Annotated in this window: 49 protein-coding genes, 1 tRNA gene and 1 rRNA gene (1 of these 51 cut by a window edge); 33 read left to right on the top strand and 18 right to left on the bottom strand. The window is 70.7% G+C overall.

Annotated elements, in window-relative coordinates:
• Both rrf and J3P44_RS09175 read left to right on the top strand, forming a co-directional pair.
• Positions 1–82, top strand: a 5S ribosomal RNA gene (gene rrf, locus J3P44_RS09180); the annotation flags it as partial.
• 212 nt (positions 83–294) lie between these two features.
• A complete protein-coding gene (locus tag J3P44_RS09175) occupies positions 295–666 on the top strand; it encodes a single-stranded DNA-binding protein (protein WP_255890030.1) in 372 nt (123 codons plus the stop codon).
• Here J3P44_RS09175 and J3P44_RS09170 read toward each other — a convergent pair.
• A complete protein-coding gene (locus tag J3P44_RS09170; RefSeq protein ID WP_255890002.1) occupies positions 641–1759 on the bottom strand; it encodes a DUF1015 family protein in 1119 nt (372 codons plus the stop codon). The two genes, J3P44_RS09175 and J3P44_RS09170, sit on opposite strands and share 26 nt — an antisense overlap.
• Positions 1760–1807: 48 nt before the next feature.
• Between J3P44_RS09170 and J3P44_RS09165 the strand changes: the two genes are divergently transcribed.
• The 9 genes from J3P44_RS09165 to J3P44_RS09125 are packed head-to-tail and all read left to right on the top strand — an operon-like array spanning position 1808 to position 11071.
• Complete coding sequence (locus J3P44_RS09165) at positions 1808–2827, top strand: HAD-IIA family hydrolase (RefSeq protein WP_255890001.1); 1020 nt, start codon at positions 1808–1810, stop codon at positions 2825–2827.
• A 10-nt stretch (positions 2828–2837) separates the two neighbouring features.
• Positions 2838–3104 (top strand): hypothetical protein, encoded by a 267-nt coding sequence (locus J3P44_RS09160; RefSeq protein WP_255890000.1) that lies wholly within the window; start codon positions 2838–2840, stop codon positions 3102–3104.
• 6 nt (positions 3105–3110) lie between these two features.
• On the top strand, positions 3111–3950 hold the full coding sequence (locus J3P44_RS09155) for a TlyA family RNA methyltransferase (protein ID WP_255889999.1): 840 nt from the start codon (positions 3111–3113) through the stop codon (positions 3948–3950).
• Positions 3947–4924, top strand: coding sequence for an NAD kinase (locus tag J3P44_RS09150; RefSeq protein ID WP_255889998.1), 978 nt, complete (start codon positions 3947–3949; stop codon positions 4922–4924). Before J3P44_RS09155 ends, J3P44_RS09150 begins: the two co-directional genes overlap by 4 nt.
• A complete protein-coding gene (gene recN, locus J3P44_RS09145; RefSeq protein ID WP_255889997.1) occupies positions 4917–6689 on the top strand; it encodes a DNA repair protein RecN in 1773 nt (590 codons plus the stop codon). The genes J3P44_RS09150 and recN overlap by 8 nt, the downstream gene beginning before the upstream one ends.
• A gap of 15 nt (positions 6690–6704) precedes the next feature.
• Entirely contained in the window at positions 6705–7904 is a 1200-nt protein-coding gene (gene steA, locus J3P44_RS09140) for a putative cytokinetic ring protein SteA (RefSeq protein ID WP_255889996.1), read from the top strand.
• Positions 7901–8794: a copper transporter gene (locus J3P44_RS09135; RefSeq protein ID WP_255889995.1), complete on the top strand. Its 894-nt coding sequence runs from the start codon at positions 7901–7903 to the stop codon at positions 8792–8794. The genes steA and J3P44_RS09135 overlap by 4 nt, the downstream gene beginning before the upstream one ends.
• 11 nt (positions 8795–8805) lie before the next feature.
• Positions 8806–10500, top strand: a complete 1695-nt coding sequence (gene pyrG / locus J3P44_RS09130; RefSeq protein WP_255889994.1) for a CTP synthase — start codon at positions 8806–8808, stop codon at positions 10498–10500.
• Positions 10501–10540: 40 nt separating this feature from the next.
• Positions 10541–11071, top strand: a complete 531-nt coding sequence (locus J3P44_RS09125) for a nucleoside kinase (protein ID WP_255889993.1) — start codon at positions 10541–10543, stop codon at positions 11069–11071.
• Between the two features lie 18 nt (positions 11072–11089).
• On the opposite strand, the gene pepN is transcribed toward J3P44_RS09125, so the two are convergent.
• Positions 11090–13537, bottom strand: a complete 2448-nt coding sequence (gene pepN / locus J3P44_RS09120) for an aminopeptidase N (protein ID WP_255889992.1) — start codon at positions 13535–13537, stop codon at positions 11090–11092.
• Positions 13538–13583: 46 nt separating this feature from the next.
• On the opposite strand from pepN, the gene J3P44_RS09115 reads away from it, so the two are divergent.
• The 4 genes from J3P44_RS09115 (at position 13584) to J3P44_RS09100 (ending at position 19530) form a co-directional block, all read left to right on the top strand.
• Positions 13584–14216: an NUDIX domain-containing protein gene (locus tag J3P44_RS09115; RefSeq protein ID WP_255889991.1), complete on the top strand. Its 633-nt coding sequence runs from the start codon at positions 13584–13586 to the stop codon at positions 14214–14216.
• Between the two features lie 80 nt (positions 14217–14296).
• Complete coding sequence (gene ald / locus J3P44_RS09110; protein ID WP_255889990.1) at positions 14297–15412, top strand: alanine dehydrogenase; 1116 nt, start codon at positions 14297–14299, stop codon at positions 15410–15412.
• Positions 15413–15431: 19 nt separating this feature from the next.
• Positions 15432–16352: a site-specific tyrosine recombinase XerD gene (gene xerD, locus J3P44_RS09105; RefSeq protein WP_255889989.1), complete on the top strand. Its 921-nt coding sequence runs from the start codon at positions 15432–15434 to the stop codon at positions 16350–16352.
• Between the two features lie 49 nt (positions 16353–16401).
• Entirely contained in the window at positions 16402–19530 is a 3129-nt protein-coding gene (locus J3P44_RS09100) for an ATP-binding protein (protein WP_255889988.1), read from the top strand.
• Here J3P44_RS09100 and J3P44_RS09095 read toward each other — a convergent pair.
• Both J3P44_RS09095 and J3P44_RS09090 read right to left on the bottom strand, forming a co-directional pair.
• The gene (locus J3P44_RS09095; protein ID WP_255889987.1) at positions 19517–20335 is read right to left on the bottom strand and encodes an ABC transporter permease; all 819 of its coding nucleotides are present in this window, start codon (positions 20333–20335) and stop codon (positions 19517–19519) included. The genes J3P44_RS09100 and J3P44_RS09095 overlap by 14 nt on opposite strands.
• Complete coding sequence (locus tag J3P44_RS09090; RefSeq protein WP_255889986.1) at positions 20332–21366, bottom strand: ATP-binding cassette domain-containing protein; 1035 nt, start codon at positions 21364–21366, stop codon at positions 20332–20334. Before J3P44_RS09090 ends, J3P44_RS09095 begins: the two co-directional genes overlap by 4 nt.
• 105 nt (positions 21367–21471) lie before the next feature.
• On the opposite strand from J3P44_RS09090, the gene J3P44_RS09085 reads away from it, so the two are divergent.
• The 12 genes from J3P44_RS09085 to der all read left to right on the top strand — a co-directional run bounded on the left by J3P44_RS09085 (position 21472) and on the right by der (position 33677).
• Positions 21472–24075 carry a DEAD/DEAH box helicase gene (locus J3P44_RS09085; RefSeq protein ID WP_255889985.1) on the top strand — a complete coding sequence of 868 codons (2604 nt, stop codon included), beginning with the start codon at positions 21472–21474 and terminating at the stop codon, positions 24073–24075.
• Between the two features lie 136 nt (positions 24076–24211).
• Entirely contained in the window at positions 24212–25129 is a 918-nt protein-coding gene (locus J3P44_RS09080; protein ID WP_255889984.1) for a hypothetical protein, read from the top strand.
• 423 nt (positions 25130–25552) lie between these two features.
• Positions 25553–26470 carry a ParA family protein gene (locus tag J3P44_RS09075; RefSeq protein WP_308212243.1) on the top strand — a complete coding sequence of 306 codons (918 nt, stop codon included), beginning with the start codon at positions 25553–25555 and terminating at the stop codon, positions 26468–26470.
• Complete coding sequence (locus J3P44_RS09070; protein ID WP_255889983.1) at positions 26455–26823, top strand: hypothetical protein; 369 nt, start codon at positions 26455–26457, stop codon at positions 26821–26823. The genes J3P44_RS09075 and J3P44_RS09070 overlap by 16 nt, the downstream gene beginning before the upstream one ends.
• Positions 26820–27722, top strand: coding sequence for a segregation and condensation protein A (locus J3P44_RS09065; protein ID WP_372496513.1), 903 nt, complete (start codon positions 26820–26822; stop codon positions 27720–27722). The genes J3P44_RS09070 and J3P44_RS09065 overlap by 4 nt, the downstream gene beginning before the upstream one ends.
• A 10-nt stretch (positions 27723–27732) precedes the next feature.
• Positions 27733–28569 (top strand): SMC-Scp complex subunit ScpB, encoded by an 837-nt coding sequence (gene scpB, locus J3P44_RS09060; protein ID WP_255889982.1) that lies wholly within the window; start codon positions 27733–27735, stop codon positions 28567–28569.
• Positions 28570–28571: 2 nt separating this feature from the next.
• Positions 28572–29372 carry a pseudouridine synthase gene (locus tag J3P44_RS09055; RefSeq protein WP_255889981.1) on the top strand — a complete coding sequence of 267 codons (801 nt, stop codon included), beginning with the start codon at positions 28572–28574 and terminating at the stop codon, positions 29370–29372.
• A 25-nt stretch (positions 29373–29397) separates the two neighbouring features.
• A complete protein-coding gene (gene aroH / locus J3P44_RS09050; protein ID WP_255889980.1) occupies positions 29398–29775 on the top strand; it encodes a chorismate mutase in 378 nt (125 codons plus the stop codon).
• Positions 29768–30853: a prephenate dehydrogenase gene (locus J3P44_RS09045; RefSeq protein WP_255889979.1), complete on the top strand. Its 1086-nt coding sequence runs from the start codon at positions 29768–29770 to the stop codon at positions 30851–30853. The genes aroH and J3P44_RS09045 overlap by 8 nt, the downstream gene beginning before the upstream one ends.
• A gap of 11 nt (positions 30854–30864) precedes the next feature.
• Positions 30865–31569 (top strand): (d)CMP kinase, encoded by a 705-nt coding sequence (gene cmk / locus J3P44_RS09040; RefSeq protein WP_255889978.1) that lies wholly within the window; start codon positions 30865–30867, stop codon positions 31567–31569.
• The gene (locus J3P44_RS09035; RefSeq protein WP_255889977.1) at positions 31566–32303 is read left to right on the top strand and encodes a lysophospholipid acyltransferase family protein; all 738 of its coding nucleotides are present in this window, start codon (positions 31566–31568) and stop codon (positions 32301–32303) included. The genes cmk and J3P44_RS09035 overlap by 4 nt, the downstream gene beginning before the upstream one ends.
• An 18-nt stretch (positions 32304–32321) precedes the next feature.
• Complete coding sequence (gene der / locus J3P44_RS09030) at positions 32322–33677, top strand: ribosome biogenesis GTPase Der (protein WP_255889976.1); 1356 nt, start codon at positions 32322–32324, stop codon at positions 33675–33677.
• A gap of 17 nt (positions 33678–33694) precedes the next feature.
• Here the strand turns inward: der and J3P44_RS09025 are convergent, their stop codons facing one another.
• Positions 33695–34396 (bottom strand): M23 family metallopeptidase, encoded by a 702-nt coding sequence (locus tag J3P44_RS09025; RefSeq protein ID WP_255889975.1) that lies wholly within the window; start codon positions 34394–34396, stop codon positions 33695–33697.
• Between the two features lie 212 nt (positions 34397–34608).
• On the opposite strand from J3P44_RS09025, the gene J3P44_RS09020 reads away from it, so the two are divergent.
• Positions 34609–34682, top strand: a tRNA-Pro gene (locus J3P44_RS09020).
• A gap of 118 nt (positions 34683–34800) precedes the next feature.
• Here J3P44_RS09020 and J3P44_RS09015 read toward each other — a convergent pair.
• The 11 genes from J3P44_RS09015 to J3P44_RS08965 form a co-directional block, all read right to left on the bottom strand.
• Positions 34801–37134: a glycoside hydrolase family 65 protein gene (locus J3P44_RS09015; RefSeq protein WP_255889974.1), complete on the bottom strand. Its 2334-nt coding sequence runs from the start codon at positions 37132–37134 to the stop codon at positions 34801–34803.
• Positions 37135–37184: 50 nt separating this feature from the next.
• Complete coding sequence (locus tag J3P44_RS09010) at positions 37185–37973, bottom strand: HAD family hydrolase (RefSeq protein WP_255889973.1); 789 nt, start codon at positions 37971–37973, stop codon at positions 37185–37187.
• Between the two features lie 18 nt (positions 37974–37991).
• On the bottom strand, positions 37992–38177 hold the full coding sequence (locus tag J3P44_RS09005) for a hypothetical protein (RefSeq protein ID WP_255889972.1): 186 nt from the start codon (positions 38175–38177) through the stop codon (positions 37992–37994).
• A gap of 131 nt (positions 38178–38308) precedes the next feature.
• A complete protein-coding gene (locus J3P44_RS09000) occupies positions 38309–39211 on the bottom strand; it encodes a universal stress protein (RefSeq protein ID WP_255889971.1) in 903 nt (300 codons plus the stop codon).
• Positions 39212–39275: 64 nt separating this feature from the next.
• Positions 39276–39644: a monovalent cation/H(+) antiporter subunit G gene (gene mnhG, locus J3P44_RS08995; protein ID WP_255889970.1), complete on the bottom strand. Its 369-nt coding sequence runs from the start codon at positions 39642–39644 to the stop codon at positions 39276–39278.
• Positions 39641–39919, bottom strand: a complete 279-nt coding sequence (locus J3P44_RS08990; RefSeq protein WP_255889969.1) for an MrpF/PhaF family protein — start codon at positions 39917–39919, stop codon at positions 39641–39643. The genes mnhG and J3P44_RS08990 overlap by 4 nt, the downstream gene beginning before the upstream one ends.
• Positions 39916–40506 carry a Na+/H+ antiporter subunit E gene (locus J3P44_RS08985; RefSeq protein WP_255889968.1) on the bottom strand — a complete coding sequence of 197 codons (591 nt, stop codon included), beginning with the start codon at positions 40504–40506 and terminating at the stop codon, positions 39916–39918. Before J3P44_RS08985 ends, J3P44_RS08990 begins: the two co-directional genes overlap by 4 nt.
• Positions 40503–42209 carry a Na+/H+ antiporter subunit D gene (locus J3P44_RS08980; protein WP_255889967.1) on the bottom strand — a complete coding sequence of 569 codons (1707 nt, stop codon included), beginning with the start codon at positions 42207–42209 and terminating at the stop codon, positions 40503–40505. The genes J3P44_RS08985 and J3P44_RS08980 overlap by 4 nt, the downstream gene beginning before the upstream one ends.
• Positions 42206–42640 carry a Na(+)/H(+) antiporter subunit C gene (locus J3P44_RS08975; RefSeq protein ID WP_255889966.1) on the bottom strand — a complete coding sequence of 145 codons (435 nt, stop codon included), beginning with the start codon at positions 42638–42640 and terminating at the stop codon, positions 42206–42208. Before J3P44_RS08975 ends, J3P44_RS08980 begins: the two co-directional genes overlap by 4 nt.
• Positions 42637–45519: a Na+/H+ antiporter subunit A gene (locus J3P44_RS08970; protein WP_255889965.1), complete on the bottom strand. Its 2883-nt coding sequence runs from the start codon at positions 45517–45519 to the stop codon at positions 42637–42639. Before J3P44_RS08970 ends, J3P44_RS08975 begins: the two co-directional genes overlap by 4 nt.
• A gap of 96 nt (positions 45520–45615) precedes the next feature.
• The gene (locus tag J3P44_RS08965; protein ID WP_255889964.1) at positions 45616–46221 is read right to left on the bottom strand and encodes a TetR/AcrR family transcriptional regulator; all 606 of its coding nucleotides are present in this window, start codon (positions 46219–46221) and stop codon (positions 45616–45618) included.
• 61 nt (positions 46222–46282) lie between these two features.
• Here J3P44_RS08965 and J3P44_RS25460 point away from each other — a divergent pair, with 61 nt between their 5' ends.
• From J3P44_RS25460 to J3P44_RS08940, 5 genes are all read left to right on the top strand, one after another.
• Complete coding sequence (locus J3P44_RS25460; RefSeq protein WP_255889963.1) at positions 46283–46438, top strand: hypothetical protein; 156 nt, start codon at positions 46283–46285, stop codon at positions 46436–46438.
• Entirely contained in the window at positions 46435–47124 is a 690-nt protein-coding gene (locus tag J3P44_RS08955) for a DUF981 family protein (RefSeq protein WP_255889962.1), read from the top strand. The genes J3P44_RS25460 and J3P44_RS08955 overlap by 4 nt, the downstream gene beginning before the upstream one ends.
• Before the next feature lie 174 nt (positions 47125–47298).
• A complete protein-coding gene (locus J3P44_RS08950) occupies positions 47299–47913 on the top strand; it encodes an NADPH-dependent FMN reductase (protein ID WP_255889961.1) in 615 nt (204 codons plus the stop codon).
• A gap of 258 nt (positions 47914–48171) precedes the next feature.
• The gene (locus J3P44_RS08945) at positions 48172–50313 is read left to right on the top strand and encodes a carbon starvation CstA family protein (RefSeq protein ID WP_255889960.1); all 2142 of its coding nucleotides are present in this window, start codon (positions 48172–48174) and stop codon (positions 50311–50313) included.
• On the top strand, positions 50313–50498 hold the full coding sequence (locus J3P44_RS08940) for a YbdD/YjiX family protein (protein ID WP_255889959.1): 186 nt from the start codon (positions 50313–50315) through the stop codon (positions 50496–50498). Before J3P44_RS08945 ends, J3P44_RS08940 begins: the two co-directional genes overlap by 1 nt.
• 23 nt (positions 50499–50521) lie before the next feature.
• Here the strand turns inward: J3P44_RS08940 and J3P44_RS08935 are convergent, their stop codons facing one another.
• Positions 50522–51688: a luciferase domain-containing protein gene (locus J3P44_RS08935; protein ID WP_255889958.1), complete on the bottom strand. Its 1167-nt coding sequence runs from the start codon at positions 51686–51688 to the stop codon at positions 50522–50524.
• On the bottom strand, positions 51685–52088 hold the 3' portion of the coding sequence (locus tag J3P44_RS08930) for a VOC family protein (protein WP_255889957.1). It continues 115 nt past the right edge of the window; 404 of the gene's 519 nt are visible here — the last part of the coding sequence; the start codon falls outside the window, past its right edge — the gene reads right to left on this strand; the stop codon is at positions 51685–51687. The genes J3P44_RS08935 and J3P44_RS08930 overlap by 4 nt, the downstream gene beginning before the upstream one ends.

Here is a 52088-nt window from a genome sequence, read left to right as displayed (position 1 = left end):
CATACCGAACCCGGAAGTTAAGCCTTTCAGCGCCGATGGTACTGCAACCGAGAGGTTGTGGGAGAGTAGGACGCCGCCGGACATACATTGTGGAAGTGGGGTCACCTTCGGGTGGCCCCACTTTTGCGTTCCCGGGACCCGTCGTCCGCCGCGGGCATCACTCTTGGTGTCCGCGAACTGTCCACAGCGGACGCCTCGGACGGCTTGTCCACGGCCCGTCCGGCAGCCACCTCGAACTGTCGGTGCTCACCATGAAGGTGGGTTCGCAGGAGGTGGACTGTGACCAAGACACAGATGAATGATCAGGCCGACGCCGAGAGCGTAGCCAACGAGGTACGACTGGTGGGCCGGCTGACCGGTGAGCCCGCCATGGTCGAGCTGCCGAGCGGGGACGTGTTGGTGACGTTCCGGATCTCGGTGCCGCGCAGTGTCCGACCTGGGAGCGCGAAACCGGGGAAGGGAACGAGTCAGGGCGTGGACTCCGTGCCGTGCACGGCATGGAGCCCGCGGCTGCGACGCAGCATCCTCACCTGGCGTGCCGGCGACCTGGTGGAGCTCACAGGCGCGGTGAGGTGCCGCTTCTTCCAAGCGGGTGGGGCGACCCGTTCCCGGGTGGAGGTGGAGGCATCGGCCGCCAGGATCATGCGTCGGTCATCGGCCGCATGAGCACGCCGAGGCTGGGCTTCGGCTGGAACGACGTGGCCTTCTCAGGCAGCAGCCCACCCGACTCGACCAGGGCACGCACCTGCTCGAAGTCAGGACTCGGCAACAGCACCGCGGGTGACGTCGGGCTCGAGGCCGTGAGGGCCTCCTCGACGTTGTGGTGGTGCTCGATGCGGTCCACGGGTCGAGGCAGCCGGGGGAGGACGTGATCGTGCAACCACGAGACAGCTGCCTCCCGGTCCAGCCGACCCGGGCTCACGGTGTGCCATTCGGCCCCGTCGGTCAGCACGAGGTGCGTGCTGTCCAGGGCGCTGAGCGCTCGCTGCCGAGGATGCACCGTGACGTCGGCCCCGGCCGCACGCGCTGCCTCCGCCAAGTCGTGGAGCGTCGTCCCCGGAAGAGTCCGGTGGATGGCCCCGAGGAACAGCGGAGTGTCGTCCTGGTCGACGAGCATCGCCAGGCCGGCGTCCCAGGGAGTGCCGGAGTGCTCCTCCTGGAGCCGGAGATAGGCCGCGTAGCGGTGATGGCCGTCGGCCAGCAGCAAGCGGGCGTCGGCGAGCAGCCCGCCGATCCTGGCGAGCACGTCCTCGTCCCGGATCGCCCAGATGCGCTGGCGCTGCCCGGTGCGGTCGAGGTAGCGCCAGTCCGGCTCCGTGCGGCTCACGTCGGAGATCAGCGCGCGCAGCTCGGGGTCGCCGTGGTGGACGAGGAGGATCGGCGCGGGGTTGAGGTCCATCTGGAACATCCGGTCCGCAAGCTCTCCGGCCCGTTCGACGTGGATGGCCTCATGGGGCCACACCGCTCGGTCGGCCATGGTCTCGGCCCGCTGCGACATTTCCAGCGCGCCCACCAGTCCGCGGACCGTCAACCCGCCCGCCGTGTACTCGTGCAGGTAGACCGCCGGCGCTGTGTCCGCGGTGGCTCGCCCTTGGGCGATCCACTGCCTCAGCCGTGCCGCGACGTCGCGGTAGGGTCGCGCCAGGGCTCGCGCGGACGCAGGATCCCCCACACGCCCGGGAGCCAGCATCACGGCCCGGAACGGGCGGAGCTCGAGGGGCTTCGCGACGTACGGCGGCACGACGTCGGCGAGGTCCATCGGAGCATCGTAGGGGGACGAGAGTCCGGATCCGGAAAGGGGTGGAGCATGCTCGAGGAGTCGACGACTCCGATCGTGGAGGCGCACGACCTGGTCATGTTCGACCTGGACGGCGTGGTCTATGTCGGCGGCGACGTCATCGAGGGAGTGGCAGCGCGCATCGAGCGGATCCGGGGGACGGGCAGGCACGTCGCCTTCGTCACCAACAACGCGTCGCGCACACCGGACCAGGTGGCCGAGAAGCTCGTCGGGGTCGGCGTGGCCGCAGCCGGGACTGACGTGGTCACCTCGGCGCAGGCGGCCGCACGCGTGCTGGCCGAACGGCACGGGCAGGGGGCGAGGATCCTGCTGCTCGGCGGTGAGGGTCTGCGGGTGGCGCTGCTCGAGGCGGGCCTCGAGCCGGTCGACGACCCGGACGGCGCTGTCGCCGTGGTGAGCGGCTACGGCCCCGACGTCCGCTGGCGCGAGATCATGCGCGTCTCGACCCTCGTGCGCGACGGTCTCCCCTACGTCGCCAGCAACGCCGACATGACGATCCCGACGGCCTACGGCCTCGCACCCGGGCACGGTGTGCTGGTGCAGACCATCGCCGGCTTCGCCGGGGTGAGGCCCACCGTGGCGGGGAAGCCGGAGAGGCCGCTGATGGAGGAGACCGTGCGGCGAGTGGGCGGGGACCGACCGATCATGGTCGGCGACCGGCTCGACACCGACATCGAGGGGGCGCACGCCATCGACGTACCGTCGCTGCTGGTCCTGACAGGCGTGACCTGGCTGGCCGAGCTCGCTGCGGCCACCCCGGTGCTGCGCCCGACCTACATCTCGCCGACGCTGGCGGGGCTGTTCGAGCCCCATCCCGTCCCCACCGTGACCGCGGATGGTGTCGAGCTGGGTGGCTGGAGTGCAGTGGTCGAAGAGGGACGACTGGCGGTCACGGGACAGGGCAGCGACGCCGACTGGTGGCGGGTGGCCGTGACGGTGTGCTGGCGGCACCTCGACCACGCCGGGAGCGCGCTGGACGTCTCCGACACGACCCCGCCCGGACCGGTCCGGCCGCTCGGTGCCGAGTAGGCTCGCCGCCATGGACCAGGTTAACGACCGCACGGCGCCCGCTGCTGGAGAGCAGGTCGACGAGCAGGCCCACGAGCCCGTCCCCACCTCGCTCTCCGCCCCGGAGATCGAGTCCACCGGGGACGACGCGGTGGACCGGGTCATGGCCGACGTGGCCGCCGTCGCGAACGCCCCGGTGGCCGACCACGTCCAGGTCTTCGAGCGTGCCCACGAACAGCTGCGCCGTGCGCTCGACGCCCAGCCCGAGCCAGCGACCGACGGCGAGCAGGGCGCCTGACCAACCGTGCCCCCACGACGGCTTCGACTCGACCAGGAACTCGTCCGGCGCGGCCTGGCGCGCTCGCGCGAGCACGCCAGTGAGCTCGTCGCCGCGGGGCGGGTCACGGTGTCCGGTGCTCCGGCCACGAAGCCGGCGACGGGCGTGACGACCGACGCGGCGATCGTCGTACGCGACGACCCCGAGTCGGTGGACTACGTGTCGCGTGGCGGGCACAAGCTCGCGGGGGCGCTCGAGGCGTTCGCAGCCCACGGTCTCACCGTCGAGGGCAGACGGTGCCTCGACGCGGGTGCCTCCACCGGGGGATTCACCGACGTGCTGCTGCGCGCAGGCGCCCGTGAGGTGGTCGCGGTGGATGTCGGGTACGGCCAGCTGGCCTGGTCGCTGCAGAGCGACGACCGCGTGCAGGTCCACGACCGCACCAACATCCGCGACCTGACCCTCGATCTCGTCGGGGAGCCGGTGGACCTGGTGGTGGGTGACCTCTCCTTCATCTCCCTGGCGCTCGTGCTCGACCCGCTCCTGTCCGTGACCCGTGACGACGGCGAGCTGGCGCTGATGGTCAAGCCGCAGTTCGAGGTCGGCAAGGACCGGGTCGGCAAGGGAGGCGTGGTGCGTGACCTCGGGCTGCGCGCAGAAGCGGTCACCGCGATCGCCGACCTGGCGGCGGAGCGCGGATGGGGTGCCGTGGCGGTCACGGTGAGCCCGCTGCCCGGGCCGTCGGGCAACGTGGAGTTCTTCCTGCTGCTGCGCCGTGGTCCGGCGGCGATCAGCGCGGACGACATCCGCGACGAGGTGGAGAGGGCGGCCCCATTGGGGGTGGCGGGTGAGAGGGTGGACCCGTGACCGACCAGAGCCCCGTACGCCGCGTGCTGGTGCTGGCGCACACCGGCAGGGTCATGGTGCGCGAGGTGGCACGTGCGTGCGTCCAGTCGCTCCTCGAGCGCGGCATCGTCGTACGCCTGCTGGCGGACGAGGCCGCCGACCTCGGCCTCGACCCGAGCGCGGCCACCGAGGGAATGGTCGAGACGACCAAGCCCGACGACCTGCCCGGCGAGGGTTGTGAGCTGGTGCTGGTCATCGGCGGCGACGGGTCGATCCTCCGCGCGGCGGAGCTGACCCGGGAGACGAGCACCCCGTTGCTGGGCGTCAACCTCGGGCACGTCGGCTTCCTGGCCGAGGCCGAGCAGGAGGACGTCGAGTCCACCATCGCGGCCATCGTCGACCGCGCCTACACAGCCGAGGACCGACTCACGCTCGACGTACGTGTCCTCCAGGGCAAGGAGGTCGTTGCCTCCACGTTCGCGCTCAACGAGGCCAGCGTGGAGAAGGCCTCACGTGAGCGGATGCTCGAGGTGGTCGTCGAGGTCGACGGGCGCCCGTTGTCGCGCTGGGGGTGCGACGGTGTCGTGTGTGCGACGCCCACCGGCTCCACGGCCTACAACTTCAGCGCCGGTGGTCCTGTCGTGTGGCCCGAGGTCGAGGCGCTCCTCATGGTGCCCATCAGCGCGCATGCGCTGTTCGCCCGCCCGATGGTGGTGGCGCCGACGTCGGTGCTGGCCGTCGAGGTGCTGGCCAACACGGAGGGCTCGGGGGTGTTGTGGTGCGACGGCCGCCGCACGGTCGACCTCGCGCCGGGAGCGCGCATCGAGGTACGCCGCGGTGCCCGCCCGGTCCGGCTGGTCCGGCTGCACCAGGCGCCGTTCACCGACCGCCTCGTCGCGAAGTTCGACCTGCCCGTCGAGGGCTGGCGCGGCGCCGCCGAGCGCCGGCGCCGGGACAACGGGGACAACGGGGACAACGGGGACGCCGATGCTTGAGGAGCTGCGGATCAGCTCGCTCGGCGTCATCGACTCCTCGACGCTCGAGCTCGGCCCCGGGCTGACGGTCATCACCGGCGAGACCGGCGCCGGCAAGACCATGGTCGTCACCGCCCTCGGCCTGCTGCTCGGTGGCAGGGCCGACTCGGGCGCCGTCCGCACGGGCGCCAAGCAGGCCCGCGTCGAGGGAGTGGTCTCGACCGGTTCGCTGGCGGACTTCCGCACTGCCGTCGAGCAGTCCGGGGGAGAGGTGGAGGACGACCTGGTCGTGCTGGCACGCAACGTGGCCGCCCAGGGCCGCTCCCGAGCCTGGGTCGGTGGCGCATCGGTTCCCGTGACCACCCTGGCCGAGATCGCCGAGCCGCTGGTGGCGGTGCACGGCCAGTCCGACCAGCATCGCCTGCTCCGGCCGGGGGAGCAGCGCTCGTCCCTCGACCGGTTCGGCGGTGCGGAGCTGGCCGCCACCGCGGAGGCGTACGCCGGCCTGTGGGCCGAGCTTGCCGCGACCGAGCGCACCCTGGCCGAGGTCCTCGGGTCGGCCCGCGAGCGGGCGCGGGAGGCCGACCTGCTGAGGTTCGGCCTCGGTGAGGTGGAGGCCGTGGACCCGAGACCGGGGGAGGACGCGGAGCTCGCGGCCGAGGAGTCACGGCTCGGGTTCGCCGACACCCTCCGCACCGCGGCCGAGCAGGCCCGCGAGGCGCTCTCCAGCGACGAGGGCGCCGCCGACGCGCTCAGCACGACGAGCGCGGCACGGCACGCCCTCGAGGGGGTGCGCGAGCACGACGCGACCGCAGGCGAGCTGGCCGACCGGATCGCCGAGCTCGGACACCTGCTGGTCGACGTAGCCGGCGACGTGGCCTCCTACGCCACGAGCCTGGAGACCGACCCCTCCCGCCTGGCAGCCGTCTCGGAGCGTCGCGCCGCGCTGACCGCGCTCACGCGCAAGTACGGCGAGACCATCGACGAGGTGCTGGCCTGGGCGGAGGACGGCGCCAAGCGGCTGCTCGACCTCGAGGACACCGACGGCCGGATCGCCGAGCTGCAGGCGCGTCGCGACCGGATCCGAGGCGAGCTCGGCAACCTCGCGTCCACGCTCAGCGCCCAACGCGAGGAGGCGGCGACTCGCCTCGGCGCGGCCGTCAGCGAGGAGCTGACGTCACTCGCGATGCCGCACGCCACGGTGACCATCGCGGTCACCCAGCACGAGGCGCCGGCCCCCGAGACCCCGGCCGGGCCGATCCTGCACGTCGGCGGACGCTGGCTACGCGCGGGCTCGCACGGGGTCGACGACGTCGAGTTCCTGCTCGCCGCCAACACCGGGGCCGAGGCCCGGCCGCTGCACAAGGGCGCCTCCGGTGGCGAGCTGTCCCGCGTGATGCTGGCGCTCGAGGTGTCGCTGGCCGAGACCGGCTCGGTGCCGACCTTCGTCTTCGACGAGGTCGACGCAGGCGTCGGCGGCAAGGCGGCCATCGAGGTCGGCCGCCGGCTCGCCGCGCTGGCCAGGACCTCCCAGGTGCTGGTGGTCACACACCTGCCGCAGGTGGCGGCCTACGCCGACCGCCACGTGGTGGTGCACAAGTCGAGCGACGGCTCGGTCACCACCGCCGGCCTGGTCACCCTCGACGAGGCCAGTCGCGAGCAGGAGCTGTCCCGGATGCTGGCCGGCGTCGAGGACTCCGACAGCGCCCGCGCCCACGCACGCGAGCTGCTCGACGCCGCCGCGCCCGAGCGGGCGTGCCTCCCCGAAGGGTCGGGTCGCGGCTGAGACCATGGCGCGGTCATGAAGTTCGCAGTCCGCTCCCGCCCAGCCCCCAGCCTGCCCGGTGTGCACGGCCCCGCCCGGATCCACCGGCGTACGGCCAGCGTGCTCGGACGCCTGCGCGTCGGTGACATCGCGGTCCTCGACCACGTCGACATGGACCGCGACACCGCCCAGGCCTTGATCGACGCCGGCGTCGTCGCGGTCGTCAACGCCAGCCCCCTGATCTCCGGCCGCTACCCCAACCTGGGGCCGGAACGGTTGGTGGACGCGGGCGTCCTGGTCGTCGACAACGCCGGTGCCGCGGTCTTCGAGCGGCTCAAGGACGGCACGGACATCCGCATCGACGGGGGAGCGATCCACGCCGGGGAGACCCTGGTGGCGACGGCTCGCGAGCTCACTCCCGACGTCGTACGCACCGAGATGGACGAGGCCCGCAGCGGCCTGGCCGCCCAGCTCGAGAGCTTCACCCACAACAGCACCGAGTTCCTGCGCCGCGAGCAGGACCTGCTCCTGCACGGCCACGGCGTGCCGAGGACGTCCACCGAGATCGCCGGGCGTCCGGTCGTCGTCGCGGTCCGTTCGCATGGCTGGGAGGACGAGCTGCGCGGGATCAAGCCGTTCCTGCGTGAGCAGCGCCCGGTCCTGATCGGCGTCGATCGCGGGGCCGACGCGCTCGCCAGCGCGGGGCACCGACCTGACGTCGTCGTCGTGACCGGCGGGAGTGACGACCTCCCCAGCGCCGCAGTCCTGCGCAAGGCCCGCGACGTGGTCGTGCTGGTCGAGCGCGGGGCACCGCGCAGCGCCACCGAGCACTTCGAGCGACTGGGCATCCGACCCCTCCGGTTCGAGACCACCGCCACGACCGAGGACGCCGCCCTCTTGCTGGCCTCGGCGCGCCAGGCCGCCCTGATCGTCGGTGTCGGCATGCACGCGACGCTCGACGAGTTCCTGGACCGGCGCCGGGCGGGGCTCGCCAGCACCTTCCTGACCCGGCTCAAGCTCGGCCCCGACCTCGTCGACGCGGCGGCCCTGCCGCGGCTGTACGACGGCGCCGTGCGCCCGCGCCACCTCCTGGGCGCCCTGGTCGCGGGCGTCCTGGCCGTCGCCGCGGCCGTCAGCGTCACCCCGGTCGGCCAGCAGTGGGTCGACGACGTCGCGCCCTCCGTCTCCAGCACCACGTCCGACCTGTTCGACAACGTCCGAGGAATCCTCCCGTGATCACCCTGCGTCACCACGTCCTGACCATCGTCGCCGTGTTCCTGGGCCTGGCGGCGGGCATCGTCCTGGGCGGTGGTCCGCTGTCGGACGTCGGTCCCACGGTCACGACCGCGTCCCAGGACGAGGACGGCGCGCCCGCCGAGGGGCAGGGGCAGGCCGACTACAGCGAGGCGTTCGTCTCCACGCTCGGCCCGCAGCTGGTCTCCGGTCGACTGGCCGAACGCTCCGTCGCGCTGGTGACGGTCCCAGGAGCCGACGAGCAGGTGGTCACCGCCCTGGGGGAGCAGGTCGCCGCGGCCGGAGGGAGCATCAGCGCCCGCTACGACCTGAGCGAGGACCTTGTCGACCCCGGCCAGAAGTCCCTCGTCGACACGCTCGGCAGCCAGCTTCTGACGCAGCAGGCGGGGGACGACGTCGCCCCGGACGCGTCGACGTACGTCCGGATCGGTCAGCTGATCGGGCTCGCGGTCGCCAGCAAGGCGGCCGAGGGCGAGGACGTCACGGGCAAGTCCCGAGCGATCGTCGACGCGGTGCGCGGCGCGGGCCTGATGGAGGGTCCCGACAAGGTCGACCGGCGCGCGCCGCTGGTGCTGCTGGTGATGGGCACGGACGCCGAGGACGAGGGTGCGGACGCCGTCCTGGCCGGGCTCGTCGAGGGGCTGGCCGCCCAGGCCACCGGAGTCGTCGTGGCCGGCACCCTGCACGACGGCGCGACCGGGCAGCTCCAGCGGCTGCGGGCCGACCCGGCGGCGGCCGCAGTGGCCAGCGTCGACGGAATCGACACCGCGGCCGGTCGCGTGGCCACGATCATCACCCTGCAGCGCTCCCTGACCACGCCGGGCGGGTCGTTCGGTGCGTCGGGTGCCGACGGCGCCGTACCTCTCGGGTAGGATAAAAGCCCGTGAAGAGCCGCACGCCGACCAAGCACGTTTTCGTCACTGGAGGCGTCGCCTCCTCCCTCGGCAAGGGGCTCACCGCCTCCAGCCTGGGCCAGCTGCTGAAGTCGCGCGGCCTCCGCGTGACGATGCAGAAGCTGGACCCCTATCTCAACGTGGATCCGGGCACGATGAACCCGTTCCAGCACGGCGAGGTCTTCGTGACCAACGACGGCGCGGAGACCGATCTCGACATCGGCCACTACGAGCGGTTCCTCGACACGGACCTCAACCAGATCGCCAACGTGACGACCGGCCAGGTCTACTCCACGGTCATCGCCAAGGAGCGCCGCGGCGACTACCTCGGCGACACCGTCCAGGTGATCCCGCACATCACCAACGAGATCAAGGACCGCATCCTCGCGATGGGCGGCCCCGAGATCGACGTGGTCATCACCGAGATCGGCGGCACGGTCGGCGACATCGAGTCCTTGCCGTTCCTCGAGGCCGCCCGGCAGACGCGGCACGAGATCGGTCGCGACAACTGCTTCTTCATCCACGTCTCCCTGGTGCCCTACATCGGCCCGTCGGGCGAGCTCAAGACCAAGCCCACCCAGCACTCGGTGGCGGCCCTGCGCTCGATCGGCATCCAGCCGGACGCGATCGTGTGCCGCGCCGACCGGGAGCTCCCCGACAGCATCAAGCGCAAGATCGCGCTCATGTGCGACGTGGACGACGAGGCCGTCGTGACCGCAGCTGACGCCCCGTCGATCTACGACATCCCGAAGGTGCTGCACCGCGAGGGCCTCGACGCCTATGTCGTACGCCGCCTGGACCTGCCGTTCCGTGACGTGGACTGGACGGCGTGGGACGACCTGCTCCGGCGCGTGCACCATCCGGACGAGGAGGTCACCATCGCCCTCGTCGGCAAGTACGTCGACCTGCCCGACGCCTACCTCTCGCCCGCCGAGGCGCTGCGCGCCGGTGGCTTCGCCCACTCCGCGAAGGTCAACATCCGCTGGGTGGCCTCCGACCTGTGCGAGACCGAGGCCGGGGCGGCCAAGCAGCTCTCCGACGTCGACGCCGTCCTGGTCCCCGGCGGCTTCGGCGTCCGTGGCATCGAGGGCAAGCTCGGCGCGCTGACCTACACCCGCACCCACGGCATCCCGACCCTCGGCCTGTGCCTGGGCCTGCAGTGCATGGTGATCGAGTACGCCCGCAACGTCGCCGGCCTCGGCAAGGCCGGCTCGACGGAGTTCGACCCCGACACGGTCGAGCCGGTGATCTCGACCATCGAGGAGCAGAAGAAGTTCGTCGACGGGGCCGGTGACCTCGGTGGCACGATGCGCCTCGGGCTGCAGCAGGCCGAGCTCATGGAGGGCAGCGTGGTGCGCGCGGCGTACGGCTCCGGAATCGTGGAGGAGCGCCACCGCCACCGCTACGAGTTCAACGACGCCTACCGCGACACCCTCGCCAAGGCCGGCCTGGTGTTCTCCGGCATCAACCCCGAGCTGGGCCTGGTCGAGTTCGTCGAGCTGCCCGCTGACGTGCACCCCTACTACGTCTCCACGCAGGCGCACCCCGAGCTGCGCTCGAGGCCGACACGGCCACACCCGCTCTTCGCGGGCCTCGTGGGCGCCGCGATCGAGCGCCAGCGCTCCGAGCGGTTCCCGATCGACGAGTCGGGCCTGCGCCGCAAGGACGAGGACGACGAGGCCTGAGGGGCGCCCAGCTCGTCGGGCGCGCCGATAGCCTCCGGCCATGGGTGTGTGGAACTTCCTGGTCGAGGGGGTCTCGAGCACCGGCAAGACGTCGGTGTGCGCCGAGCTGCGCCTGCGCGGTCACCACGCCGTCAACGGGGACACCGACCTCGCCTTCCAGGGCCATCCGGGCACGGGAGAGCCGACGTCGGGGGAGCGGTCGCACTGGCACCATCTCTGGCGCGTCGACGACGTGAGGGTCCTCGCCGCTGACCGGAGCCACCGCTTCACCTTCTTCTGTGGCGGCTCGCGGAACGTCCACCAGTTCCTCGACGTGTTCGACGGCGTCTTCGTGCTCACGATCGACGCCGACACTCTCGCCGAACGACTCGACGGACGTTCGGGGGACGAGTTCGGCGCGCTGCCCGAGGAGCGAGAGCTCGTCCTGCGGCTGCACCTGACCGGGGAGGACACCCCCGCGGGCGGCATCCCCGTCGACGCCACCGCATCGCTGGAGCACGTCGTGGACGAGATCCTCGAACGGGCCAGGGCGATCGCTGACCGCGAGGAAGCGCCCGGTCGGGACGACTGAGCGCGAGGAAGCGCCCGGTCAGAGCTGGCGGGCCTGCAGGATCCGGCGCAGCACGAACGAGTTCGACCGGAGCTGGTTGCGGGCGTACGCCATCAGGCTGGAGTCCTCCGCCGCCGCCTCGGCGGCGGCGAGGAACGACGCGTCGCCCGCCCCGAGGGGGTACATCGCGCGGATCGTGAGTCCCTGGTTGAGCAGTCCGCCCTTGAGGGTGTGCAGCTCCTCGAGGTAGCGGTGGGCGAACGGTGCCAGGAGCTCGGCCTGCGCGGGGCGCCAGAACGTCGAGCCCAGGACGAGCGTCTCCCGGCTCGCGGGGACGGCGTAGTCCACGAAGAACGCCTTCCAGACCTCCTCCTTGGCCTCCCGGTCCGGGCGAGCGGCGAGCACCGCCAGGCGCCGCATCCCGGCGTCCGGGTCGGGGTCGGCCTCCAGCAGGGCCTTCACCTTGTCCTCGTCGTAGTCGCCCAGCTCGGCGCGGCGTACGGTCATCCGCCAGGCGAGGTCGAGGTCGGTCGCCTGCTCCGCCGCCGACTCGAGCACGGACCAGTGCTCGTCGGTGGACGCGGAGGCGGCGAGAGTACGGAGCGCGGCCTGCCGGGCGTCCGGCACGTCCACGAGGCCGACGACGGCGTCGGCGAGCCCGCGCAGCAGGTCGGGCGACTCGTCCGCCGGAGCCCACCGGTCGGCGACCTGGAGGGCCTGGCTGAGGAAGGGCTCGATCAGAGCTGGGGAGGTCTCGGTGGACAGCGCCCGGGTGAGCGCTGCGGACACGTCGCGCGGGGCGACGTCACCGAGCAGCAGCAGCTGTCCGGCAGTGGCGGCGACGAGCGCCCGGTCGAGCGGGTCGGTCAGCTGCTGGATGCGCTCCAGCATCTGCCGGAGCGAGGTCGGGTCCGGCTTGACCGCCGCGAACGTGTAGTCGCCGGCGTTGACCAGCCGCAGGTCGCCTGCGGGGAGCTCGACGGACGTACGCGGACCGCTGACCTCGTGGGAGGACCGTCCCACGGCAACCAGGTCGTCACCGGCGGTGTCGAAGACCGCGATGTCGAGGTGGTGCGGGCGCGGCTCCTGGCCGTCGTTGGTCTCGACCAGGAGCTCGTCGCCGACCAGCGAGATGACGTCGGTGCCGGCCTCGTCGAGCCATGACCTGGTCCACTCCGACAGGTCGCGGCCCGAGGCTCGTGAGTAGCAGTCCATGAGGTCGTCGAGACGGGTGTTGGAGAAGGCGTAGCGGCTGAAGTAGTCGCGCAGGCCCTCGACGAACGCGTCCTCGCCGATGTAGGCCACGAGCTGGTGGAGCACGCTCTGGCCCTTGACGTAGGTGATCGCGTCGAAGTTGGACATCGCGGCCGACACGTCGGGGACGTCGCCGCGGATCGGGTGCCGCGCCGGGCTCATGTCCATCTCGTAGGCGGTGCGCTTGGAGGCGGCGAGGAACGTCGCCCACTGGTCGGTGAACTCGCTGGCTCCGGCCATGCCCCAGTTGGCCGCCCACGAGGCGAACGCCTCGTTGAGCCACAGGTCGTCCCACCACTGCATGGTCACCAGGTCGCCGAACCACATGTGCGCCATCTCGTGGAAGATGAACTCGGCGCGGACGCTGCGCTGGGCGTGGGTCGGGGGAGTGCGGAACAGCTGGCCGTCGCCGTAGGTGACGCAGCCCCAGTTCTCCATCGCCCCACCGAGGTTGGGCACGAAGACCTGGTCGTATCGCTCCTGCGGGAACGGGCAGGCGAAGCGCTCGCCGAAGAAGGCCAGGCCCTGGCGGGTCAGGGTGACCAGCTCGTCGAGGTCGCGCTCGAGGACCTTTACCAAGGACTGCCGGCAGTAGAACCCGAGGTCGTAGCCGTCGTGCTGGCGCCGCACCTCGTGGAACGGGCCGGCGTTGACCACCACGACGTACGTCGACAGGCGGGGCGTGTCGGGGAAGGTCCACACCTTGGCGTCCGTGTCCGGCGCGTCCTCGATGGACTCGGGTGCTCCGTTGGAGGTGACCAGCCACGACGAGGGCGCGGTCACCGTGAAGCGGTGCGGGGCCTTGAGGTCGGGCTGGTCGAAGCAGGCCCAGACCCTGCGGGCCTCGTCTGGCTCGAGGCTGGTCCAGACGTAGACGAGCTTGTCCGTCGGGTCGACGGTGCGCAGGATGCCCTCGCCGGTGCCGGTGTTGGTGGTGCTGGCCTCGACGACGAGCACGTTGTCGGCTGCGAGTGCAGGCAGCGGCAGCCGTCCCTCCGCGACTGTCGAGACGTCGAGCTCCGCTCCGTTGAGCGTCGCTCGGCCGACCTCGGCGGCGATGTCGACGAACGTGGTGGCACCGGGCTCGGAGCACGTGAAGGTGATCGTGCTGACGGACGCGAACACGTCGCCCTCGAGCAGACCGGTCATGTCCACCGCGATGTCGTAGCGCTGGACCTCGAGGATGGCTGAGCGGGTGGCTGCTTCGTGCTTGGTCAGGGTGGCCAACGTCATGGGAGCGACCGTACTCACTGTGTCCATCCGCGCTAGCGTGCGGGGCATGTCCGCCCCAACCCCAGATGCCCCGGGAGAACCTGTCGTGGAACCACTGGCCGACCGGCCGATGTCCTGGCCGGTGTTGTCCAGCAAGGACCTGCACCGGGACGAGTGGGTGATGGCCCTGCGGGAGGACGTCATCACGCGTCCGGGCCACCCCGAGCAGTTCAGCCGGCTCAGCCTCGAGCACCCGGGCGCCGTCATCGTGCTGGCGGTCGACGACCAGGAGCGGGTGATGTGCCTGCGGCAGTACCGCCACACCAGCGGCCACGCGTTCGTCGAGCTCCCGGCGGGACTGCGCGACGCCGGTGACGAGCCGGCGGTCGAGACCGCGAAGCGCGAGCTCCGGGAGGAGGTGGAGCTGGAGGCGTCGGAGTGGCGCCAGCTGCTGAGCACCTTCCCGAGCGCCGGCATCACCAACGAGGTGCACGAGATCTTCCTCGCCCGCGGACTCGTGCACGCGGCCCGCGGCGACTTCGAGATGCGCCACGAGGAGGCCGAGATGGAGCACTTCTGGGTGCCCATGGCCGAGCTCCTCGACGCGGTCCTGGAGGGGCGCGTGCGCCAGGGCCCTCTGGCCCAGGCGGTGCTGGCCTACGAAGTGCTCCGGCAGCGCGGGGCCCTCGACGCCTCCTGACGCCTTCTGCGGAGTAGTGTCGCTCCCGCTGTGAGGGGTGCCACACCGTCGTGCTCCCCGGGAACCTCGAGGAGCGAGCCATGAAGGTCGGCGTACCCAAGGAAGTCAAGAACCGCGAGTATCGGGTGGCGTTGACGCCGATCGGGGTGCATGAGCTGGTGCAGCACGGTCACGAGGTGCTGGTGGAGAGGTCTGCGGGTGTGGGGTCGCAGATCGGGGACGAGGAGTACGTCGCCGCGGGTGCCACGATGCTGGAGTCGGCCGACGACGTGTGGGGCGCGGCGGAGATGGTGTTGAAGGTCAAGGAGCCGGTCGCGGAGGAGTACGGGCGGATGCGGGAGGGGCAGACGCTGTTCACCTACCTGCACCTGGCTGCCGACAAGCCTCTGACCGAGGAGCTGTTGGCGCGCAAGGTGACGGCGATCGCCTACGAGACGGTGCAGCTGCCCTCGGGTGGGTTGCCGTTGCTGTATCCGATGTCGGAGGTCGCCGGTTGTCTGGCACCGCAGGTGGGGGCGTATGCGTTGATGAAGGCCAATGGTGGTCGGGGTGTGCTGATGGGTGGCGTCGGTGGGGTGGCGAACGCGAAGGTGGTGATCATCGGGGCCGGGGTGTCGGGGCAGAACGCCGCGAACATCGCGTTGGGCATGGGGGCGGACGTGACGTTGTTGGACACCGACCTGGACAAGCTGCGGATGTCGTTTTGGCGCTACAACAACCGGGTGCACGGGTTGGCGTCGTCGAAGCTGGCGATCGAGCAGCAGGTGATGGAGGCCGACATGGTGATCGGTGCGGTCCTCATCCCGGGCGCGGCCGCGCCGAAGCTCGTCAGCAACGAGCTGGTGTCGCGGATGAAGCCGGGGTCGGTGCTGGTCGACATCGCGATCGACCAGGGTGGTTGTTTCGAGGACTCCCACGCCACCACCCACGACGACCCGACGTATGAGGTGCACGACTCGGTGTTCTACTGCGTGGCCAACATGCCCGGCGCGGTGCCCAACACCTCGACGTACGCGTTGACCAACGCCACTCTTCCCTACGCGGTCGCGTTGGCCGACAGGGGCTGGGAGCAGGCGCTGCGTGAGGACCCGAGCCTCGCCCTGGGTCTCAACACCCATGCCGGGGAGCTCACCAACGCCCCGGTCGGTGCAGCAGTCGGCATCGAGTCAGTGGGACTCGACAGCGTCCTGGGGTGACGACCTGTTGACTGGTGGGGTGACGCTCAGCCGCGCCGTACGCACCTATCTCGACCACCTCGCGGTCGAGCGCGGCCTGGCGGCGAACACGCTCAGCTCCTACCGGCGTGACCTCGGCCGCTACGACGAGTTCCTCGCCTCCCAGGACATCGACGACCTGGACGCGGTCACCGAGTCGACGGTGGCCTCGTTCCTGGTGAGCCTGCGGGAGGGGAGCGAGGGCCATCCACCGCTGAGCGCGACGTCCGCAGCACGGACCGTCGTCGCCGTGCGCGGCTTCCACAAGTTCGCCGTCTCGGACGGGCTCGCGGTCGCGGACCCGGCCGCCGCGGTCAAGCCGCCCACACCCGCCAAGCGGCTCCCCAAGGCGCTGCCGCTGTCCGACGTGGAGGCCATCCTGGAGGCCGCAGGCGCGCCCGACACCGTGCTGGCGTTGCGCGACCGCGCGCTGCTCGAGCTGCTCTACGGCACTGGCGCCCGCATCTCCGAGGCGGTCGGGCTCGACGTCGACGACCTCGACCAGGTCGACGGCACGGTGCTGCTGCGCGGCAAGGGCGGCAAGGAGCGGCTTGTGCCTGTGGGTGGCTACGCCCGTGAGGCGGTGGCCGCCTACCTCACGCGGGCACGACCTGAGCTGGTCGGGACGGGGCGCGGCGGACCGGCGATGTTCATGAACTCGCGCGGCGGGAGGCTGTCGCGGCAGAGTGCCTGGGCGGTGCTGGTGAAGGCTGCCGAGCGGGCCGGGGTGACGGCCTCCGTCTCGCCGCACACGCTGCGCCACTCGTTCGCCACCCACCTCCTCGACGGGGGCGCGGACGTGCGTGTGGTGCAGGAGCTGCTCGGCCACGCGTCCGTGACGACGACCCAGGTCTACACGCTCGTCACGGTCGACAACCTGCGCGAGGTCTTCGCCACCGCTCACCCACGGGCACGCGAATGATCACCCCATGCGAAGGGAGAGCTTCGCTGTGCTTCGCACAGGGGCCCGAATGAGCACCCGGCTGAGGCTGCTGGACGGGGTGTCCTGGGACGGCGTGGCGCTGCCGGGGGAACGGGTGGGGGCGCTGCTCGCCGCGCTGACGGGGGAGCCCGCTGGCGTGAGCGACGGCCGGCTCGTGGAGGAGATCTGGCCCGATGCCGAGCCGGTCCACCCCGCCAAGGCGCTCCAGGTGCTCGTCTCGCGCACCCGCTCGGCAACATCGGCCGCGACGATCCAGCGGCTCGAGGGTGGCTACCGGCTCGGCCTCGCCGACGACGACGTCGACGCCCGGTCGCAGCACGCGTCGCTCTCGGCTGCGCGGGCAGCACTCGCCGCCGGTGACGCCGGTGAGGCCTTCCGACTCGCCTCGGCCGCGGCCGAGGTCCAGGTGGGGCCGTCCGGTGCCACGGGGCCGCTGGCCGACCTGCGTCACGCGGCTGCGGGACGTCGTACGACGGCTCAGGACGTGGCAGCGCTCGCAGCGTCGCGCCTGGGACGGCACGCCGACGCCTACGACGGACTCGTGGCGGCCCACCGGCGCCGGCCCGACGACACCGAGACACTGGTGGCGCTGCTGCGGGCCGAAGCAGTCACGGCCGGGCCGGCGACGGCGCTCGCCCGCTACGAGGACTACCGCGCCGACCTGTCCGACCGGCTGGGTGTCGACCCCGACCCGGTGCTCCAGCGGGTGCACACCGAGCTGCTCGCCGCCGACGACCCGGTGCGCACGGGGTTGCGCTTCGACGGCGCCGGGCTGCTCGGCCGCAACCAGGACCTCGATCGGCTGCGGGGTGCGCTCGCGTCCGCCCGGCTCGTGACCGTCCTCGGACCCGGAGGCATCGGCAAGACCAGCATCGCCCAGGTGCTGGCCCGGGAGTCGCGGCTGCCCCACGTGCACGTGGTGGAGCTGGTGGGTGTGGGTGCCGGCGACGACGTCGTCGCGACCGTCGGTGCGGCGCTCGGCGTACGAGGCTCGGTCACCACGCGGCTCCCCCTGACGGCGGGGCAGCAGGCCGACGTCCGGGGACGCCTCGCCCAGGAGCTCGACGCCGGCCCGACACTGCTCGTGCTCGACAACTGCGAGCACGTGCTGGAGCCCGTCGCGGCCCTGGTCGCCTTCCTCCTGGCCACGACCCGCGACCTCCAGGTGCTGGCCACGAGCCGGGCGCCGCTGAGGCTGGCCGCCGAGCACGCGGTCCAGCTGAGCCAGCTCTCGGTGATCGACGCCGAGGCGCTCTTCGTCAGGCGGGCCTCCGCCACCCGTCCGGAGGCGGCACTGGATCCCGTCGCGGTGCGACAGGTCGTCGACCGCCTCGACGGGCTGCCGCTGGCCGTCGAGCTCGCCGCGGCGCGCGTCCGCACGATGACCGTGGCGGAGGTCGCCGCGGCCCTCGACGACCGCTTCGCCACCCTTCGCAGCCGTGACCGCGGCACCCCCGACCGGCACCGCACCCTGGAGGCGGTGATCGCGTGGTCGTGGGACCTCCTCGCGGGCGACGAGCAGGGCGCCCTGGCCTGGCTCTCGGTGTTCCAGGACGGCGTCGACCGTGCCACTGCGGTGACGGTGCTCGGGCCGGAGGGGTCCGACCTGCTCGACGGACTGGTGGAGCAGTCGCTGCTGGTGCTCACCGAGGACGGTGCCACGGCGCGCTTCCGGGCGCTGGAGACGATCCGCGAGTTCGCCGCGGCACAGCTGGTCCGGTCCGGCGAGCACGACGCAGCCGTGGACGCCCAGCAGCGCTGGGCGGGTGACCTGGCCGATCGGTCCGCGAACCTCGTCGTCGCCGACGACCAGGTCGACCTCGTGGGCATCCTGGTCCGCGAGCAGAACAACCTCACCGACGTGCTCCGCCACGCGCTCGCCGTCGGCGACCGCGAGCTCGTGGCGCGCCTCGTGGCCCTGCTGGGCAGTCTGTGGACGATCACAGGCGACCAGCCGAGGATCTTCGCGGTGTGCGACGCCGCGACGGAGCTGCTGACGGGGTGGGACGTCCCGGACGGCCTGCACCGGCACGCCCAGGATGCGGCGGGCGTGCTGATGATCCACCTCAGCTGGATGCCCGGCGTGGAGCTGGGCGGGCTGCGGCGCCTGCTCCTGCAGGGCGGGACGCCCACCGGCACCTGGGGCCTCATCGCGTACACGGCCTACGTCGCCGACGACCCGGTCGACGCACCGACCCGGCTCGTGCGCGCGGCTGCGGAGGCCCCTCCAGCGCTGGCCGGCGCGCTGCTGATGTGGGCCGCGATCGTCGCCGAGAACGCCGGCGACGTGGACGCTGCCCGCCGGCACGCCGAGGCCGCGCTGGACCGCGGAGCCCTGCCTCCCTACCTCCTCGCGTCGCTGCACGCGGAGCTCAGCCAGCTGGCGATGGCAGTGGGGGACCACCACGACGCCGCGCACCACGCGGAGATCGCCTGGCCGCTGCTCGCGCAGGTGCACTCCCACACCGACTCCTACAGCCTCCAGGTGGCCACAGCGATGGCCCCGCTCCTCGACGGTGAGGTGGACCGTGCCGAGGAGCTGCTCGCATCGTTCGGGCCGCCCGACGGGGAGAGCTCGCAGATGGGGGCGCGCATGGTCTGGCAGACCGCGCACGCCGAGGTCGCGCTGGCCCGGGGCGACGTCGAGGAAGCCCTGCGCCGCTACGACGCCAACGTCGACACAGTGCTCGAGCTCGAGGCTCCGGCAGGGATCAATCCCTGGTTGGTGCTGGCCGCCTCGGCCGCCCTCGTGGCGCGGGCACGGCACGGGTCCGGTGCGCCCGACGCGCGGGCCGACGAGCTGCGCGACCTCGTGCTGGACAGCGGCGGAGAGACCCCGGACGGTGCCCTGTGGTTCACCGACCTCCCGCTCAACGGCGTACTGCTGGTCGCGCTGGCGGCCTGGACCCTGCGCCTCGGACCCCCGGAGCAGCACGACGACGCCCTCTGGCTCCTGGCGATCGCCCACCGGTGGGCCTACAACCGCAGCATCCCGGTGCTGGCTTGGGAGCCCCTGGTCGAGCTCGCGGACGCGCGGGCGCCGGGACGCGTCGGCCAGCTCGTCGTCGAGCTGGCCGAGCGGCCCGGCCACGACCTGCTGGCGAGCGCCGCCGAGATCGTGCAGCGACTGCGGTGCGCGTGGGTCACATCTTCTTGAAGCGCCGCACCGACAGCGGGGCGAAGACCGCCACCACCACGGCACAGCCCAGGAGGGCCCAGCCGACCGACCCGGTGACCTGACCGTCGTTGGCGAGGTCGCGAAGGGCCGTGATGACCAGCGACACCGGGTTGACCTCCGCGAACGCCTCGAGCGGGCGAGGCATCGTGTCGGTCGGCACGAAGGCGTTGGACAGGAACGTCAGCGGGAACATCACGAGCAACGAGATGCCCTGGACGCCCTGCGCGTTGCGCCCGACCAGGCCGAAGAACGTGAAGATCCAGGCCAGCGACCAGCCGGCCAGCACCGCCAGCAGGACGGCGCCCGCGACTCCGGTGAACCCGCCACCGGGCCGGTAGCCGATCACGATCCCCACACCGAAGGTGAGAACTGCCGCGATGAAGTAGCGCAGCATGTCGGCGACCATCGGGCCGGCGAGGGGTGCGATCCGAGCGATGGGGAGCACCTTGAAGCGGTCGAAGACGCCCGAGTCGAGGTCCTGCCGCAGCTGTACGCCGGTGGCGACGCACGCGGTCAGCACGGTCTGCCCGATGAGGCCGGGGATGATGTGCGGGAGGTAGCTTCCCACGTCGCCGGAGATCGCCCCGCCGAAGATGTAGGCGAACATCGCCGTGAAGATGAGCGGCTGGATGGTGACGTCGAACATCACCTCCAGGCTGCGCCGCATCTTCACCGTCGCACGCCACGCCAGCGTCATGGTCTGGGACACGGTGTCGGCGAGGCTGACGCGGGCGGGGAGCTCCATCAGCTCGGGGGCGACGGGTGTCGTCTGGGTGGTGGTCATCGGACTGCCTCGATCCGGTCGGCGCCGCGGTCGGCTCCGGCGGTGGTGTCGGGTGACTGCTCGGGGCCGGCGTCGTGCCCGGTCAGGGCGAGGAACACCTCGTCGAGGGAGGGCTTCTGCACCGTCACGGACTCGATCGCGACCCCCCGGTCCCGCAGGGCCACGAGGACGTCGACGGACTGGTCGGTCCGCTGGAGCGGGATGTTGACCCGCCGCGACTCGGGGGTGAGCACGGGCGCCTCGCCGAGCATCCGCTCGGCCAGGTCCGCGGTCGCCGCCAGGTCGGCCACGTCGACCAGCTCGAGCTGGAGGGTGGCGCGGCCGACCGAGGACTTGAGCTCGTCGGCGGTGCCCTCGGCGACCTTGGTGCCGTGGTCGATGACCGCGATCCGGTCGGCCAGCTGGTCGGCCTCCTCGAGGTACTGGGTGGTGAGGAGCACGGTGCTTCCCTCGCTGACCAGCTCGCGGATGGTGTCCCACATCTGGCCCCGGGTGCGGGGGTCCAGGCCGGTGGTCGGCTCGTCGAGGAAGATCAACGGTGGGCGCGTGATGAGGCTGGCGGCGAGGTCGAGCCGGCGGCGCATGCCGCCCGAGAAGGCGGAGATGGGCTTCGCCGCTGCAGCGGTGAGGTCGAACTGCTCAAGGAGGTGCCGGCCCCGCTGCCGTGCCTCGATCCGGCCCAGGCCCTGGAGCCGGGCGAAGAGCCACAGGTTCTCGGTGGCGGTGAGGTTCTCGTCGACGGAGGCGTACTGGCCGGTGACGCCGAGCAGCTGACGGACCAGGTGGGGCTCGGTGTGGACGTCGTGTCCGAACACCTCGGCCTGGCCACCGTCGAGGGGGAGGAGGGTGGCAAGCATCTTGAGCATGGTCGTCTTGCCGGCGCCGTTGGGTCCGAGGACGCCGAAGACCTCGCCTCGGTGGACCTCGAGGTCGACGCCGTCGACGGCTCGCTGGTCCCCGAAGGTCTTGACGAGGCCCTCGGCCCGCACGGCCGGCGCCGGGGTGGGTGTGGAGGTGGGTGATGAGTTCATGCCGGGCAGCGTGGGGCAGGCTGCTTTCACCGCGGTTTCACGGCGCCGTCGCGCCGCAGTCACGCCGCCTGCGCCGGTCTCAGGGCCAGGTGGTTGGATCGGGGCATGCGCCTCGACACCCGGGTCCCCACCGGGGCCGACGCGGACGAGGTCTACGACGCCTTCGCCTCGTGGGTCCTCGACCAGGGCCTGGCGCTCTACCCGCACCAGGACGAGGCGGTCATCGAGATCCTGGGCGGCAACCACGTCATCCTCGCGACCCCGACCGGCTCGGGGAAGTCGCTGGTCGCCGTCGGCGCGCACGTCGCCGCCCTCGCGCAGGACAAGGTGAGCTTCTACACCGCGCCCATCAAGGCACTCGTGAGCGAGAAGTTCTTCGCCCTCATCGAGGTCTTTGGCGCCGACAACGTCGGCATGCTGACCGGCGACGCGGCCGTCAACCCCGATGCCCCGATCATCTGCTGCACCGCCGAGGTGCTGGCCAACATCGCTTTGCGCGAGGGAAGCGCCGCCGACGTCGGCCTGGTGGTGATGGACGAGTTCCACTTCTACTCCGAGCACGACCGGGGCTGGGCCTGGCAGGTCCCGCTGCTGGAGCTGGTGGACGCGCAGTTCCTGCTGATGTCGGCGACGCTGGGCGACGTCTCCTTCTTCGTCGAGGACCTCGCGCGCCGCACCGGCCGCGCGACAGCCGTCGTCGACGACGCCGAGCGGCCGGTGCCGCTGAGCTTCCGCTGGTCGATGGAGCCGCTGGACGACACCTTGGAGGAGCTGGTCACGACGGGGCAGGACCCGGTCTACGTCGTCCACTTCACCCAGGCCGCCGCCGTCGAGCACGCGACCAACCTGCTGAAGTCGCGTCTGGGCGCGGCCAGCGGGGGGCTGAAGGTCGACAAGGAGGCGATCGCCGAGCGGATCGGGGCATTCCGGTTCGGTGCGGGCTTCGGCAAGACCCTGTCGCGGCTGGTCCGCAGCGGGATCGGGGTCCACCACGCCGGGATGCTGCCCAAGTACCGCCGCCTCGTGGAGACCCTCGCCCAAGCTGGGCTCCTGCGGGTCATCTGCGGCACCGACACCCTCGGCGTCGGGATCAACGTGCCGATCCGCACGGTGCTGTTCACCGGTCTGGCGAAGTTCGACGGCAACCGGATGCGGGTGCTCCGGACGCGGGAGTTCCAGCAGATCGCCGGCCGGGCCGGTCGCGCCGGCTACGACACGGCCGGCTACGTCGTCGTACAGGCTCCCGACTTCGTGATCGAGAACGAGCAGGCGAAGGCCAAGATCGCCGCGCGCCAGGCGGCCGGGAAGAAGAAGTCGAAGGCCCAGCTCAAGAAGGCGCCCGAGGGCACGGTCGTGTGGACCGAGCAGACCTTCGACAAGCTGGTGGCCGGAGTGCCGGAGCGGCTCACGAGCCGGATGAAGGTCGACAACGCGATGCTCGTGAACGTCGTGGCGCGCGAGGAGGACGCCTTCGCGGTCATGCACCGCCTGGTCATGGACAACCACGAGGAGCGCCGCGGTCGACTGCGGCTCGCCCGCCGGGCCCTGCGGCTGTCACGCTCCCTGCTCCGCACCGGCATCGTCACCCGGCTGGACGAGGTCGACCGCTTCGGTCGCCGGTTCGTGCTGACGGTGGACCTGCCGGTCGACTTCGCGCTCAACCAGCCGCTGTCGCACTTCGCCCTGGCCGCCTTCGACGTGCTCGACCCGGAGTCGGAGACCTACGGCGTCGACGTGGTCTCCGTGGTCGAGGCGGTCCTCGAGGCGCCGCGCCAGATCCTGATGGCCCAGCAGCACGCCGCGCGCGGTGAGGCCATCGGTGAGATGAAGGCCGACGGCATCGAGTACGACGAACGGATGGCGCTGCTGGAGCAGATCACGTGGCCCCAGCCGCTGCGCGAGCTCCTCGAGGCGCTCTACGAGACCTATCGGCAGACCCATCCGTGGCTGCACGACGACGCCCTCTCCCCGAAGTCGATCGTGCGGGAGATGTGGGAGAACGGCATGGGGTTCACCGACTTCGTCGGCCGCTACCAGCTCGCCCGCTCCGAGGGCCTGGTCCTGCGCTACCTCACCGACGCCTACCGGACGTTGCGCCAGACGGTGCCCGAGGCGCACCGGGCCCCTGAGGTCGAGGACGTGATCGAGTGGCTGGGGGAGACGGTGCGACAGACCGACTCCTCGCTGCTCGACGAGTGGGAGGCCCTCTCCGACCCCGACCACGCCTCCAGCGCGGTCGCGCACCACGAGCCACCACCGCCGCCACGGCCGCTGTCGCGGCAGGAGCGCCCGTTCCGGGTGATGCTGCGCAACGCCATGTGGGCCCGCGTCGACGCGGTCTCGCGTGACGACCTGGACACCTTGGTCCGGCTCGAGCGAGCCGCCGCCGACCGCACGGACCCGCCCCGCCAGGTCGTCGTGGGACGGTCGGTCTGGGACGCGGCACTCGAGGACTACTACGCCGACCACGACTCGGTGCTCATCGACGGCGACGCCCGTGGACCCGAGCTGCTGGTGGTGGGGGAGGAGCGCACCGGCCACCCCGTCGGGGCGGAGGAGGACACGACCTCGCGGGTGCGTGACGTACGCCAGACGATCCACGACCCCGCGGGCGACCACGACTGGGTCATCGAGGCGGTCGTGGACTGCGACGCCACCGACGAGGCCGGAGAGCTCGTCCTGGCGACTGTGGCGATGCGTCGCCTCTGAGCGCGACACGCCAGAGGCACACGAACCTCTCGGTCCCCCGTGCCACGCCATCAGCTTCCCCAATTCTGGGGGCGACGACCTCCACCCCTCGGCATAGCGTGCAGAGGATCGGACTTTTCGCGTGGGGGTGAGGCAGATGCAGGACGAACGGCCAGACCGCGACCAAGCGCCCGACGCCGGAGAGGACGCCAGCCCGCCAGCCGCCGACGCGCAGGACCCTCAGCCCGACGAGGTCGACGAGATCGATGAGTGGCGGGAGCCGGAGAATGCCGACTGGCTGACGGAGCCATCGCCGCAACGCCTGGGGTGGTCCGCGCTGGCCGGCACCTTCATCCTCGGTGTCGTGACGAGTCTCATCGTGGTGCTGACCTGGCAGATGGTCACCGGCGACGACGCTGAAGGGGGCTCGACCGACGGGACCAGGCTCGCCGGGAGGAGTGAGCCCCTCGACGGAACCTCAGACACGGGGACTCCCGACACCGGTACCTCCGACACCGGCGTCACAGCCTCGCCCGATCGTCCGTTCGCTACTCGGCTCTCGCGCTGCGCGAGCGCTTCGCGGACCATCGCGGGCGTGCTCCAGGCAGCCCAGCCCTCGCTCGACCAGTGGGCCGTGCACGTCGGCGCGATGAACAAGCTGGTCGTCGGCGAGATCACGCTGCCGCAGGCGACGGCCTTCTGGAACCGGACCAGGGTGGGGGCCCAGCGCCGGGTCGCGGACTTCCGCGAGGCCATGCGGACCTTGCGGCTACGTGGCGTGGACTGTCCGAGCCCCGCCCTGCTGGCTCCCGGCGCGCAAGCACTCCCCGCGTGCGCCCAGCAGGTGGAGGCGGAGATCGGCGTCGTCCGCGCTGCATCGAGATCCATCGACACGTGGGACCAGCACGTCCAGCACATGGACATGATGCTCCTGGGTGAGCTCTCCCCGGAGGACGCCACCCGGATGTGGTTGTCCATGTGGCAACAGGGCGTGCGCGACCTCGACGCCTACAAGGCAGCAGCTCGCGAGGCGAGTCAGCTGGACGGATGCGCCCGGATCGGTTCAGCCCGGTGACGGCGCGGCACTGACCGACCCGATTCGCCCGCCCCAGGTAGGACCATCGCGACTCGTCGCCGGCACGGCTGAGGAGTGCACAGGGTTGTGCACAGGCGGGCTCCGCCTGTGCACGGGACCGGGGCGTCGTACACAGATTTCGGCAGGTGCCTGTGGGACTGGCCCGCGATGTTGTGGGGGCGGTGCAGCGGTCCTACAGTCGCGCGAAGCCGTTCGGAGAACTGTCGACGTGTCGACAAAGCTCGGGCCCTTCGGCGTGATCCAATCGAAGGCAAGTCGATGCGTGAAGGAGCTGACATGAGCGGTGCGGCATTTTCCGGTTCCAACGTCGGGAGCAGTGCGTCCGAGATGCCGCCGATGGTCCGACCACCGCAGCCGACCCCGTCCGCCCAGCCCGGTCCTTCCCCCCGAGACGAGCACCCCGTGACCCAGCCGATCCCCTTCGAGCGCCCGACAGCAGAGCGGGCGACCGCGACCACCCTCGACATCCAGGACCCGGCGCCCCTCGGTGCCACCGGTCGTCCGATGCCGGTGTTCCCCGAGCCGATCCCGCTGACCCGGCACGGTGGGGCGCGCGTCGTCTCGATGTGCAACCAGAAGGGCGGTGTCGGCAAGACCACCACCACGATCAACCTCGGCGCCTCGCTGGCCGAGTTCGGTCGCAAGGTGCTTCTGGTCGACTTCGACCCGCAGGGCTCCCTCTCGGTGGGCCTGGGGCTCAATCCGCACGAGATGGACCTGACGATCTACAACCTCCTGATGGATCGCGAGGTCGAGATCGACGACGTCGTGGTGCCCTCGGGCATCGAGGGCATGGACCTGCTGCCCTCCAACATCGACCTGTCCGCGGCCGAGGTGCAGCTGGTGCACGAGGTCGCTCGCGAGCAGACCCTGCAGCGGGTGCTGGCCCCCGCACTCGAGAAGTACGACGTCATCCTGATCGACTGCCAGCCCTCGCTCGGGCTGCTGACGGTCAACGCGCTGACGGCGTCCGACGGCGTCATCGTGCCGCTGGAGTGCGAGTACTTCGCCCTGCGCGGCGTGGCGCTGCTGAAGACCACGATCGACAAGGTCCGCGAGCGGCTCAACCCCAAGCTGGAGATCGACGGCGTGCTCGGCACGATGTTCGACGGTCGCACCCTGCACAGCCGCGAGGTGATGGAGAGGCTGGTCTCGGCGTGGGGCGACACGGTGTTCCACACCGTCATCCGCCGGACCGTGAAGTTCTCCGACGCCACCGTCGCCGGCGAGCCGATCACGTCGTACGCCTCGTCCTCGACCGGCGCCGACCACTACCGCCAGCTGGCGAAGGAGGTGCTCACCCGGTGGCCCGCCGAGTGAGCATGCCGGCCGCGGACGACCTGTTCCGGCCGACATCCGACGCCGAGTCGCCCGCACCCGACCAGCGCCCCCGTCGCGTCCGGGCGGTTGCTGACGACACAGCGGCCGACGTGGTGGGCACCGACCCCGGGCCCAAGCGCCCGAGTGGGCGCGTACGCCACGACGAGAAGATGACGGTCTACGTCACCGCTGACGAGCTGCTCGACATCGAGCACGCCCGGCTGACCCTGCGCCGCCACGGACTGGCGGTCGACCGGGGACGCCTGGTGCGCGAGGCCCTGGCGCTCGTGCTCGCCGACCTCGAGACGCAGGGCGCCGACAGCCCCCTGGTCCAGCGACTGCTGGACGAGTGAGCGCCACGACCGACCTCGCTCCCGGCGCGGCCGCGCTCGAGCCGGGGAGCGAGGCCCCGGCGTTCGCGGTGCGACTGGACAACTTCGAGGGCCCCTTCGACCTCCTGCTCGGGCTGATCGCCAAGCACAAGCTCGACATCACCGAGGTGGCGCTCTCCCAGGTCACCGACGAGTTCATCGCCCACGTCAAGACGCTCGACGACGCATGGGACCTCGAGCAGACGACCTCGTTCCTGGTCGTCGCCGCCACCCTGCTCGACCTCAAGGCGGCGCGCCTGCTGCCGCAGGGTGACGTGGAGGACGAGGAGGACCTCGCCCTGCTGGAGGCTCGCGACCTGTTGTTCGCGCGGCTCATGCAGTACCGCGCGTTCAAGCTGGTGGCCTCGGTGTTCGAGGACCGGCTCGCGTCCGAGTCGCGCCGCCACCCGCGGGCGGTCGGGCTGGAGGAGAGGTTCGCGAGCCTGCTGCCCGAGGTGCTCATCGGGATCGGGCTCGAGCAGTTCGCGCAGCTCGCCGCCCGGGCGATGGAGCCCAAGCCGGTCCTGGAGGTCTCGCTCCACCACATCCATGCCGCCAAGGTGAGCGTGCGAGAGCAGGCGCAGCTCGTGGTCGACCGCCTGCGACGCGGCGGCACGATGACGTTCCGCGCCCTGTGCGGTGACTCTCCCGACCGCCTCACCACAGTGGCGCGCTTCCTCTCCCTCCTCGAGCTCTTCCGCGAGGGTGCCGTGTCCTTCGACCAGGTGACCCCGCTCGGTGAGCTGACCGTCCGCTGGACCGGTGCGGAGGACGGGGACGTGGAGATCCACGACGAATTCGACGGGGCTCCGCCGTCCGACGATGATGCAGACATGCCGTCCGCCGATGACCTGGCGGACGAGCCCGCGGGGGACAAGTGAGGGAGGACCAGTGAGCGAGCAGCCCGACACCACCTCGTACGACGTGGCGCCGGAGGCGACCGTGTCCGACGACGTGGACACCCTCGCCGTCGCGGTCGCCGAGCTGCGTCCGGCCCTCGAGGCGATCTTGATGGTCTCCGACGAGCCGCTCGACAAGGTGCGGCTCGCCTCGGTCGTCGGTCACCCGGTCACCGAGGTCGAGGCCGCCCTCCAGGCGCTCGCCGAGGAGTACGCCGAGCAGGGCCGCGGCTTCGACCTGCGACCGGTCGCGGGTGGGTGGCGCTTCTACTCCCGTCCGGAGTACGCAGGTGTCGTCGAGTCGTTCGTCCTCGAAGGACAGCAGGCCCGACTGACGCAGGCGGCACTGGAGACCCTGTCCGTCGTGGCCTACAAGCAGCCCGTGTCGCGCGCGCGGGTCTCGGCCATCCGCGGCGTCAACGTCGACGGGGTGATGCGCACCCTTCTGTCGCGGGGGCTGGTGGAGGAGGCCGGCCAGGACGACCAGAGCGGTGCCAACCTCTACCGCACCACGTCCTACTTCCTGGAGCGGATCGGGATCACCTCGCTCGAGGAGCTGCCCGAGCTCGCCCCCTACCTTCCCGACATGGACGACCTCGAGGACGAGCTCGCCAGCGTCGCGGGCCTCGACGCCGCCGAGTCGCAACCTCCCTCGGAGCCGCAGCCGCCCGCCGAGCCGCAGCCGCCCGCCGAGCCGCAGCCGCCCGCCGAGCCGCAGCCGCCCGCCGAGGTGGAGACACCCGACGCACCCGAGGCGCCCGCGCCGACTCATGCCTCACCGCACAGCGGCGACGGCACGGAGCCCGACGGCGGGACCGAGGTCACCTGAGCATGCAGCCCCACGACGCCGATCCCTCCCAGCCCGCCTCCCACCGCCCGACCCCCGACGCCGACGGCACGATCCGGCTCCAGAAGCTGCTGGCCCAGTCGGGCGTGGCCAGCCGGCGCAAGTGCGAGGAGCTCATGCTGGAGGGATCGGTGGAGGTCGACGGCGAGGTCGTCACCCGCCTCGGCACCAAGGTCGACCCGCACACCGCTGTCGTACGGGTGCGGGGCAAGCGGCTGCCACCGATCTCGCCCCACGTCTACCTCGTGCTCAACAAGCCACGCGGAGTCGTCTCCACGATGAGCGACCCGGAAGGCCGTCCGCACCTCGGCGAGCTCGTCGCCGGGCGGCCCGAGCGGCTCTTCCACGTCGGCCGGCTCGACACCGACACCTCTGGCCTGCTGATCCTCACCAACGACGGTGACTTCGCCCAGCGCCTGGCGCATCCGTCGTACGAGGTGGACAAGACCTACGTCGCCGAGGTCGAGGGCCAGGTCCGCCCGAGCACGCTCAAGGAGCTGCTCGCCGGGGTGACGCTGGACGACGGGCCGGTGACGGTGTCGCAGGTGCGCATCGTCAGCGGCAGCCACGGGCGCACCACCCACGACCGCACGATCGTCGAGCTGGTCATCCACGAGGGCCGCAACCGGATCGTGCGCCGCCTGCTCGCCCACGTCGGTCACCCGGTGACCCAGCTGACCCGCACCCAGATCGGGCCGGTGTCGCTCGGCAAGCTGCCGGTGGGGGAGATGCGGGAGCTCAGCCTCGACGAGCTGGGCGAGCTGATGGACAGCGCGCAGCTCTGACGACGCCCGCCGTTAAGGTTCTCCCGTGGCAGTGAGGGCAGTGCGGGGTGCGACCCAGCTCGATGAGGACACCCGTGAGCACATGCTGGACCGGGTGGCCGAGATGGTCACGGACGTCATGTCGGCCAACGGGCTGGACGTCGACGACTTCATCTCGATCATCTTCACCGCGACCAGCGACCTGACCAGTGAGTTCCCGGCCTATGCCGCGCGCCAGCTGGGCTTCTCCGACGTCCCGCTCGTGTGCGCCCGCGAGCTGGAGATCGAGGGATCGATGCCGCGCGTGGTCCGCCTGATGGCGCACGTGGAGACCGACCTGCCGCGCGCCGAGATCACCCACGTCTACCTCCACGGTGCGGCCAACCTGCGCCGCGACCTGAGCCGGACGACCAGTCATGACTGACGACCCGCTGCCGGCACTGACCGGACCTGTCGAGGTCGTCGGAGCGGGCCTCGTCGGCACCTCGATCGCCCTCGTGTGCCGCCGCCTCGGCCTCGACGTCGTGCTGCGCGACACCTCGGAGGAGAACGTGCGCACGGCGACCGGCCTCGGCGCCGGACGCGTCGCAGCGCGCGGCGACCGTCCCCAGCTCGTGGTCGTCGCCGTGCCGCCCGCGGCGATCGCTGCGACGGTGGCCGACGCGCTGCGACGTACGGACGCGGTGGTGACCGACGTCGGCAGCGTGAAGGCGGCCCCTCTGGAAGCCGTCGCCGCGCAGGTGCGTCCTGTCGAGCTGCGCAGGTACGTCGGCTCGCACCCGATGGCGGGCAGCGAGCGCTCGGGTCCGCTCGCCGCGAGTGCCGCGCTCTTCGATGGCCGGCCGTGGGCCGTCACGCCGCACGCCACCGCCGATCCCGACGCCGTGGGCCTGGTGGAGGCCCTCGTGCTGGAGTGCGGGGCGGCCCCGGTCCTGATGGATCCCGCCGACCACGACCGCGCCGTCGCGCGGACCTCGCACCTGCCCCACCTGGCCGCGGTGCTGGTCGCAGGCCGGCTCGCCCACGCCCCCGCGGAGCACCTCGCCCTCTCCGGCCAGGGAGTGCGCGACGTGACCCGGGTCGCGGCCAGCGACCCTGACCTGTGGCAGCAGATCCTCGGGGCCAACGCGGAGGCGGTGCTCGACCTCCTCGCCGAGGTGCGGGCCGACCTCGACACGCTCATGTCGGCGGTCGCGACGGGCTCCGGCGACGACCTGGCCGAGATCCTCACTCGCGGCAACGCCGGCACGGCGGCGATCCCCGGCAAGCACGGCGGCCCGGCCCGCCCGACGCGCTCGGTCTTCGTCTCGGTGCCAGACCACCCCGGCGAGCTGGCCCGCCTGTTCGGGGACGCCGGGGAGATCGGCGTCAACATCGAGGACGTCCACATCGACCACGACCCCGGCCGGCCGGTCGGCCTCACCGAGCTGGTCGTCGAGAAGGGCAGTGCCGAGCACCTGCTCGCCGCTCTCGAATCCCGCGGGTGGACCACTCACCGGTAACCTTCACGCCCGTGAGCAGCGCCGGCACCACCCCCCACGACAGCAGCCTCGTCATCGCCGTCGACGGCACCTCCGGGTCGGGCAAGTCGAGCACCTCTCGTGGCGTGGCCGAGCGTCTCGGCCTCCGCTACCTCGACACCGGGGCGATGTTCCGGGCGATGACGTGGTGGCTGCTGCGTGAGGGCATCGACGTACGCGACGCGGCAGTGGTCGCGGCCGCCGCCCACCGTCCGCGCATCGAGTCCGGCACCGACCCGCTCGCGCCCACCATCACCGTCGACGGCGTCGACGTCTCCGTCGAGATCCGCAGTCATGAGGTGACGGCGGCCGTCAGCCCGGTCAGTGCGGTGCCCGAGGTGCGGGCCCGGCTGCTCCAGCTCCAGCGTGAGGTCATCGGGGAGGGCGGCATCGTGGTCGAGGGCCGTGACATCGGCTCGGTCGTGTGGCCGCAGGCGGAGGTCAAGGTCTACCTGAGCGCCGAGCCCGACGCCCGCGCCGAGCGCCGCTCGGCGGAGCAGGGCGGCACCGACGTGGCCAGCACCCAGCAGTCCCTCCTCGAGCGCGACCGGATCGACTCGGGTCGGGCCACCGCGCCGCTGACCATGGCGGAGGGTGCCGTGCACGTCGACAGCACGCACCTCACGCTGGTGGAGGTCATCGACCGCATCGTCGGGCTAACCGGTCACGTCGCCCCGGAGGCCTGGGAGGGCTCGTGAGCGGGGCCGACCTCCCCGCCAGCAGCACCGAGCACCCTCCGACGCGCCTGCTGGGCGTGGTGCGCCCGGTCTCCTCATGGCTCGTCCAGCGCCGCTGGGACGTGGTCGTGCACCACTCGGATCGGGTCCCGGCGAGCGGCGGGGTCATCCTCGCCGCCAATCACATCGGCATCATCGACGGTCCGCTGCTGGCGGTCCTCGCCCCGCGACCGGTGCACGCGCTCACCAAGCGCGAGATGTTCGAGGGCGGACTCGGCGGCTTCCTGCGCCGCGCCGGCCAGATCCCGCTCGACCGCTTCGCCCCCGACCCGGGGGCGATCCGGTCCAGCCTGCGGGTCCTGCGGGACGGGGGAGTGGTCGGCATCTTCCCGGAGGGCACCCGCGGCGACGGCGAGCTGCGCCGGTTCCACCACGGCGCGGCCTACCTGGCGTTGGTGACCGGGGTCCCCGTCGTGCCCGTCACGATGATCGGCACCCGGCCTCCCGGCGGCGGGTCAAACGCCTTGCCGGAGCGCGGGGCGACCATCGAGATCGTCTTCGGTCGGGCGTGGCAGACGACACACCAAGCCTGGCCCCGCACGCGGGAACACGTGACCGCCACGTCGGTGTTGCTACGAGGGCACATGCTGTCCGAGCTGGACAGCGCCCTCTCGCAGACGCGCCGATCCTTGCCCGGGCCCCTTCCTGCGGGACAATCCGAGGACGACCCCGACACCGGGCTCGTCGAGCATTGAAGAGAGCTGTGAGCACGCATGAGTGAGTACGACGCCGTCGCCGTCGAGACCGACTCCGGTCCGACGCCCGTCCTGGCCGTGGTGGGCCGCCCCAACGTGGGCAAGTCCACCCTGGTCAACCGCATTATCGGACGCCGCGAGGCGGTCGTGGAGGACCGGCCGGGAGTCACCCGGGACCGCGTCTCCTACGACGCCAACTGGAACGGGCGCGCCTTCACGGTCGTCGACACCGGCGGCTGGGACCCGGACGCGCGCGGAATGGCGGAGCGCATCCGCGCGCAGGCCGAGATGGCGGTCACGCTGGCTGACGCCGTGCTCTTCGTCGTCGACGCGACCGTCGGCATCACCGACGCCGACGAGGCTGTCGTACGCATCCTGCGTGCGTCGGGCAAGCCAGTCGTCCTGGCCGCCAACAAGGTCGACGACCAGCGCACCGAGGCCGAGGCCTACGGGCTCTGGAACCTCGGCCTGGGCGAGCCGTGGCCGGTCTCCGCGCTCCACGGCCGGGGTTCGGGCGACATGCTCGACGCGATCCTGGCGGCCCTGCCCGAGACGCCCCAGGAGTCCTTCGAGGAGGTCGGCGGCCCGCGCCGGATCGCCATCGTCGGCAAGCCCAACGTCGGCAAGTCCTCCCTGCTCAACATGCTGGCCAAGGAGGACCGGGTGGTGGTCGACGACGCCGCCGGCACCACCGTCGACCCCGTCGACGAGCTGATCACCCTGGGCGATCGCACCTGGCGCTTCATCGACACCGCCGGCATCCGCAAGCGGGTCAACCAGGCCTCCGGCCACGAGTACTACGCCTCGCTGCGCACCTCCACGGCGATCGACCGTGCCGAGGTGGCCGTGCTGGTGCTCGACGCCAGCCAGACGGTCTCCGAGCAGGACATGCGGATCATCCAGACCATCCGCGACGCGGGCCGGGCGATGATCATCGCGTTCAACAAGTGGGACCTCGTCGACGAGGAGCGCCGCTACTACCTCGAGCGGGAGATCGAGCGGGACCTGGTGCAGGTGCGTTGGGCGCCGCGGGTCAACTTCACCGCCCGCACCGGCTGGCACGTGGACCGGCTCGTCCCGGCGATCGACAAGGCCCTCGAGGGGTGGGAGACCCGGATCGGCACGGGGGCGCTCAACACGTTCCTCGGTCGCCTGGTCGCCGAGCACCCGCACCCGGTGCGCAGCGGCAAGCAGGCCCGGATCCTGTTCGCCACGCAGCCCTCGACGGCGCCCCCGACGTTCGTGCTGTTCACGACCGGCAAGCTGGACGCGTCCTACGAGCGCTTCATCGAGCGCCGCCTTCGCGAAGAGTTCGGCTTCGCCGGCACGCCGATCGTCATCCAGCAGAAGCCCCGCGAGAAGCGCAAGCGCTGACACGGGAGGGTCCGGGCTCAGGGCGTGAGGCCTTCGGCGATCAGCCAGTCCATCGGGTCGACGGGGGCGCCGCCGGCGGGGCGTACCTCGAGGTGCAGGTGGGGGCCGGTCGAGTTGCCGGTCGACCCCACCGTGCCGACCGGATCAGCGACGTCCACGTACTGGCCGGCGTAGACGGACGCGTCGGTCTGGTGGCAGTACCAGATCTCCGTGCCGTCGGGCAGGGTCACGATGGTGCGCAGGCCGTAGGGACCGGAGAAGGCGACATCGGTCACCTCGCCGGCGGCCACTGCGACGATCTGCTCGCCCGCCGAGGCCCCGAAGTCCTGGCCGCCGTGCTCGGCCTCCCAGAGGGGGCCGGTGAGGCCGAAGCCCGCCGACACGCGGTACGACGCCAACGGCAGCACCGCCCGCACCTCGTCCGGGTCGCCGGTGTAGCCGTACGTCGCGAGCACGGCCTTGCGGCCCACGAGCGCCCGCTCGCGAGCGTCGGCCCGTCGGTTGAGCGCCATGAGGCTCTGCTCACGCTCGCGCAGCTGGCGCGCCAGCTCGCGCGCGCGGGTCCGGTGCCCGCCCTCGCGCGCGCCGCTCTGCTGCCCGCCGTCGCGGACGGTGGGCTCGGGCACAACGGCAGTGGCTCGCGGAGCAGGCAGGCTCAGAGCGATGGCCGCCGCGACGACGGCCACCACGAGGCCGGCACGGCGCGGCAGTGATGACACGGATGGCTCCCACAGGTTGATGGTTCATCCTGTGCGGAGCGCCGCGGTGCGTCTGTCGTTGCCGGGCAAATGGCCCACAAGGACTAGGGACTCGTAGGCATTCGTCACTCACGCCGGGGGGCGTGGACTAGAACGGGCGGGTCGATTGAGGAGGTGTGCGACGGCTGCGGTAACGTTCACCTCGCTTCGCGGGCCTTCGTGCCGGAGGCATTCGGGCTGTAGCGCAGCTTGGTAGCGCACCTGACTGGGGGTCAGGGGGTCGCAGGTTCAAATCCTGTCAGCCCGACCGAAAAGTAGCCCCTGACCTGCGGAAACGCAGGTCAGGGGCTACTTGGTTACTTGTAACGTCCGGCTTGTGTCGCGCTTGGTGACCCAGAAACGTTTGCGGCGGCCTGCCTGGTCCGTCAGGTCTGGCGCTGCGGAGCCTTGCCGAAGGGCTGCGTCACCGGATCGACGTTCGGTGGCGAAGGTAATGGGAGGGTCACGTCATCACCGACCGCGAGCACCACTGGTGTCCCGTGGTGGGACGTGTCGAGGGGATCGCCGCCGAGGAGACGGTACGTCGCCGCCGCGTCGGCGACGTCGCCGTCTGTCCGATCGCGGTGGACGTCCACGAGGAGCGTTCTTCCCTGGAATGTCATGCGGAAGCACAGGCGGTGGAGCTTCGGCGGCAGCCGGGGAGCGAACGTGATGCGTCCGCCGTGATCCCGCATCCCCCCGAACCCGGCGACCGCCACGGACCACGTGCCCGCGGCCGCGGCGATGTGGACACCATCGTCCACGTTGCCGTGGACGTTGAGGATGTCGGTGAAGGCGACCTCGGCCCAGTAGTCATAGGCCAGGTCGAGGTGTCCCACCTCGGCCGCGATGATGGCCTGTGGTGCGGCGGACAGTGACGAGTCACGGACTGTGCGGGCCTCGTAGTAGGCGAAGTTCCGAGCCTTCTGCTGCGCGGTGAAGGCGTCCCCGCGCAGGTGCATGGCCAGAACCAGGTCGGCCTGCTTGACGACCTGCTTGCGGTAGAGCTGGAAGTACGGATAGTGCAGCAGCAGCGGGTAGTGCTCGGGCGGGGTCGCCCTGAAGTCCCACTCGCCGTGCTGGGTGAAGTCCTCCGACTGGGCGTGGACACCGAGCCGCTCGTCGTACGGCAGCCGTACGACGTCGGCAGCAGCGCGCCACCTCTCGATCTCATCTTGGCTGACACCGAGTCTTGCCGCGGCGTCCGGCCAAAGCCCGCAGGCGTCGGCCGCCGTCCGCAGGTTCTGCTGGGCCATCAGGTTCGTGTAGACGTTGTCGTCGACGACGGCGGTGTACTCGTCGGGGCCGGTGACGCCATCGATCCGGAAGCACGCCTCGTTGGAGAAGTGGCCCAAGGATGCCCACAGCCGAGCCGTCTGCACGAGTAGCTCGATGCCGAGCGTGCCCGCGAACTCCTCATTGCCAGTCGCCGCGACGTACCGAGCCGTCGCGTCGGCGATGTCGGCGTTCACGTGGAACCCGGCCGTGCCTGCCGGCCAGTACCCGGAGCACTCCTCGCCGTGGATGGTCCGCCAGGGGAACGCGGCGCCGTCGAGGCCGAGCTCTGCCGCGCGCGCCACCGCTGTCGGGAGGGTGTGGTGGCGCCACGTGAGCGCACCTCTGGCGGCTTCCGGCGCCGTGTAGGTCAGCATCGGGAGCACAAAGGTCTCGGTGTCCCAGAAGGCATGACCGTCGTAGCCCGGTCCGGTCAGACCCTTGGCCGGGATGGCTTGGGACTCGGTCCGTGCACCAGCCTGGAGGACGTGGAACATCGACACCCGCACGGCCTGTTGCAGTGCCGGGTCGCCGTCGATCTCGATGTCTCCCCGATCCCAGAAGTCGTCGAGGTACTCCCGCTGCTGCGCTGCCAGCGCGTCCCAGCCGGCCAACCTGGCCATCCCGAGCGCGGCATCGGCCTGGTCCCGCAGGGCAGAAGCCGATCGCCTGCTCGACCAGCTGTAGGCCAGCAGCTTCACCAGGCGCAGCCGTTGCCCCGGCTTGAGCTCGGAGGTGACCGTCAGCCGGGCGAGGTCCTCGTCGGACTCCATGGTGGTGACCGCACCGTCGGGGAGGTCGAGCAGGTGGTCCATCCCGGCAGCGATCCGCAGCCCGCTGCGAGCGGTGCGGTGCACCAGGACCGCTCGGTGTTCGTGACAGCTGCTCAGCTCGCCCTGCAGCGGTCGGGTCAGGGGAGCGGGGGCGCGGGGGTCGCGGGAGGGCTGGACGTTGCTCTCGTTCGCCAACAGGTCGGACTGGAGCGCCAGGTAGAACCCGTCGCCCAGCGGTTCCACGTCGTAGCAGATCGCCGCGAGCATCCGATGGGCGAACGAGACCAGCCGTCGCGACGTGACGCGGACGCTCGATCCGTTGGGTGCGGTCCAGTCCGTACGGCGCTCCACGACGCCGGCCCGCAGGTCCAGCACCCGCTCATGGGACCGGACCCGGCCGTAGCGGAGGTCGAGGGGTGAATCCCCGACGTGCAGCCTGATGAGCTTGCCGTCGGTCACGTTGACGACCGTCTGGCCGGACTGCGGGAACCCGTACCCGGCCTCAGGATGCGGGAGCGGTCGCTCTTCGTAGAAGCCATTGACGTACGTGCCCGAGACGACGTGCGGTTCGCCCTCCTCGAGGGATCCGCGGAGTCCGATGTGCCCGTTCGACAGTGCGAACAAGGACTCCGTCGCCGCGAGGTCCGACGGGTCGAGTCGCGCGGTCCTCAAGTGCCACGGTTCGACGTGGAAGGGACCGACGGGTGCCTCGGCCGGGCGCGTCACTGGTCGCCCAGCAGGTCGCTCAGGTCGTCGACGACGATGTCCGCACCGGCCTCACGGAGGGCCTCCGCCTGGCCTCCGCGGTCCACTCCCACCACGAACCCGAAGCCGCCGGCCCGCCCGGCCGCTACCCCCGCCAACGCGTCCTCGAAGACGGCGGCCCGAGCGGGCTCGACCCCGAGCAGGCGGGCGGCCGCCTGGAACGTGTCTGGTTGCGGTTTGCCCGGCAACGCCTCCCGCTCGGCGAACAGGCCATCGACGCGCTGCTCGACGAGATGCTCGAGGCCCGCGGCGCGGATCACCTCCGCGCCGTTCGACGAGGAGGTGACGACTGCGGTCCGGATGCCCGCGTCGTGCACGGCGCGCAGGTAGGTGGCCGAGCCGGCGATGACCTCCACGCCGTCCCGGGCGAGGGCCTGCAGGAGCAGCTCGTTCTTGCGGTTGCCGACCCCGGAGACAGTGTCGGCCTCGGGAGGGTCGGCGGGCGAACCCTCGGGCAGCGTGATGCCACGACCGGTCAAGAAGTCGCGCACCCCGTCGCGGCGGGGTTTGCCGTCGACGAAACGCAGGTAGTCCTCGTCCGTGAAAGGCGGCTGGTCGTGGGCGGCCAGCAATGGGTCGAACACGTCACGCCAGGCAGACCTGTGCACTCCAGAGGTCTGGGTCAGCACCCCGTCCAGATCGAACAAGCACGCCAAGGTGCGTTCGGGAAGTCCGAAGCGGTTCACGTTCCTCAACGTACCGGGCAGGGCGCTCACGTTTGGAGGGATACGGAGGTCGGCAGTCATGGGCGCGGCCAGATTGCCTCAGGCCGCGGCGCGCTCGTGGTCGTGGACCCGAGGGTCCGGTGAGGCCGGGAACGGAACAGTCGAGGGGTGGCGCGGGGGATCGATTCGTCGCTGTTCGAGTGCGTACAGCCACATCATCCCTCCGTAGTTGATCGTGCTGAGAACGATCGCGGCCACGATGAACACTGCGAGTGTTGATGTCATGAAGGCTCCTTCAGGGGGCATGCGCAAACCCTTTGCGCTACGCACAGCGTAGCGTAAGCGGGCAAGGAACTATTCCTCTGCGGTAGGCGAGCACGAAGTGCAGCGCCGTCGTGCTTGGAGGCGGTGAAGTCTCAGGCGGGGTCGCTGGTCACGACGGCGACTGCGGACGAAGCTCCGTGGATCACGGCATGGCTGACCGACCCAAGCAGCAGCCCCTCGAACGCACCACGACCACGCGTTCCCACGACCACCATCCCTGCGTCGCTAGAGGCCGCGACCAGGGTCTGCTCGGCGGGGCAGTCCTCGACTCGTACCGCGACGGCCAAGCGAGGATGCGATGCACGCGCCTGCGCCGCAGCCGCGACGGCCATCCGGTGCGCCGAGGCTCGAAGTTCCTCTTCGTCCACATCCTTGACCTGGTGACCGCCTGTGCACGTGACCACCTCCAATGATGCTGAGCCACCAGCGGCACGCTCGGCAGCGAACTGGACGGCAGCAGAACCCTCGTCGGATCCGTCGGTGCCGACGACGACCGGGTGCCGTGGGCCGGGCTGACGGTCACGCGCCTCGTCGTTGACGACCACCACCGGGCAGGTCGCCCGGGCGGCGACGGCGAAGGCGACCGAGCCGAGCAATGCACCGGCGACGCGACCGTAACCGCGGCTGCCTAGCACGAGGAGCTCGGCGAGCTCGCTTGCTTCGGTGAGCGCCTGCGCCGGGCTCGTCACCTCGGTGGCACCCGAGATCCAGAGGCCGGGGTGCACCTCGAGAGCTTCTGCCACTCCACGGGCGGTGACCTCCTCGGCCGCTTCGAGCGCCAACGGATCTCGATGGAACAGCCCAGGGCCTGGTTCGACGGTCATCCCGGGGTAGTTGGCGGCGTACAGCACGAGCAGCGGTGCATCGCAGCGAGCTGCTTCCTCAGCACCCCACACCAACGCGGTGCGGGCGTGCTCCTTGCCGTTGTAGCCGACCACCACGGCGCCTCGAGGATGAGATCGTCCCGACCAGGCGCCCACTTCGTCGTAGCTCACGTGGCCTCCGAACGTTGCTCACCTGTGTCTGACGCTACCGCAGCCGAGGCTGCCGCCCCGAGGCTCATGGTGCTCCGCGCGGCTCTCCGGGACCCGGGATCACGCCGTCGAGCTCGTTGACGACCAGGAGCTCCTCACGCACCTGACCTGCACGGATCGATGCCCGCCCGACCATGTGGTTCGCCACGGGGGTGGTGAGCAGCTGGAAGAATCCGACGAGCACCAGGATCCCGACCGTCTCGGGCTCCCGGAGGCGGAAGCCGAGACCGATGAGGACGAGCCAGAGGCCGAGCACCTGAGGCTTGGTGGCTGCGTGCATCCGACTGAGCAGGTCGGGGAGCCGAAGAATGCCGATCGCGGCGATCAGTGCCAGCAGCGCGCCCACCAGGAAGCAGGTCGCTGCGACCGCGTCCGCGGCCTGTGCCCAGCTCACGATCGCTCCGCGTCGATGTCGTCGCTGCCCCGGGTGAAGCGCGCGACGCTGACCGATCCGACGAACCCGAGGAGGGTGAGCACCAACAGGATCGGGAGGGTGTGGGTGTGCCGGTTCAGTGCGGCCTCGAGCCCCAGGGCGCAGATGCCGATGGCCACGAACATGTCGAGCGCGACAGCGCGGTCCAGCAACGTGGGACCCATGGTCATCCGAGCGACGGTGCAGACGGCGGCGGCGAGCAGGATCGCCGCGCACACGAGGAGTACGACGGTCATGGCTGATCTCCTGAGGTCGAGGGCGAGGTCTCGTCGAGGTGGTCCACGTGGTGGCCGAATGCCTTCACCACTCGGGCCTCCTGGTCGAGCACGCTCTGGCGGAAGTGCTCCACGCCTGCTGCGTCCCCGACGTCGAGCACGTGCAGGAAGAGAGTGTGGGTGGAACGCCTGGCCTCCACGACGAGGCTGCCAGGAATGAGGCAGGTCATCTCAGCGACCACGGTCAGCACGAAGTCGGACGGGGTGCGCAGGCTCACCTCCACCACGGCGTTGCGCGGCGGACGCCCCCGCCGGAGCACCACCCGCGAGACCTGGACGCTGGACACGACGACGTCAGCGACGAACCGCGCGACCAGCCAGACAAGGGGCAGCGGGCGGACGCGGACGTCGAGCCGCAGCGGGGGGAGCGGGAACACGAGACAGGCGATGCAGGCGACCGCCAACCCGCCGGCGACCGTCATGGGGGAGACGTCTCCCCACAGCACCACCCATATCACGGTGAGCCAGACCAGCATGGGGAGCTGGAGCGCTCGGTAGCGCGCCGGACGGTTCCGGCCGTCGCGACGGGTCTTCAGCTGCGGGCTCATCGACTGCCTCCGCCGAGAACTGCGTCGACGTAGGGCGATCGCTGCAAGAGGTCCTTGGCGGTGCGGTCGGTGTAGCCGAACAGCGGTCCGGCGACCAGGGTGAACGCGAGGCTGAACGCGACCAGAGCGGCCGTGGGCAGCACCATCGAGGGGGGCAGCCGGTCAGGAAGCTGGTCGTCACGCAGCAGCTGGTAGAGGTCTCGGTCGGGTTCGTCGTCGTCACGCACGCGCCGGGCGGCTTCGAGGTCGAAGGGGGCGTACGCCGTCCCGCCGACGTGCACGTGCCCACGGTGGCGCACCATCGTGACCGAAGGGTGCTGGGTGTCGGCCTCCTCGCCGGGGTTGGGCAGTGCCTGAGCGGTCTCGTGGGCCTGCTCCGGAGTGCGCCAGAAGGCGATCGTCCATGTCTTCGCCACGGCGTAGAGGGTGAGCAGGCTGGTCACCACCCCGCCGGCGACCAGCGCGACGGCCAGGGGGGTGCCGGCCTCGAGGCCCGCCTGCAGCAGGCCCACCTTGCCCAAGAACCCGGACATGGGCGGAATCCCTGCGAGGTTCATCGCCGGCACGAAGAACAAGATGCCGAGAACGGGCGCGAGCCGCGCCAGCCCGCCGAGCCGGAGCAGTGCCGTGCTCCCGGCGCGGCGCTCGATGAGGCCCACGACCAGGAACAGTGCCGTCTGGATGGTGATGTGGTGGGCAACGTAGAAGACGGCACCAGAGATCCCGGCCTCGGTGGCGAGGCCGATGCCGAAGATCATGTAGCCGATGTGACTGACGAGGGTGAACGACAGCATCCGCTTGATGTCGGACTGTGCAACCGCACCAAGGATCCCGATCACCATCGTCACCAAGGCCGCCCACAGCAGCAGGTCGGTCAGCGGGCTGTCGGGGAACAACAGTGTCTGCATCCGCAAGATGGCGTAGACCCCGACCTTCGTCAGCAAGCCCGCGAACACCGCCGTCACTGGTGCCGGTGCCGTCGGATAGCTGTCCGGGAGCCACAGCGAGAGCGGGAACACAGCGGCCTTGACCGAGAACGTCACGAGCAGGAGGAGCTGCAGGGTCAGGCTCACGGCGTCCGGGAGCTCCTCGATGCGCTGGGCGAGCTGCGCGAGGTTGAGGCTCCCCGTGGCGGCGTAGACCGCCGCGATGGAGATCAGGAACAGCGATGACGACAGCATGTTCACGACGACGTAGATCGTGCCGGCGCGGATCCGGGTCGCGGTGCCACCCAGGGTGAGGAGGACGTAACTGGCGAACAGCAGCATCTCGAAGCTGACGAAGAGGTTGAACAGGTCGCCGGCGAGGAACGCGTTGGAGACGCCCGCAACCAGCACGAGGAACGTGGGGTGGTAGATCGAGACCGGGGCCTCGCGTGCGTCGCCCGTCATGCCCTGGCCGACCGAGTAGGCGAACACGAGAAGCGTGACCACGGCCGACACCAGCAGCATCAGGGCGGAGAGCCGATCCGCCACCAGGCTGATGCCCAGCGGCGGGGTCCAGGCGCCCAGCCAGGCGACTTGGGGGCCGTGCTGGTCGGCGCGGACCAGCAGCACTGCGGCGATCGCGACGACGGCCGTGAGCACGGACAAGCTGACCGTCCGCTGTGCCCGCGGTCGCCCGGAGAGCATGAGGGCTGCGCCGGCTCCCAGGAGGGGCAGGATCACCGGCAACGGGACGAGGAGCGTCATCGCGTTGCTCACGCTCCTTCCTCGGTGCGGACGTCGTCGTCCTGGCCGCCGGTGGCGAGGTCGTGGCTGTCGGAGGCCTCGTCGGCCGCCGCCAGGCGGCGGATCGATGCGTCCTCCACGTCGTCCTGCACGTCGTCGTTGGAGTTGAGCTGCCAGCTGCGGTGGGCCATGGCCAGCAGGAACGCCGTGGTGCCGAGGGCGATGACGATGGCGGTGAGGACGAGCGCCTGCGGAAGGGGGTCGGACATGGCGGACGGGGCGGTGCTGCCTTTGAGCGGCGCGTCGCCGGCACGGCCGCCGGCGATGAGGAACAGGAGGTTGATGCCGTTGCCCATGACCAGCAGACCCACCAGGACTCGGGTCAGGCTGCGCTCGAGGACGAGGTACACCCCGCAGCCGATGAGCGCCGAGGCAGTGACGATGAGGGTGAGGTTCGTGCTCACGGCGCGGCCGCCTGCTCTGCATCCCGCTGCTCGCGGAGGATCTGCCGATCGATCCGGGAGCCGAGGGTGCGCAGCATGTCCAGGACCAGGCCGACCACTACGAGGTAGACGCCGATGTCGAAGAGGGTCGAGGTGACCAGGTGCAGTTTGCCCACCAGGGGGAGCACCAGGTCGACCTGTGCGCTCTGGAGCACGGCCCCACCGAAGACAAGGGGAGCCAGGGCAGACACGGCCGCGACGAACAGTCCGGTGCCCATGAGGACTCCGGCGTCGATGGGCGCGGCCTCGTCGAGCTCGTAGCGGCCACCGGCGAGGTAGCGGACCATGAGCGCCAGTCCGGTGACCATCCCGGCCGCGAACCCGCCGCCGGGGTTGTTGTGCCCGGCGAGGAGCAGGTAGAAGGCGAATACGATGAGGGCGGGGAACAGCAGCCTGGCCACCACCTCGAAGATGATCGATCGACGGTCCGGTGGCAGCGTTCTCGGGCCGGGCAGCCACACGCGTCGTCCCGCTTGCGTCGAGACCTTCGAGACCGACGCCGGGAAGGGGATGTCGTACACACGCCTGATCCCGGCGATACGAGTGTCCAGGAACAGCAGGCTCGCCACCCCGGTCGCCGCTGCGACGAGCACCGAGATCTCGCCGAAGGTGTCCCAGGCCCTGATGTCGACCAGGATCACGTTGACGATGTTGTGGCCGCCCCCGAACTCCACGGCCTCCTCCGGATAGGTCGCCGAGACAGGGTCCGCGGTGCGAGCCCCCGTCGTGACGAGCATGACCAGGCCGATCACGGACCCGACGGCCAAGCCCAGCGCCATCCGCAAGTAGCGCCGGGGCGACAGCGGCCGGTCGGTGAAGTACGCCGGGAGGCGGCGCAGCACGAGCACGAAGACGACGAGGCTGGTCGTCTCCACCAGGACCTGGGTCAGGGCCAGGTCTGGTGCGCCGTGGAGGGCGAACATCATCGCCGTCCCGTAGCCGGTCACGCCGGCGAGCATGACGGCGCGCAGCCGACGGCGGGAGCGGGCCGTGAAGAGTGCGGCCACGATCATGACGGCTCCCACCGCGGCTTGGGCCGGGGTGTCCCAGAGCACGGTGTCGACGGGGCCGTCGAGCGCGGTGAGCACGGACGCGCCGGGCAGGAGCAGCACGACAACGAGGATGACGACGAGGTAGGCCGCCACGGATCCACGCTGCGTGAGGCCGGTCGTCTCCACGGCCAGTCGGTCGACGGTCCGCATGAGGAGCCGGTAGCCGCCCTCGGCCGTCCACGACCAGGAGACCGCGCCCTGGAAGGCTCCGACGTCCCTGCGGCGCACGAACAGTCCAAGGCCCAGGAGCAGGGCAAGGGCCGAGAACGCGAGTGGCAGCTCGAGGCCGTGCCACAGCGCGAGCTCCACGTCGTGAGCCCCCGAAGGGAACTGACCGGCATGAGGCGCGAGGACGACGCTCAACGCATGGCCCGCGAACCCCAGCCCGACGGTGAGCACCGTCAGGACGACCGGTGCGAGCAGGAAGGCAGCTGGTTCGGGTGTGTACGGCGTGGGCTCGAGGCCCGGCTTCGTGGCGAGGGTCCCCCACAGGAGACGTGCGGTGTAGGCAACGGTCAGCACCGAGCCGAGGACCACCCCGACCAGCACCAGCCAGCCGGCGATGGGGGAGAGGCCCGGCCGGTCGCTCTCGCGCGCGACGTCGAGCAGGGATCCGAAGACGCTCTCCTTGGCGACGAAGCCGAGCAGCGGCGGGAGGCCAGCCATCGACGCCCCGGCGACGACGGCGGTGACGAGCACCACCGGCGACTCTCTGCCGACCCCCGAGAGGGCCCGGATGTCACGGGTGCCGGATTGGTGCTCGACGATGCCGACGACGAGGAAGAGAGTCGCCTTGAACAGCGCGTGCCCGAGCAGCAGCGCCAGACCGGCGATAGCCGTCGCCCGGGTGCCGATGCTGAAGACGATGAGGAGGAATCCGAGCTGGCTCACGGTCCCGTAGGCGAGCAGCAGCTTCGCGTCGTACTGGCGCAGCGCACGCCAGCCACCGAGCAGCATGGTTCCGACGCCGAGCGTCAACACGATCTCGTGCCATCCCGCTGTGCCGGCGAACCCCGGCGCGAGGAGGGCGACGAGGTAGACGCCGGCCTTCACCATGGAAGCGGCGTGCAGGTAGGCACTCACGGGGGTTGGCGCCGCCATCGCACCTGGGAGCCAGAAGTGGAACGGGATGAGGGCTGACTTGGAGAGCGCACCGACGAGGACGAGGGCGATCGCGACCGTGGTGGTTGGTCCGGTCGGCGCGTCGGCGAGCAGTGCGCTGATCCGGTGCGTGCCAGCCTCCTGGCCGAGCACCAGCATCCCGACCAGCATGGCCAGCCCGCCCAGTGTGGTGACGATGAGCGCTTGCATGGCTGCCTGGCGACTGGCCCTCTGGGCCGGGTCGCTGCCGATCAAGAGGTAGGAGAAGACGGTCGTCAGCTCCCAGAAGACGTAGAGGACGAGCAGGTCGTCGCACACGACCAGGCCGAGCATCGATCCCGCGAACGCGACGAAGTTGCCGGAGAAGGACGACAGACCGGGGTCGTCGTCAGCGAAGTACCAGGCGCAGTACGCCAGCACGAGCGCGCCGATGCCCGTCACGATCAACGCCATCAGCCACTGAAGTGCCCCCAGTCGGAAGGCCAGCTCGATGTCCAGGCTGGGCACCCAGTCGATGACTTCGACCACGCCCCGCCCGGCGTGCACGCCACGGGTCTGTCCCAGCATCCACAGAAATCCGACCAGCGGCACGAGCGCCAGCACCAGGAAGGCTCGCCGCCCCAGCCTCGCGACCAACGCCGGAGCCAACATGGCAGCGACGAAGTGCGCAGCGACGAGGATGATCAAGAAACCCTCCTCCTGGTTCGTCCGGACAGCCACACTGTAGAGAAGTCAGCGATGGCGAGCCGCACCCGATTCGGACGGATCCAGGCCGCCCGTTGACTAGCGTCGACCGCGTGTCGGACGCTCCGTCATGGCGGCCCACATCAGGTCCACGCACCTGTCGATGAAGTCGTCGGCGACGACGCCGCGTCGCACGAGCTCGCCCAGGTAGGCACCGATCAGCAGGCTCACGACAGTGTCCGGCTCCAGCCCGCCACGAAGCGTCCCAGCGGCGATGTCCGCGCGGATCAGCTCCACGAGCGCGTCGGCGTAGGGATTCAGGACGCCACGGAACAGCTCGCTGAACCGCGGGTCGTCGTCACTGAGGATCGAAGCCAGGCCCCCTGGTCCGAGCACGTCGGACATCTGGTGCCACGCCTGGCCCAGCGCCCACCGGATCCTGTCCCGCGGTGTCTCGCCGACCGGTTCGAGGGGCGGAACGATGGCTGCGGTCAGCGCTGCACGCAGCACGGCCTCCCGATCGGAGTAGCGGCGGTAGATGGTCGTCTTGGCGACGCCGGACTCCGCCGCCACGGCCTCGACGGTGACGGCGCGCGAACCTCCCTCGCGCAGGAGGCGCAGAGCCGCCCCGTGAATGCTGGCGTCCGTCTCGGCACGACGGGGACGCCCGGGAGAAGAAGAGCTGCTCAACGTGGGACCTCTCATCGGAATAACTACGCTACGCGTAGCGTTATTCTAGCAAACCCAACGACCGAAGGAGGGCGCTGTGAACGAGTTCTTGCCATGGATGTTGCTGATCCCACTCGTCGTCACGGTGACAGCCCTCCTGATCGCCGGCGTGATCCACCTCGCGGTGGCAGCCGATCGATTCGACAACGAGACAGTGCCCATCGAGGGCACAGAAGGAGGGTGGACGACGTGATCGTCTACAACGAACTGGTCGCACTCACGGCAGGCGCGGGCCTACTGGGCTTCGCGGCCTTCCTGGCGCAGATCATCAAGGGCACCCGCATCGAGAGCGAGGGCTGGGCAGGGTTCTTCGGAGTCACCGGAGTCCTGCTCCTCGTGCTGGGCATCCACACCACCGTGACTTGGCCCTTCGGTGGGGGTGGATTCGAGTACGCCAACATCGCCTTCGGCCAGCCCGCCGCGGCATTCGGAGCACTGCTGCTCCTCGCCGCCGTCTACCTTTGGCGCCACCGTGCGCTCTATGCGGGCAAGGTTGCAGACGCCAACGCCGCGACACTGGCAGCGTTCAAGCCGGTCGGGATCTTCGTCGGCGCACTCGGTCTGGCCATGGGAGTCCTGGCCATCACCTTCGTCCGGTTCCAGCTCGGTGCGGCTCCTCCGGAGGAACCCATCAGTGGTCGGTTCGGACACCTACCCATCCTCGAGGCGCTGTTCCTCGGCGGGCTCTGGGGCGTCGTCGCGATCGGAGCGTTGCTCTTCGCGGCCGCACTGTGGACCGACCGGCCCCAGCTTCTCCGTTGGGCAGTCTGGGCCTGGGTCGTCGGAGGCGTCGTGTTCCTGCTCTTCGGGGCGATGAACTTCTACACGCACATCGGCATGTACTACAACATCGAGCACGGGACCATGCACAAGTGGTGATCTGACGGCCGGCCGCAGCGCGGCCGAGGATGCGACTGACCAGCCGAGAGCCCCTGGCCCCCAGGGGCTCTTGACGCTGGGTGCGCTGGTGCGGGGGCCCGCCCGGTGCGAGCGTGGATGGAGCCAGGTCCACCTCCCGTCGGCGCCCGCCCACGGGTCCATAGAGGAGTCGCCATGAGTGCGTACAAGGTCGCCTACTTCGTCGGAAGCCTGTCGTCGACATCGATCAACCGAAAGCTCAGCAAGGCACTGATCCGGCTGGCGCCGAGCGACCTCGAGTTCACCGAGGTGCCGATCGACAACCTGCCCCGTTACAGTCCGGACTTCGACGGTTCCTATCCGCCGGAGGCGCAGGCGCTCAAGGACGCCCTGGCGGCAGCGGATGCGGTCCTGTTCATCACTCCCGAGTACAACCGCTCGATCCCGGGAGCGTTGAAGAACGCGATCGACTGGGCGTCGCGGCCGTGGGGGCAGAACTCCTTCGACCACATGCCTGCAGCTGTGATCGGTGCCTCGATCGGCCAGATCGGGACAGCCGTGGCCCAGCAGAGCCTGCGCGGTGTGCTGAGCTTCTGCAACGCCCGTCAGATGACGGCCCCGGAGGCCTATGTCCACTTCCGGCCCGAGATGTACGCCGAGTCCGGGGAGGTCTCCGACGACGAGACGGCCGGATTCCTACGCAACTTCATGCAGGAGTTCCGGACCCATGTCGAGCGCGTCCTGACGGTGCTCCCGCGGACCTCGCCGCGGTCCGCCCGCGACGACGAGCGCCGCCGTGAACCATCATGAAGCCGGGAGAGAGGCCGGATCCCGCCCCCATGGTGGTGGTCCGGCCGGACCAGGTTCACGGCACCTCGAATTCGAGGTCGGTCCAGCTGCACGACAGGTGCGGGCGGAAGCCCTTGCAGTGACGCGCTGTGCGGAGTAGAGAGATCAGGGAAGGGCCCGCGGCCCGCCGGGCTGCCTGAGCACGGAGGAGGTCGCACCATGTCTATGCGATCGACGCAAACCCCAGAGTCCCCAGTCCCGTCGGGTGGTCCGCCTCGCATGACCGCGAGGTCGATGGCGATCTGGGGGACGGTCGCGGTCGTCGGCGCCGTCTGCTGGGCCGTCCTGGCGCTTTCTCGCGGGGAGGAGGTCTCGGCGCTGTGGATTCTCTTCGCTGCCCTGGCCTCCTATGCCATCGCCTACCGCTTCTACGCCCGTTTCATCGCCTACCGGGTGCTAGGGGTCGACGACACTCGGGCCACACCGGCGGAGAGGTACGACAACGGCCGTGATTTCGACGTCACCCATCGTCACGTGTTGTTCGGGCACCACTTCGCCGCGATCGCCGGGGCGGGTCCCCTGGTCGGTCCGGTGCTTGCGGCCCAGATGGGCTATCTGCCCGGCACGATCTGGATCATCGTCGGCGTCATCCTGGCTGGTGCCGTCCAGGACATGGTCGTGCTGTTCTTCTCGATGCGCCGCGACGGCAAGAGCCTGGGTCAGATGGTACGCGAGGAGATCGGCGTGGTGGGCGGCATCGCCGCACTCATCGCGGTCTTCGCGATCATGATCATCATCCTGGCGGTGCTCGCACTGGTGGTCGTCAACGCCTTGGCTGAGTCGCCCTGGGGCGTCTTCTCGATCGGCCTGACCATCCCCATCGCCCTGTTCATGGGCTACTACCTGCGAGTGCTGCGCCCCGGCCGAGTCTCGGAGGTCACCGCCATCGGGGTCGGGTTGTTGCTGCTCGCCATCATCGGCGGGGGTTACGTCGAGCAGATGGGTCTCGAGGACGCCCTGACTCTCTCCAAGGAGCAGCTGACCCTCGGGCTGGTCCTCTACGGCTTCATCGCCTCGATCCTGCCGGTCTGGATGCTGCTCACCCCCCGTGACTACCTGTCCACGTTCATGAAGATCGGCGTGATCGTGCTGCTCGCCGTCGGCCTCGTGCTCGCGGCCCCGGTCCTGCAGCAGGAGGCGGTCACCGACTTCGCGCGCGAGGGAACTGGGCCAGTGTTCGCCGGCAAGCTCTTCCCGTTCGTGTTCATCACCATCGCATGCGGCGCGCTCTCGGGCTTCCACGCGCTGATCTCCTCCGGCACCACCCCCAAGATGGTGGCCAAGGAGAGCCAGGTCCGGATGATCGGCTACGGCGGCATGCTGATGGAGTCGTTCGTGGCCATCAGCGCACTCATCGCGGCCTCGGTGATCGACCCGGGCCTCTACTTCGCGATGAACAGTCCCGCCGGTGCCACCGGCGGCGACCCGACCACGGCCGCGGAGTTCATCGCCGGACTGGGCTTCACCATCACGCCAGATCAGCTGACCGCGGCCGCCGCAGCAGTCGAGGAGCAGACGCTCATCTCCCGCACCGGCGGGGCTCCGACACTGGCGTTCGGCATGTCCCAGGTCTTCACCGAGGCATTCGGCGGCGGACTTGCCGCGTTCTGGTACCACTTCGCGATCATGTTCGAGGCGCTCTTCATCCTGACCGCGGTCGACGCCGGCACGCGGGTGGGCCGCTTCATGCTTCAGGACACCATCGGCAACGTCTGGCCCAAATACGCCGACCTCTCCTGGAAACCCGCCTCCTGGTCGGCGAGCGCCGTGGTGGTCGGCCTGTGGGGCTACATGCTCTACGTCGGGGTGACCGACCCCCTCGGCGGCATCAACCAGCTCTTCCCGCTCTTCGGCATCGCCAACCAACTGCTCGCCGCGATCGCCTTGACGCTGTGCGTGACCTTGCTGATCAAGCACGGCAAGGTGAAATGGGTGTGGGTGCCCGGCGTCGGCCTCGCCTGGGACCTCATCACCACCATGACCGCCAGCTACCAGAAGGTCTTCTCCGACAACCCCGCCATCGGCTACTTCACCCAGCGTGAGCGCTACTCCGACGCCCTCGACGCCGGGGAGGTGCTGGCGCCGGCGACCAGCACCGACCAGATGGAGCAGGTGGTGTTCAACTCCACCCTCAACGGCACTCTGCAGGCCTTGTTCGCGTTGCTCGTGATCGTGGTGGTGGCCAATGCGTTCCTCATCTGGGTCAAGGCCGTCCGCGCCGGTGGGCTGCCCACCACCGAGGTGCCGTGGCAGGAGTCGCACCTGGTCGCCCCGTCCGACTTCGTCGCGACACCTGCTGAGAAGGAGGCCGTCCGGGAGTGGGAGGCCGCCGGGCACGGCGCCGGATACGGAGGTCGCTGATGAACGGCATCACGAGGATCGCGCGCACGCTGCACTGGTACGTCCGACAGTTCACGGGCGAGGCCAAGTGGGACGAGTACGTCGCGGAGTGCGCGGCGTTCGGTGAACGGCCCATGACCCGGCGCGAGTTCGAGCACCGACGGGATCATCAGCGCGAGCACTCGCCGGGAGCACGCTGCTGCTGAGCCGACCCTACGGTCGGCTCCGGTCAAAGAACCGCCGATACTCCACTGGCGTAGGCGTGACTGGCGGCCACGATGCCTCGAACGGTGGCGAGCTCGTCCTCGTCACGAGGGCCATGGACCATCGTGAAGCCGGGGGAGAGGCGGGTTCCGGCCCACATGTGGGGTCGCCCCCAGCCCTTGGTGGACACGTCGGCGGCCAGGTCCGGGGGTAGCACGAGGTGCAGCGACTCGTCGTATTCCGGGTGCAGGTGGGCGAACTCCCCGACCTGGGCGACGAGGTGGGCCTGTTCGTCGTCGGAGCCGTCGCGGAGGGTGAAACCGCGTGCGCCGGGCACCGAGATGCGGGAGGGCCCCACATCGACGCCGGGAAGGGGGCGGAGCTGCTCGTCGAGGCGTTCTTGGAGCTCGCCGGGTGCGTTCTGGGTCTGTTGCTGCTGGGGGATGGTCCAGCTCACCTCGGGACGCGATCCGACACGGGCCGGAAGCTCGCCGGTGGGGAGGGTCGGCCACGTCACCTGTGGGCGAGGTCCGGCGGGGGTGGCGCCGTGGTGGTCGATGAACGCGAGTCGGTGGGCGATCCAGTCACCGAGGTGGTGGACCGTCGCGCCGGTGAGCTGGTGGCCGCCGGGCTGGCGCTGGGCGACAGTGGGGGCACCGGATTCGGACAGTAGGTAGTCCCAGGTCCGGTCGAGCAGCTCGCGGGGGATGACATGGTCCCCGTCGCCTTGGGCGACGAAGACAGGCAGGTTGGCGAGTTGCCCGGGGTCGGTGGCGAGCCCGGCGTCGAACGGCAGGGTGCCGTAGAGCACGGCGGCTCCGGCGTAGCGGGCGGGGTCATCGAGCACGAGGCCGCCGGCGAAGGCGGCACCGCCGCTGAACCCGACCAGGAGCACCGGCCGACCGGCAGGGGCGACCTGGTCGAGCCAGGTCCGGAACCAGTCCATGGTGGTGCGCAGCGAGTCGGCGAGCGGGCGCCCGATGCCGCGGTTGGCGAACCAGGCGTAGCCGCCGCCCTCGGCGATGGGGGCGCGGACGGCGGCGTATACCGGTCCGGCCGGCAGGTCCGCGGCAAGGCCGAGGATCTCGGTCTCGTTGGAGCCACGCCCGTGCAGCAGGACGGCGAGCGGAGCCGCCGGGTCGGTGCTGCCGTACGTCGCGACGACGGGCGACGAGAACGTGCCGCTGGTCATGACCCGTCCGCCGCGCCCAGCGGGACGAGCTCGCCAGCGGTGCGGACGCCGCCCCATCGGGCGACCTCGCCGGCGAGGTCGAGCCGCTCGATGGGGGCGGCGTTCTCGTACGCACCCCAGTGGGCCTTGGGCAGCATCCACATCACCTCGAACTCGTTCCCGTCCGGGTCGGCGCCGTAGAGGCTCTTGGTGGCCCCGTGGCTGGACTCCCCAGTCAGCGCGCCGAGGTTGGCCAGGGTGGCCCTCGCTTCCTCGAGCTCCTCGATGGTGTCGACCTGCCAGGCCAGGTGGTAGAGCCCCAGGCTGCCGCGCGGTCGCGGCGGCTGGGCGCCGACCCCGAAGAGGCCGAGGTCGTGGTGGTTACCCGAGCGCGGCAGCCGCAGGAATGCGGCGTTTGCAC

This window comes from Nocardioides astragali, assembly GCF_024436375.1.
GTDB lineage: Bacteria > Actinomycetota > Actinomycetes > Propionibacteriales > Nocardioidaceae > Nocardioides > Nocardioides astragali.
The sequence above is the reverse complement of the archived record's forward strand: the minus strand, read 5'-3'. Positions and strand labels throughout refer to the sequence as shown.

What these genes read in the sequence shown, in the direction of transcription:
- ald (WP_255889990.1), top strand. Translation starts at nt 14,297, where the DNA reads ATGAAGGTCGGCGTACCCAAGGAAGTCAAGAACCGCGAGTATCGGGTG.
- J3P44_RS09170 (WP_255890002.1), bottom strand. Translation starts at nt 1,759, where the DNA reads ATGGACCTCGCCGACGTCGTGCCGCCGTACGTCGCGAAGCCCCTCGAG.
- steA (WP_255889996.1), top strand. Translation starts at nt 6,705, where the DNA reads ATGAAGTTCGCAGTCCGCTCCCGCCCAGCCCCCAGCCTGCCCGGTGTG.
- der (WP_255889976.1), top strand. Translation starts at nt 32,322, where the DNA reads ATGAGTGAGTACGACGCCGTCGCCGTCGAGACCGACTCCGGTCCGACG.
- J3P44_RS09165 (WP_255890001.1), top strand. Translation starts at nt 1,808, where the DNA reads ATGCTCGAGGAGTCGACGACTCCGATCGTGGAGGCGCACGACCTGGTC.
- J3P44_RS09055 (WP_255889981.1), top strand. Translation starts at nt 28,572, where the DNA reads ATGCAGCCCCACGACGCCGATCCCTCCCAGCCCGCCTCCCACCGCCCG.
- J3P44_RS09085 (WP_255889985.1), top strand. Translation starts at nt 21,472, where the DNA reads ATGCGCCTCGACACCCGGGTCCCCACCGGGGCCGACGCGGACGAGGTC.
- J3P44_RS09080 (WP_255889984.1), top strand. Translation starts at nt 24,212, where the DNA reads ATGCAGGACGAACGGCCAGACCGCGACCAAGCGCCCGACGCCGGAGAG.
- pepN (WP_255889992.1), bottom strand. Translation starts at nt 13,537, where the DNA reads ATGACGTTGGCCACCCTGACCAAGCACGAAGCAGCCACCCGCTCAGCC.
- J3P44_RS09010 (WP_255889973.1), bottom strand. Translation starts at nt 37,973, where the DNA reads ATGACTGCCGACCTCCGTATCCCTCCAAACGTGAGCGCCCTGCCCGGT.
- J3P44_RS09175 (WP_255890030.1), top strand. Translation starts at nt 295, where the DNA reads ATGAATGATCAGGCCGACGCCGAGAGCGTAGCCAACGAGGTACGACTG.
- J3P44_RS09045 (WP_255889979.1), top strand. Translation starts at nt 29,768, where the DNA reads ATGACTGACGACCCGCTGCCGGCACTGACCGGACCTGTCGAGGTCGTC.
- J3P44_RS08965 (WP_255889964.1), bottom strand. Translation starts at nt 46,221, where the DNA reads ATGAGAGGTCCCACGTTGAGCAGCTCTTCTTCTCCCGGGCGTCCCCGT.
- J3P44_RS09125 (WP_255889993.1), top strand. Translation starts at nt 10,541, where the DNA reads ATGGGTGTGTGGAACTTCCTGGTCGAGGGGGTCTCGAGCACCGGCAAG.
- J3P44_RS08950 (WP_255889961.1), top strand. Translation starts at nt 47,299, where the DNA reads ATGAGTGCGTACAAGGTCGCCTACTTCGTCGGAAGCCTGTCGTCGACA.
- J3P44_RS09115 (WP_255889991.1), top strand. Translation starts at nt 13,584, where the DNA reads ATGTCCGCCCCAACCCCAGATGCCCCGGGAGAACCTGTCGTGGAACCA.
- J3P44_RS09005 (WP_255889972.1), bottom strand. Translation starts at nt 38,177, where the DNA reads ATGACATCAACACTCGCAGTGTTCATCGTGGCCGCGATCGTTCTCAGC.
- J3P44_RS08945 (WP_255889960.1), top strand. Translation starts at nt 48,172, where the DNA reads ATGACCGCGAGGTCGATGGCGATCTGGGGGACGGTCGCGGTCGTCGGC.
- J3P44_RS08935 (WP_255889958.1), bottom strand. Translation starts at nt 51,688, where the DNA reads ATGACCAGCGGCACGTTCTCGTCGCCCGTCGTCGCGACGTACGGCAGC.
- J3P44_RS09160 (WP_255890000.1), top strand. Translation starts at nt 2,838, where the DNA reads ATGGACCAGGTTAACGACCGCACGGCGCCCGCTGCTGGAGAGCAGGTC.
- J3P44_RS09090 (WP_255889986.1), bottom strand. Translation starts at nt 21,366, where the DNA reads ATGAACTCATCACCCACCTCCACACCCACCCCGGCGCCGGCCGTGCGG.
- recN (WP_255889997.1), top strand. Translation starts at nt 4,917, where the DNA reads ATGCTTGAGGAGCTGCGGATCAGCTCGCTCGGCGTCATCGACTCCTCG.
- J3P44_RS08940 (WP_255889959.1), top strand. Translation starts at nt 50,313, where the DNA reads ATGAACGGCATCACGAGGATCGCGCGCACGCTGCACTGGTACGTCCGA.
- J3P44_RS09100 (WP_255889988.1), top strand. Translation starts at nt 16,402, where the DNA reads ATGAGCACCCGGCTGAGGCTGCTGGACGGGGTGTCCTGGGACGGCGTG.
- J3P44_RS08990 (WP_255889969.1), bottom strand. Translation starts at nt 39,919, where the DNA reads ATGACCGTCGTACTCCTCGTGTGCGCGGCGATCCTGCTCGCCGCCGCC.
- J3P44_RS09095 (WP_255889987.1), bottom strand. Translation starts at nt 20,335, where the DNA reads ATGACCACCACCCAGACGACACCCGTCGCCCCCGAGCTGATGGAGCTC.
- J3P44_RS08985 (WP_255889968.1), bottom strand. Translation starts at nt 40,506, where the DNA reads ATGAGCCCGCAGCTGAAGACCCGTCGCGACGGCCGGAACCGTCCGGCG.